General features: G+C 47.0%; 40 protein-coding genes (2 of these 40 cut by a window edge). 33 read left to right on the top strand and 7 right to left on the bottom strand.

What is annotated here, in order from left to right; all coding sequences use genetic code 11:
- From MHB43_RS28185 to MHB43_RS28115, 15 genes are all read left to right on the top strand, one after another.
- Window positions 1–4315: the 3' portion of an SDR family NAD(P)-dependent oxidoreductase gene (locus tag MHB43_RS28185; protein ID WP_405130860.1), read on the top strand. 3392 nt of this gene lie to the left of the window's left edge; 4315 of the gene's 7707 nt are visible here — the last part of the coding sequence; the start codon falls outside the window, past its left edge; the stop codon is at window positions 4313–4315.
- Window positions 4316–4328: 13 nt separating this feature from the next.
- Entirely contained in the window at window positions 4329–8357 is a 4029-nt protein-coding gene (locus tag MHB43_RS28180; RefSeq protein WP_405130859.1) for an SDR family NAD(P)-dependent oxidoreductase, read from the top strand.
- 14 nt (window positions 8358–8371) lie between these two features.
- Window positions 8372–17479: an SDR family NAD(P)-dependent oxidoreductase gene (locus MHB43_RS28175; RefSeq protein ID WP_405130858.1), complete on the top strand. Its 9108-nt coding sequence runs from the start codon at window positions 8372–8374 to the stop codon at window positions 17477–17479.
- A gap of 47 nt (window positions 17480–17526) precedes the next feature.
- On the top strand, window positions 17527–18372 hold the full coding sequence (locus tag MHB43_RS28170) for a 3-hydroxyacyl-CoA dehydrogenase family protein (RefSeq protein ID WP_405130857.1): 846 nt from the start codon (window positions 17527–17529) through the stop codon (window positions 18370–18372).
- Window positions 18373–18455: 83 nt separating this feature from the next.
- On the top strand, window positions 18456–18698 hold the full coding sequence (locus tag MHB43_RS28165) for an acyl carrier protein (protein WP_076212934.1): 243 nt from the start codon (window positions 18456–18458) through the stop codon (window positions 18696–18698).
- An 80-nt stretch (window positions 18699–18778) separates the two neighbouring features.
- The gene (locus tag MHB43_RS28160) at window positions 18779–19936 is read left to right on the top strand and encodes an acyl-CoA dehydrogenase family protein (RefSeq protein ID WP_405132481.1); all 1158 of its coding nucleotides are present in this window, start codon (window positions 18779–18781) and stop codon (window positions 19934–19936) included.
- A complete protein-coding gene (locus tag MHB43_RS28155; protein WP_405130856.1) occupies window positions 19933–20958 on the top strand; it encodes an HAD-IIIC family phosphatase in 1026 nt (341 codons plus the stop codon). Before MHB43_RS28160 ends, MHB43_RS28155 begins: the two co-directional genes overlap by 4 nt.
- Before the next feature lie 30 nt (window positions 20959–20988).
- Complete coding sequence (gene fabD, locus MHB43_RS28150) at window positions 20989–22248, top strand: ACP S-malonyltransferase (RefSeq protein WP_405130855.1); 1260 nt, start codon at window positions 20989–20991, stop codon at window positions 22246–22248.
- Between the two features lie 85 nt (window positions 22249–22333).
- Entirely contained in the window at window positions 22334–25990 is a 3657-nt protein-coding gene (locus tag MHB43_RS28145) for an amino acid adenylation domain-containing protein (RefSeq protein ID WP_405130854.1), read from the top strand.
- Window positions 25991–26260: an acyl carrier protein gene (locus MHB43_RS28140; protein ID WP_076212920.1), complete on the top strand. Its 270-nt coding sequence runs from the start codon at window positions 25991–25993 to the stop codon at window positions 26258–26260.
- Entirely contained in the window at window positions 26247–26720 is a 474-nt protein-coding gene (locus MHB43_RS28135; RefSeq protein ID WP_405130853.1) for a hypothetical protein, read from the top strand. The genes MHB43_RS28140 and MHB43_RS28135 overlap by 14 nt, the downstream gene beginning before the upstream one ends.
- An 11-nt stretch (window positions 26721–26731) precedes the next feature.
- Entirely contained in the window at window positions 26732–28477 is a 1746-nt protein-coding gene (locus MHB43_RS28130) for an ABC transporter ATP-binding protein (RefSeq protein ID WP_405130852.1), read from the top strand.
- Entirely contained in the window at window positions 28474–30240 is a 1767-nt protein-coding gene (locus MHB43_RS28125) for an ABC transporter ATP-binding protein (RefSeq protein ID WP_405130851.1), read from the top strand. The genes MHB43_RS28130 and MHB43_RS28125 overlap by 4 nt, the downstream gene beginning before the upstream one ends.
- 32 nt (window positions 30241–30272) lie before the next feature.
- Window positions 30273–30836, top strand: coding sequence for a hypothetical protein (locus MHB43_RS28120; protein WP_405130850.1), 564 nt, complete (start codon window positions 30273–30275; stop codon window positions 30834–30836).
- Window positions 30833–31855 (top strand): BtrH N-terminal domain-containing protein, encoded by a 1023-nt coding sequence (locus tag MHB43_RS28115; RefSeq protein ID WP_339305714.1) that lies wholly within the window; start codon window positions 30833–30835, stop codon window positions 31853–31855. The genes MHB43_RS28120 and MHB43_RS28115 overlap by 4 nt, the downstream gene beginning before the upstream one ends.
- 82 nt (window positions 31856–31937) lie before the next feature.
- Here the strand turns inward: MHB43_RS28115 and MHB43_RS28110 are convergent, their stop codons facing one another.
- The gene (locus MHB43_RS28110) at window positions 31938–33305 is read right to left on the bottom strand and encodes an MFS transporter (protein WP_221820672.1); all 1368 of its coding nucleotides are present in this window, start codon (window positions 33303–33305) and stop codon (window positions 31938–31940) included.
- Window positions 33306–33510: 205 nt separating this feature from the next.
- On the opposite strand from MHB43_RS28110, the gene MHB43_RS28105 reads away from it, so the two are divergent.
- The 6 genes from MHB43_RS28105 (at window position 33511) to MHB43_RS28080 (ending at window position 37852) form a co-directional block, all read left to right on the top strand.
- Window positions 33511–33834 (top strand): helix-turn-helix transcriptional regulator, encoded by a 324-nt coding sequence (locus MHB43_RS28105; RefSeq protein ID WP_036606795.1) that lies wholly within the window; start codon window positions 33511–33513, stop codon window positions 33832–33834.
- A 316-nt stretch (window positions 33835–34150) separates the two neighbouring features.
- Window positions 34151–34339 (top strand): hypothetical protein, encoded by a 189-nt coding sequence (locus MHB43_RS28100; protein ID WP_074096524.1) that lies wholly within the window; start codon window positions 34151–34153, stop codon window positions 34337–34339.
- Between the two features lie 83 nt (window positions 34340–34422).
- Entirely contained in the window at window positions 34423–35343 is a 921-nt protein-coding gene (locus MHB43_RS28095; protein WP_405130849.1) for a helix-turn-helix transcriptional regulator, read from the top strand.
- A gap of 28 nt (window positions 35344–35371) precedes the next feature.
- Entirely contained in the window at window positions 35372–36370 is a 999-nt protein-coding gene (locus MHB43_RS28090) for a hypothetical protein (protein ID WP_260632708.1), read from the top strand.
- 23 nt (window positions 36371–36393) lie between these two features.
- Window positions 36394–37413, top strand: coding sequence for a hypothetical protein (locus MHB43_RS28085; RefSeq protein WP_405130848.1), 1020 nt, complete (start codon window positions 36394–36396; stop codon window positions 37411–37413).
- A gap of 247 nt (window positions 37414–37660) precedes the next feature.
- Entirely contained in the window at window positions 37661–37852 is a 192-nt protein-coding gene (locus tag MHB43_RS28080) for an aspartyl-phosphate phosphatase Spo0E family protein (protein ID WP_221820680.1), read from the top strand.
- Window positions 37853–37897: 45 nt separating this feature from the next.
- On the opposite strand, the gene MHB43_RS28075 is transcribed toward MHB43_RS28080, so the two are convergent.
- A complete protein-coding gene (locus tag MHB43_RS28075) occupies window positions 37898–38776 on the bottom strand; it encodes a carbohydrate ABC transporter permease (protein WP_211084928.1) in 879 nt (292 codons plus the stop codon).
- 132 nt (window positions 38777–38908) lie between these two features.
- Entirely contained in the window at window positions 38909–39844 is a 936-nt protein-coding gene (locus tag MHB43_RS28070) for a sugar ABC transporter permease (protein ID WP_260632716.1), read from the bottom strand.
- A 303-nt stretch (window positions 39845–40147) separates the two neighbouring features.
- Here MHB43_RS28070 and MHB43_RS28065 point away from each other — a divergent pair, with 303 nt between their 5' ends.
- The 3 genes from MHB43_RS28065 to MHB43_RS28055 all read left to right on the top strand — a co-directional run bounded on the left by MHB43_RS28065 (window position 40148) and on the right by MHB43_RS28055 (window position 45248).
- The gene (locus tag MHB43_RS28065; protein ID WP_221820682.1) at window positions 40148–41908 is read left to right on the top strand and encodes a sensor histidine kinase; all 1761 of its coding nucleotides are present in this window, start codon (window positions 40148–40150) and stop codon (window positions 41906–41908) included.
- The gene (locus MHB43_RS28060) at window positions 41883–43475 is read left to right on the top strand and encodes a response regulator (RefSeq protein WP_405130847.1); all 1593 of its coding nucleotides are present in this window, start codon (window positions 41883–41885) and stop codon (window positions 43473–43475) included. Before MHB43_RS28065 ends, MHB43_RS28060 begins: the two co-directional genes overlap by 26 nt.
- Before the next feature lie 120 nt (window positions 43476–43595).
- Complete coding sequence (locus MHB43_RS28055) at window positions 43596–45248, top strand: extracellular solute-binding protein (protein WP_036668098.1); 1653 nt, start codon at window positions 43596–43598, stop codon at window positions 45246–45248.
- Window positions 45249–45467: 219 nt separating this feature from the next.
- Here MHB43_RS28055 and MHB43_RS28050 read toward each other — a convergent pair whose 3' ends face one another.
- Window positions 45468–45713, bottom strand: a complete 246-nt coding sequence (locus MHB43_RS28050) for a hypothetical protein (protein ID WP_339179545.1) — start codon at window positions 45711–45713, stop codon at window positions 45468–45470.
- A gap of 298 nt (window positions 45714–46011) precedes the next feature.
- On the opposite strand from MHB43_RS28050, the gene MHB43_RS28045 reads away from it, so the two are divergent.
- The 3 genes from MHB43_RS28045 (at window position 46012) to MHB43_RS28035 (ending at window position 49557) form a co-directional block, all read left to right on the top strand.
- Entirely contained in the window at window positions 46012–47727 is a 1716-nt protein-coding gene (locus MHB43_RS28045; RefSeq protein WP_405130846.1) for a DUF6138 family protein, read from the top strand.
- An 85-nt stretch (window positions 47728–47812) separates the two neighbouring features.
- Window positions 47813–48865, top strand: a complete 1053-nt coding sequence (locus tag MHB43_RS28040) for a hypothetical protein (RefSeq protein WP_221820694.1) — start codon at window positions 47813–47815, stop codon at window positions 48863–48865.
- Window positions 48866–48900: 35 nt separating this feature from the next.
- Window positions 48901–49557 carry a hypothetical protein gene (locus tag MHB43_RS28035; protein ID WP_405130845.1) on the top strand — a complete coding sequence of 219 codons (657 nt, stop codon included), beginning with the start codon at window positions 48901–48903 and terminating at the stop codon, window positions 49555–49557.
- 120 nt (window positions 49558–49677) lie between these two features.
- Here MHB43_RS28035 and MHB43_RS28030 read toward each other — a convergent pair whose 3' ends face one another.
- A complete protein-coding gene (locus MHB43_RS28030; RefSeq protein ID WP_405130844.1) occupies window positions 49678–50787 on the bottom strand; it encodes a stalk domain-containing protein in 1110 nt (369 codons plus the stop codon).
- A 199-nt stretch (window positions 50788–50986) separates the two neighbouring features.
- Complete coding sequence (locus tag MHB43_RS28025) at window positions 50987–51193, bottom strand: hypothetical protein (RefSeq protein ID WP_017692174.1); 207 nt, start codon at window positions 51191–51193, stop codon at window positions 50987–50989.
- 336 nt (window positions 51194–51529) lie between these two features.
- Here MHB43_RS28025 and MHB43_RS28020 point away from each other — a divergent pair, with 336 nt between their 5' ends.
- From MHB43_RS28020 to MHB43_RS27995, 6 genes are all read left to right on the top strand, one after another.
- Complete coding sequence (locus MHB43_RS28020) at window positions 51530–53152, top strand: copper amine oxidase N-terminal domain-containing protein (protein ID WP_405132480.1); 1623 nt, start codon at window positions 51530–51532, stop codon at window positions 53150–53152.
- A gap of 189 nt (window positions 53153–53341) precedes the next feature.
- Window positions 53342–53791, top strand: coding sequence for a disulfide oxidoreductase (locus tag MHB43_RS28015; protein ID WP_339179536.1), 450 nt, complete (start codon window positions 53342–53344; stop codon window positions 53789–53791).
- A 19-nt stretch (window positions 53792–53810) separates the two neighbouring features.
- The gene (locus tag MHB43_RS28010) at window positions 53811–54254 is read left to right on the top strand and encodes a FixH family protein (protein WP_339179534.1); all 444 of its coding nucleotides are present in this window, start codon (window positions 53811–53813) and stop codon (window positions 54252–54254) included.
- 169 nt (window positions 54255–54423) lie between these two features.
- On the top strand, window positions 54424–55911 hold the full coding sequence (locus MHB43_RS28005) for a lipase (RefSeq protein ID WP_339179531.1): 1488 nt from the start codon (window positions 54424–54426) through the stop codon (window positions 55909–55911).
- Window positions 55912–55937: 26 nt separating this feature from the next.
- Window positions 55938–56339 carry a MerR family transcriptional regulator gene (locus MHB43_RS28000; RefSeq protein WP_221820703.1) on the top strand — a complete coding sequence of 134 codons (402 nt, stop codon included), beginning with the start codon at window positions 55938–55940 and terminating at the stop codon, window positions 56337–56339.
- Window positions 56340–56497: 158 nt separating this feature from the next.
- Window positions 56498–57553: a serine hydrolase domain-containing protein gene (locus MHB43_RS27995; RefSeq protein ID WP_405130843.1), complete on the top strand. Its 1056-nt coding sequence runs from the start codon at window positions 56498–56500 to the stop codon at window positions 57551–57553.
- Between the two features lie 88 nt (window positions 57554–57641).
- Here the strand turns inward: MHB43_RS27995 and MHB43_RS27990 are convergent, their stop codons facing one another.
- Window positions 57642–57671: the 3' portion of a succinylglutamate desuccinylase/aspartoacylase family protein gene (locus tag MHB43_RS27990; protein WP_076212848.1), read on the bottom strand. 648 nt of this gene lie beyond the right edge of the window; 30 of the gene's 678 nt are visible here — the last part of the coding sequence; the start codon falls outside the window, past its right edge; the stop codon is at window positions 57642–57644.

Here is a 57671-nt window from a genome sequence, read left to right as displayed (position 1 = left end):
ATTCATCGGTGCGATGAATTATGGAAGTAAACATCTCGCTGCACTTGGGCAGTTCCCGTTCCGTTTGTCGGATAAGTTGGAAGCCGGAGTGAAGCGGAGTAAGGAAATCGCTGACCAGGGAGCATCGAATCGTTCCAACCGGACCGTACCACAGGAGAAGCATACGGGGCCCGTAGATCTTTCAGGGAATGAAGGGGGACTCTATTCGGAAACCGAGCAGCAGGTAGCACGCATATACAGTGAGATTCTGGGTTATCAGGAGATCAATATCTATGATAATTTCTTCGATCTCGGGGGCAACTCCATTATGCTGATCCGTATGCATGAGAGGCTGAACGAGGAGTTTCCGGGTAAAGTGAAGATTGCTCATTTATTTGCACATACGTCTATCCATAAGCTGGCACTGCATGTGAACCAGGGTAACGGCACGGCTGTAAAAGCAAAAGCGGCTGCTCCTCTGGAGCAAAAGAAACCAATCGTTGAACAGGATGAGGCCATCGCCATTATTGGGATTGCTGCGGAAATGCCAATGGCTGATACGGCAGAGCAGTATTGGGACAACATCTTGAACGGTGTGGACTGTACAACGGATTTTCCAGAGGGACGCAAAAAAGACATGGATGCCTATCATCAATGGATGAATGCCAAGCTGGGTGCGGACAAAGAAGTGCAGTACCTTCAGGGTGCATTTCTGGATAATATTGATCAGTTTGATTATAAGTATTTCCGTTTGTCTCCGAAGGAGGCCGGATTAACGGACCCGATTCAGCGGTTATTCATGAAGACGTCATGGCATGCGGTAGAGGATGCAGGTTACGGAGGGCGCATCGAAGGAACAAATACAGGTGTCTATATGGGTTTTGCAAGTAGCCTGAACGATTCTTATCTCAAAATGATCTGTGATCTGGACCCCTATCAATATCCGATGTCCATTGTCGGGAACATCACAGCCATGATGCCGACTCGTATTGCCTATCCACTGGATCTCAAGGGGCCTACGATGGTGATCGACACGGCATGTTCTGCATCACTTGTCGCTACCCATCTGGCCTGCCGGGCCATTCGTAATGGTGATTGCGAGATGGCGATTGTCGCAGGTGCACGGATCAGCCTCAGTCCGTTGGATCATGATTATTTGAAAGTCGGCATTGAATCTTCGGATGGATTAACCAAGCCATTTGATCAAGAAGCAGATGGTTCGGGGCTTGGTGAAGGCGGAGCCGCCGTAGTATTGAAGTCACTAAGCAAGGCGATTGCGGATAAAGACAATATTTATGCGGTTATCAAAGGAAGTGCCATTAATCAGGATGGAGCTTCGATTGGCATTACGGCTCCGAATCCTGAAGCACAGACGGATGTCATTGTGAAGGCATGGCAGGATGCCGGTATTGATCCTTCGACCATTGGTTACGTGGAGACGCATGGTACAGCGACGAAGCTCGGCGATCCAATTGAAATGGATGGACTTACCACAGCGCTGCGCCGATATACAGACAAGCATCAGTTTGTTGCTATAGGCTCGGTCAAGTCCAATATAGGCCATTTGTTTGAAGCAGCTGGTGTGGGCAGTCTGGTTAAAGCGGCTATGGCCTTGAAACATCGGGTATTACCACCTACGCTTCATTTTGATAAGCCTAACTCATCCATTTCATTCCAGGATTCGCCGTTGTATGTCAACACGAAATCGAGACCATGGGACGGGAACGGGGAGCCGCTTCGCTGCGGAGTCAGTGCCTTTGGATTTAGCGGAACCAACTGCCATCTCGTACTGGAAGAGCCGCCTGTGATCCAGGAACGGAAGATTACCAGAGATGTGGAAGTGTTCACGCTAAGTGCCAAGAGCCGCAAGTCATTACTTGCGCTGGTTGATAACTATATCCGTTTTATCTCAGAACGTCAGCAGGAACTTTCGCTCAAAAACATATGTTATACCGCGAATACGGGGCGCTGGCATCATGTATATCGGATTGCCTTTGGAGTGACGGACACATCCGATCTGCTCATGAAGTTGCGGCTACTCGCTACATCAGGTCTCGAATCCACAGGTGAGCATCAGCTCTATTATGGCGTGCATAAAGTAGTCACAGAGAAGATCAAAGGGAAAGACCACGAATTGACGGGGCAGGAGAAGTCCATCTTGAAGCAGGGGGGCAGAGATTGCCTATCCCGATACATGGAGTCTTCAGATCCGGGTTTATTATATGAATTATGCAGACTGTACACTACAGGCAGTGACGTGGATTGGAGCCTGATGTACAGGGAAGAGGAAATTCGTAAAATCAGTCTTCCATTGTATCCATACGATAATACACGCTGCTGGGTGGATCTTCCCGAGCAGTCTTCAGTGTATGCACAAGCGAGCAACAGATCGGTACCGGAAGCCTACGAGCTTGTATGGCAGCAGAAGGAGATAGCGAAAGAGGATTCCGATCAGCCGATCGAAGCGAGCCATGGTACTACACTGGTACTTCTGGATGGGTCCGATTATGCAGCTGAGATAGCAGCACGTATGGAACAGTCGGGGATGCAGGTATATACCGTACTTCAGGCGGATGTTCTGCAATCTGACACGGACAGTCGAAATCTGGAACAGGTGGAAGTCTATCAGCGTGTGCTGCAACAGGCGGGCCTAGACCAACTTTCCAGAGTGGTGTATCTAAACGGTGTGGGCAGTGATGAACATGCAGCAAGTGTATTTAGTGACATGGAATCATTAGAGTCTGTTCTAGATGAACGTGTATATGGGTTCTTCCGGTTTATTCGAGCGCTGTTGTCCAGTTCTCTGAGCCAGCCCATGGAGTTAGTTCTGGTATCCCGTGAGGTCAATTGCATTACCGGTACGGAGCGGATAAAGCCTCATCTGGCTTCTGCCTTTGGAATGGGCAGAGTGGTAGGCAAGGAGAACATACAGGTTCATTGCCGTTGTATAGATATGGATGAGGACTCTTCTCTGGAGCAGTTGTTGCAAGAGATCGGTACGACATCTTCCTACTATGAGGTGGCCTATCGTAATGGAACACGGTATGTTCAGGAGTTCAGAGCATTGAATGAATCTGCACCTGCTGAAGATGCCTTTATTTTTGACAACGATGGTGTGTACATCATTACCGGTGGTACCGGTGGAATTGGCTTGGAAACCGCGCGATATCTGGCTTCCGACGCTCCAGTGAACCTAGCATTAATCAGCCGTACACCGATGCCTGCACGTGAGGAATGGGATGCCATTGTTGCAGAACAATCGAGATTCAAGGTGATTCATCAAATTACAGTTATTCGTGAACTGGAGAGCCGGGGACATCAGGTTAGTTGCCATGCTGCAGATGTGTCGGATCTGGATGCCATGCGTGTAGTTCTGGATCAGCTTCGGGCAACGTTCGGGAAAATTAAAGGGGTTGTCCATGGCGCAGGGGTTGGAAGCTCGGAAATGATCACAAGCCGTTCACAGGCGGGATTCACCGAGGTATTCTCTCCCAAAGTACATGGTACTTGGGTATTGGATCAACTTACCGAACAGGATCATCTCGATTTTATGGTGCTATATTCATCGATCGCTTCGGTATTCAGCGCCCCGGGACAGGTGGATTACATTGCTGCCAATGCCTACCTAGATGCATATGCTGACTACAGATCAATGATGGGCAAGCGCACGCTGACTGTGCAATGGTCTACCTGGAAGGAAACGGGTATGTCAGCAGAGCATGGGTTTGCTGTGGATACGTTGTTCAAAGCCATGCCTACGGAACAAGCGATGAATCAATTATCTCTTGTGATGCGGCAATCATCGGTTCGCCGAGTACTTATTGGTCAGATTCATTATGAGGGTCAATTGATATCGGCACTGGCCAAAAGTCCGTTTGATCTCTCTTCCGCTATTCGCGTTCAACTGGACCAACGGATGAAGCAAATGGCCAACAAGCGTCTCCGGGTATCCTCGTCAGAGGAACGTGACGGAGAAGTGGTTTTGACAGGTAAATCAGACGCATCCTATACACCAACTGAAAAGGCACTCGCTTCCATCTGTCGAACGATGCTTGGTTTTCATGAGATTAATGTAGGGGACAGTTTCTTCGAGATGGGTGCTGATTCCATTGTGCTTATACAGGTTCAGGCCCGGATTGATCAGCAGTTTCCTGGTTTGACCAAAGTCACGGATTTGTTTGCGAACTCCAATATTAGCAGATTGGCTCGGTTTATGGATGAGAAGGCTACTTCGAAGCCACAAGACATGGAGCAGGATCTGAAGCGTGTAATCGACCAGATGGAAAGTGGCGACGTTACGCTGCAGCAGGCTTTGAATAACCTGATTAACCTGTAAAGGAGGAACTGTGGTGGAGAGTGTATACAAGTTTGTCATGGAACATCTGCAAGACGGAAGCTTGGACAAAACAGTGGCCGTGCAGCTGCTCAAAAAACTCAAATCGGAGGAGGACGCCTATACTGCGTCCGGGTCAACCAATACTGCCAAAGATATTGCCATTGTGGGCATGGCTTTGAAATTGCCGCAAGCTGATTCTCCCGAAGAATTCTGGGACAACATCGTCAGTGGTACGGACAGCATTCGTTCCTTTCCGGCATCCAGAGTGCCGGACATTCATTCGTATCTGCAATATCTAGGTATGTCGCCAGACGAGATTCAATTCAACGAAAATGCCTATCTGGATGAGATTGATAAATTTGATTATGCCTATTTTAAAATGTCACCCAAAGAAGCCAGTCTGACGGACCCCAATCACAGGCTGTTTCTGGAAACGGCATGGAAAGCGATCGAGGACGCAGGGTATGGGGGAGGGAAACTGGTTGGCAGCCGCACGGGGGTATACCTAGGCCTTTCCAACAATATTCGGGATCTTTACTCACGTTTTATCTACGATGCGGAACCGGAATCCTTTGCGTACTCGCTTGTGGGTAATCTGGCTTCTGTAGCGGCTGGTCGGTTATCCTTCTTACTGGATTTAAAAGGGCCGAGCTTGGTAGTGGATACGTCTTGTTCATCCTCTCTGGTGGCCATTACACTGGCGTGTCAGGCGATCAAGGAAGGGCAATGCGATCAGGCGCTCGTTGGGGGAATCAAGATTAATCTGGTTCCGCTAAAGAGTGATCATATCAAAATTGGGATTGAGTCCACCGATTGGAGAACCAAAGCGTTTGATGACGATTCGGACGGATCGGGTATTGGTGAAGGCGCAGGGGTGGTGATGCTCAAACCATTGGGTAAAGCGTTGGAAGACCGGGATCAGATCTACGCTGTTATCAAAGGGTATGGCGTAAACCAGGACGGTAAATCCATCAGTATCGCTGCCCCGAACCCGGAGGCACAGACGGAAGCGATTCTTCAAGCCTGGGCGGATGCGGGTATCGATCCCGAGACGGTTTCTTATATTGAGACTCATGGCAGTGGCACCATGCTGGGCGATCCGCTTGAGGTACAAGGGATTGAGCAGGCATTCCGGCGTCACACGGGTAAAAGTCAATTTTGCGGAATCGGCTCGGTCAAAACGAATATCGGTCACCTGTCAGAGGCGGCTGGTGTCGTGGGTTTGATCAAATCGGCCTTGTCACTGAAACATAAACAGATTCCTGCCTCCAAACATTTTCACAGACCGAATCGGGCCATCGATTTTGCGGCATCCCCGGTCTATGTGAATGCCCGGTTGCGGGAGTGGGATAACGCGGCCACGCCACGACGTAGCGGTGTTAGTGCATTTGGCATCAGTGGGACCAATTGTCACATTGTGCTGGAAGAAGCGCCGACCACTACGGTTAAAGAGCTGGAAATACGCGGAGAACATCTTCTAACCGTATCGGCCAAAACGCAGGCAGCGCTCCAGACGCTGATTACGGAATATACTTACGTTCTCTCTCAAGTTGAAACTCAGAATGTACCTTCTCTGTGTTATACCGCCAACACAGGGAGGGGGCACTACGCCTACCGTTTACTGGTCACCGGGCAGGATGCGGAAGAGCTCTTGCTTCGATTAAATGAAGCTGGACGAATGATCGGAGCCGATGAGAATTTAAGCAAAAGTAGTGGACCCAGTGGACATCGAAGTCCAGGGATATATTACGGTTATCACAAGGTTAGCAACGATCAAAATCGTCCAGATTCACCAGCCACAGGTGGCGAAGATGGCCACAAGGGCCATCGGACTATGAGTCTGAATCCGGAACTGGCGAAGATGGGTAAGGGTCAGCAGGCTGTACAGGACATACTGGACCAGATTGGACTGCATTATGTACAAGGTGCAGAACTGAACTGGGAGCTTCTATACACAGGAGACGGACTGCGCAAAACAAGTCTGCCAACCTATCCATTTACCCGGACTCGCTGCTGGTTTGAAGTTCCCGAGGGCGCTCGTACTGCCGCTACCGCAAATTGCAGCAGTGCGGTCTCGGAAGAACCGACGCCAGCCCGATTCTATCGGATGAACTGGAGGAAAGCTGATCTAACAGAGCCAGAACCGATTCAGGGAACAGGTGCAGTTCTGATTTTGAAGGATGAGGGTAAACGGGGAAGCGCATTGATTGAACGCCTTAAGCAGTCAGGGCGCCAAGTAATTGAGGTGCGTTACGGAGAATCTTTCAAGCATGAACCTGACGGTTCGTTCACGGTGAATGGTTCGGAAAGCAACTTTGCTGAGCTATTTGCAGCGCTGGGGAATACATCCATAAGTGACATTGTACATCTCTTTGCGGTGCCGAGTTCTGCAGAAATTCATACACTTCAGGACTTGGAACATAGTCAGCAAAAGGGCGTATATAGCCTGTTTTATCTGATTCGTGCACTCATTGAACACGGAAGTGACAACGCACTGAATATGATGCTGGTCTCCGAACAGGTCTACGAAGTTACAACGGATGAGAGTCGACTTTCTCCTGAAGCGGCCTCGTTATACGGTTTGGGTAAAGTGCTCGCCTTGGAATATCCGCATATTACCTGTCGAAGCATTGATCTGGACGAAAGCGCAGGGGCAGATGAACTGTTTCAGGAAATGGGTTCCCAAGATCAGAGTTATACCTCTGCCTATCGTAGTGGGGTCCGTTATATCGAGGAATTGGGTGAGGTTCAAGCCGATGAGCTGGCAGATTCTCCTGTCCATATTCAACAGGGTGGTGTGTATGTCATTACTGGAGGTACAGGCGGGATTGGTCAGGAAATGGCAAAATTTTTCGCTTCCCAAGCAGAGGTCAAACTTGTGTTAATTGGGCGTACCCCAGTGCCTGCAAGATCGGAATGGGAGACACTGCTTAATGACCCTGAGCTTGAATCCAAGACGGTTGCTCGTCTCCGCAATTTCCTGGAGATTGAACAACAGGGTTCAGAAGTATCCTGTTATGCAGCGGATGTATCGGATTATGAAGCGATGCAGGATGTACTGGCCGATGTCAGGGAAAAGCATGGGTCCATCACAGGAGTGATCCACGGTGCAGGTGTACCGGCGGTTGGATATTTGATCCGCAAAACGCAGGAAACGTTTGACGAAGTCCTTCATCCAAAAGTGCAGGGAGCCTGGATACTGGACCAACTGACCCGTCAGGATGAGCTTGATTTCCTGGTCTTTTTCTCTTCCGGTCTGTCGCTGTCAAGTGAGGTTGGACAAGGAGATTATTCAGCGGCCAATGCATATCTGGATGCTTTGTCTTACTCGCGCAGCAAAAGCGGCCTGAAGACCTTGTCTATTAACTGGTCTTCGTGGAAAGAAGCGGGCATGTCTGTGGATTATGGTTTTAATGTGGACGCCATTACAAAAGCCCTTCCGACCGAACAGGCAACGGCCGGATTTTTTGCAGCATTGAACAAAGAGGTGCCGCGTGTGTTGATCGGGGAATTTACATACCACCCACGGTTTGCCAAAGCACTGTTGACCAAATTTCCATTCCGATTCTCCGAAGAGATGACGAACAGACTGAAAGAAGCCGAGAAGTTGGAAGAGTCGCGTCAGGTGGCTCCTGCTGCAGCTAAACGAAACAAATCGGCGAATGCACATGTTGAACTCAAAGGAAAAGACGGTGAGGATTACAACAGCATCGAAAGGCAGATTGCAGGCATGTATAACGAAGTGCTTGGTTTTGAAGAGCTGGATATCCACGATAGCTTTTTTGATCTGGGCGGAGATTCCATTCTGTTAAATCGGTTATTCTCTCTGCTCGAAGAAGTCTATCCAGGCAAAATGAAACTAATCCATCTGTTTTCGTACACCAGTGTACATGCACTATCCCAATTTGTCATGACCAAGCTGGATATAAAACCGGCTGCTGAGCCGGCCCCACCGGCGGATGATTTTGAACAACTGTTTAAGGATATTGAAGCTGGTAACCTGAGCATTGACGATGCAGTCAAGAGCTTCGAGGATCGTTGAGGAAGGAGAACCCGATGAACCAAACAAGCCAGATGCTGAGAATCATTATTGAGAATGCAGCTGCGGGCAAGATTGATAAGCAAGTTGCCGCCCAACTGCTCAAAGGATTGAAATCGGAGGGGAAGCGAAGCGACTCTGAGGGAATCGCCATTGTTGGCATATCGGCCATGCTTCCGTCTGCGGATAATATCGGCGAGTTTTGGGACAACATCCGTGATCGCTGTGATTCCATTGCCAATTTTCCAGACTCTCGTCGTCAAAATATTGATGCGTACCTCCGATATGCGGGCTATGGAGAGGACATCAAATATAGTGATGGTTCCTATCTGAAAGACATCGATCAATTTGATTACAAATTATTTCGGATACCCCCACGGGACGCGGCACTAATGGATCCTTTTCAGAGGCTGTTCCTGCGAACGGCCTGGAGTGCTCTTGAGGATGCGGGATATGGTGGGAAAAGCCTGGCTGGCAGCCGGACAGGTGTGTACCTGGGATTTGCCAGCAATATTAAGGACAGCTACTTGCGAATGATCCAGGATATTGATATCCAGTTAACTTCGGATGCGGCTGTGGGCAATATTTCTGCCATGATGCCTGCACGAATCTCGTATCTTCTGGATCTGAAAGGCCCTTCGATGGTGGTGGACACCGCCTGTTCATCCTCATTGGTGGCCGTGCATCTTGCCTGCCAGTCCATTCGGAATGGTGACTGTGATATGGCACTTGCTGGTGGATTGCGTGTGAACCTGATGCCTCTGGATACGGAATATTACCGCGGGGGACTTGAAGCATCGGATGGACGGACCAGAGCCTTTGATCATTCATCGGATGGGGCTGGAATCAGTGAAGGGGTTGCTACCGTATTACTGAAACCGTTGAGTAAAGCGCTCAAGGACAAGGACCAGATCTATGCAGTCATCAAAGGCAGCGCCATTAATCAGGACGGAGCTTCCATTGGAATCACTGCTCCCAATCCGGAGGCCCAGGCTGATGTGATATCTAGAGCATGGGATCAGGCGGGAATTCACCCCGAGACCTTGTCCTACATTGAGACCCATGGAACGGGTACTAAACTGGGAGATCCGCTGGAACTTGAAGGCTTGGAGCTTGCTTTTCAGAAGTACACGGATAAGAAGCAGTTTTGTCCGATTGGTACTGTGAAATCGAATATGGGTCATCCCTATGAAGCGGCAGGTCTGGTCAGTCTGATCAAGGCGGCACTGGTTATCAAAAACCGTGAAATCCCGCCGTCACTTCATTTTGACAGGCCCAATGGACAGATCGATTTCAAGACATCGCCCGTGTATGTCAACACCAGGCTCCGCAAATGGGAAGGAAAAGAGTCTCCGATGCGCTGTGCGGTCAGTAGTTTTGGTTTTAGCGGAACGAACTGCCATCTGGTGCTGGAAGAAGCACCGGTTGCCACTGTTGCTGACGCTTCTTATGCGAAAATAGGTCTGGTCGTGTTGTCCGCCAAGTCTGAGCCAGCTCTGCGGGACCTTGTCACAACATATAGCCGTTTAATACAGGAAAAACCGCCCGCATGCTATCTGCAGGATCTGTGTTATACCGCGAGTGTTGGCAGAGGACACTATAACTTCAGATTGGCTATAGTGGCAGCGAATCTTGCGGATCTGGGACTGAAGCTGCAAGTGCTATCCTTGGCGGAAACGTGGAATGAACCTGAGTCATGGTTCAGTTATGGGGAGCACAAGATTGTACCTGCCAGCAAATCACAGCTGGAACCTGGTGACATGACAGCAGCGTCACGGAAGAAGCTCGATCGACGGGTACAGGAGATTACACAAGGCATTAACCTTTCCGAGTGGAATGATGAGGCAAGCGTATCCGAACTTGGTTCGTTATACGCCCAAGGGGCCGATGTGGATTGGGTGGAACTGTACAAAGGTACGGAGGTGCGTAGGGTCAGTCTACCTGTGTACCCTTTCGAATCTCATCGCTGCTGGATTGATCTCCCTGACGAATTGGTATCCAGTCGTATCGACAGAGGCGCGGCAGTGTCTGAACAAGACACAGAAGAATTTCATTATACGATGCAATGGAGAACTGCTGAGTGGAAACGTACAGGTAGCGGGATCTCCGTTTTACCGGGAACGGTATTGTTGATGGAAGGCAGGTCCGGTGCAGCTGATTCTGTAGCCCATGTGCTTGCACGTACTGGAGTGAAGGTGATTCGGGCAGCCCTGGGCTCTGTTTATGCAGACTTGAGTGATAATCGATATACACTTGGTGATCAGGAGTCAGATTATGACCTTCTCTTTGCAAGCCTTCGGGGCAAGTCGGTGGATCACATCATTCATGTTAGCTGTTCTCTGGATACCGGGCAGTCGGGTATTCAAAGTCTGAATGAATTGCAGAACAGTCAGCGCCGAGGTGTGTACAGTGTGTATTATTTGGTACGTGCTCTGATGAGAAGTGACTTTGCCGAGATTGCTGGTATGACACTGATTGCAATGAATGCTCACCATATTACGGGAGATGAATACGCTCAGCGGCCAGAACATGCGCCATTCCTGAGCTTAAGCAAGGTGCTGAACCGTGAGCATCCGTCCATTTCTTTCCGTTCCTTTGACATAGATGCTGATACCCCTGCAGATGTCTGGATCGAGGAAGCACTGGGGACAGAAGATCAGGGGGACTATCTGATCGCGTATCGTGGTGGACAACGTTACGTTGAAGAATTTACGCGTGTGCAGGTTGCAGGGGATACCCCAATATCTGTACGCCCTCAGGGCGTGTACCTGATTACAGGTGGTGGCGGTGGTATTGGTCTGGAAACAGCGCGTTTCCTGGCTTCCAAAGCTCCCGTGCGTCTGGCTCTGATCAATCGCACCCCGATACCGGAGCGTGTACATTGGGATAACCTGATGAATCAGCCCGGTCAAGCCAAGCTTTGCCGTTTCATTACAGCTGTTACGGAGCTGGAGGCCGCAGGTTCGGAAGTCTCCTGGTACAGTGCGGATGTGGCTGACCAGGAAGCGATGGATCGGGTAATTCGGGATATGCGTACACGTTATGGTGCTATTCATGGAATCATTCATGGTGCGGGTGTCGGTGGAGATCAACTTCTGGTAGATCGAAGTGAAGAACGATTCAGCGAAGTGCTGGCATCCAAAATATATGGTACCTGGAATCTGGACGAACTGACTCACAGTGACGATCTGGATTTCTTTGTGATGTATTCTTCTGTAGCGACGATGTTCAGTGGCGTAACGCAAGCAGACTACGTGGCGGCTAATGCCTACCTGGATGCCTTCGCCGATGAACGTTCCTTGAGAGGAAAACGAACACTCACCGTGAACTGGACAACATGGAAAGAGACGGGCATGTCGGTGGATGCTGGTTTCACCGCAGATACCATCTTCAAAACAGTCCTTACAGCACAGGCGATAAGAGGTTTGGAACAAGCCATGAACTCCTCCATTCGCAGGGTGCTGATCGGGCAACTGAACTTCAGTGGCGGCGGCGTTCGTTTGCTGGATAAAATGCAGGTTCGATTGTCCACAGAACTCAGTGGCAAAGTGGCTGAATATCTGCAAAGTGCTGCTTCCAAAACGAGGTCGACCAAGAAGGCTGGAAGTACTTCAAGCGGTGAAGTGAAATTATCAGGCAAGATCGAGGGAGGATATACGGCTACTGAACGGCATGTCGCCAGCGTATGCAAAGAAGTTCTGGGATTTGACGAGATCGATATCTATGAGAACTTTTTCGAGCTTGGTGCTGATTCCATTCTGCTGTTGAAAATTCACGCGGGACTTTCCAAAAGATACCCTGGCGTTCTTGCCGTAACGGACTTGTTTGAATTTTCGACGATTCACAAGCTGGCTGAATATATATTCAAGGAACATGGTGAATCGGAAGAAGATACGGTTACTGTACTGGGCGACATGGATGCTTCTGCAACCAGTGAAGAACAGACATCACCGGAAAATGCGAAGCAAGCAAAGACGTGTCCTCAAGATCAGCAGCATACAGGGCAGACGGCTTCCGGGCCATTGTCCGGGGATTTAGCCATTGTAGGGATGGCTCTGAATGTGGCTTCCACAACCGATGTATTCGAATTCTGGGAGCATATTCAAGGCAAGGTGGATCATATCCGTCCTCTCCCGGAACGACGACAACAAGATCTGGACTGGTATTTGCAAAATACAAGGCTGGACCTCCCGGAACTGGATTCCAAAGCGGGAGCTTTTATAGAAGACATTGACTTATTCGATTATTCATTCTTTAAATTATCACCGAAAGAAGCGAGTCTGACAGATCCCAATCAGCGTCTCTTCCTGGAGACCGTGTGGAGGGCCATTGAGGACGCGGGTTACGGCGGCGGGAAACTGGCCGGTTCGGATACCGGGGTCTATTTGGGTTATTCAACAAACACGGTTGATATGTATTCACGATTTATATATGAGACGGATTTGGGCGCTCTGCCGGATGCCGTGGTGGGTAACACACCATCCATCATTCCTGCTCGCATATCGTATTTACTGAACTTGAAAGGGCCAAGCATGTTGGTGGATACGGCCTGTTCTTCATCCCTTACAGCGGTGCATATTGCTTCGCGTGCCCTGTTAAGCGGAGAGTGCAGCATGGCCGCAGTGGGTGGAATCAAAATCTCAACCATGCCGATCACCAAAAAGAACGAAAACATGCTCCAGGGTCTGGAGTCTGGTGACGGAAAGACCAGAGCATTTGATGATGACTCTGATGGTGCCGGGCTTGGTGAAGGCATCGGAGTAGTCATGCTAAAAAGACTGGAGGACGCGCTTAGGGATGGGGATCAGGTGTACGCTGTTCTCAAAGGCACTGCCATGAATCAGGATGGCAGTTCAGCCGGCATTACGGCTCCCAATCCAGCGGCTCAACAGGAAGTCATTACGAAGGCCTGGAAACAGGCAGGTATTCATCCCGAAACGATCACGTACATGGAAACGCATGGCACAGGAACCGCACTGGGTGACCCAATTGAAATTAAAGGCATCCAAAATGCGTTCCGACAATTCACGGATCGACGTCAATTCTGTGCGGTCGGTTCCATTAAAACCAATCTGGGTCATACCTCTGAGGCAGCAGGTATGATCAGCCTGATCAAGGCGGCACTTGCTGTCAGGCATGGTGTGATTCCGCCGAATCTTCATTTTAACCGTCCAAACCGAAATATTGATTTTCATGCTTCGCCTGTATATGTGAATACACGATTACGACCGTGGAAGGTGAAGGACGGACCTCGTCGCTGCGGTGTCAGCGCATTTGGCATCAGTGGAACGAATTGTCATGTCATCCTGGAAGAACCACCAGTGATTAAACCTGTATCTGCACCAGCACGTCCTCATTTGCTGGTATTGTCTGCTCGATCCGAAGAGGCACTTCAGCGGCTGGTTGCTGAATATGTTCGTCTGCTGGACCGAAACGAGCGATATGAACTCGTAGATATGTGCAGTACAGCAAGCACAGGACGGGGGCATTACCCGTTCCGGTTATCACTTATGGTACGGGATACGGAAGGTTTGCTGAATACGCTGAGACAGCTGGAGAACAGATCATTCCAATCCATTGCACTGCCGGGAGTTGAGTTCGGTGAACATCGTACTGTTCCCAAGAGTAAGAAGGATAGGGCAGCTGGTGAAATGACCGAATCGGAAAAATTGGGTCTGAGCCAATTAATGCGTTCGGCCATTCAGAGCTTTGTACAGGATGGACGCGAGTCGGAGTATTTGTTAAAGCAGATTGCCCATCTGTATGTACAGGGAGCAGATGCGGACTGGGAAGAACTGTACGCAGGTGAACATGCTCGCAAAGTCAGCTTGCCCGCGTATCCGCTGGAACGGAAGCGCTGCTGGATCCATATTCCCGAACGTCCACAGCTGCGTGAGGTCTCTATAGAAGAGGCCGCGGCTCCACTGCATTATGCGGCTATGTGGAAAGAAATGAATCGAATATCAATGGATCAGCATGGAGGCAATACAGAGCCAGTTGTGATATTGATGGATAGAAGTGGTATTGCCTCATCCGTAGCCGGGAAACTGGAAGCGGAAGGGCGGCTCGTGATCAAGGTTTACCGCGGAGAGTCCTATACCAATCAAGCCAACGCCGAATTTACCATTCGATCATGTGAAGAAGATTATGAACGGTTCATTCGAGCGGTAGAGCCTTATAAAATCTCGCAGCTCCTTCATTTCTTTGCACTGGATCAGCATGCGGATGAAGGTACTGTGGGCGAATTGGAGGAGTCGCTTGATCGCGGCGTGTATAGTCTGTTTTATCTGTCCAAAGCGATGTCCAAGATTCATTTCAAACGACCAGTCGATCTGGTACTGGTGACATCTTGTACACAAAGCGTTACAGGCAGTGAGCCGTACATTCGTCCAGAGCATGCACCCATGGTTGGGCTTGGCAAGACTATCTGCCATGAGATGAATCAATTCCGCTGTCGAAGCATTGATATCGATGACGAGACACCACTAGATCAATGGTTGCAGGAAATTCGTGATCCTGACACGTTATATCTTGCCGCTTATCGTAAGGGGCGTCGATATGTCCAGGAGCTGGGTGAAATCCCAATTTCCTTGCTGCCCGACCAACCGATACACATGCGTGAAGGTGGTGTGTACCTCATCACTGGAGGGACAGGCGGGATTGGACTGGAGACGGCGAGTGCATTATCTTTAGCGCCGGAGAAAATCAAACTTGTGTTGATGAATCGTTCACCGTTTCCAGAACGGGCAACATGGGAAGATGTGCTGTCCTCAGGTGAGGAAATCAAGTTAACTGCTCAGATTGGGCGGATCAAAGAGATGGAAGCTCGGGGCGCAGAAGTACATCTATACAGCGTAGATATTGCTGATCCTCTTCAGCTCGCATCGGTGCTAAGCAAGATCAGACAGCAGCACGGACCCGTGTCTGGTATCATTCACGGTGCTGGTGTGGCTGGAGAAGGTTTCCTGATGAACAAAGAACGTGAAGCCTTTGAACGTGTCATGCGGCCTAAAGTGCTGGGGACATGGAGTTTGGATCAACTGACACGTGCGGACCATCCGGACTTCTTTGTCATGTTCTCAACGGCTACAACGTTCTTTAGTGAACCTGGACAAGGAGACTATACTGCTGCCAATGCCTATATGGATTCGTTTGCGGCACATCGCAGGCAGGCAGGTCTGTCCACCCTTGCCGTGAACTGGACCGCGTGGAAAGAAACCGGCATGGCCCGGGATTTTCATGCCAATTCAGATGGGGGATTCAAGGCGATTACGACGGCCAGAGGTATACAGGGACTGCAAGAAGCCATGGGCAAGGATGTAACCCAGGTTCTGATCGGGGAACTTAACCGGGAGGGAATCTATCGGCATGTCTCTGATGACATGCCGCTCATGCTGTTCTCTTCTGACATTAGCGAAGCTATTGAAACCGGAAGCAAGGGGAATGCCAGTCGTGCACAGGAAGAATCGGGCGACATGAAGTTGTTGGGCAGGACAGACGAAGATTATTCCATCATTGAGAGCGCCTTAGGTCGATTATGGAGTAAGTCACTTGGGGTCAATGAACTCAGTATTTATGATGATTTCTATGAGCTGGGTGGAGACTCCATCTTGGGTCTCAAGATCGCCAATGGTCTCACCAAAGAGTTGTCGATCCTGGTGAATACAGCAGAGATCCTGATGTATCCAACCATTGCGGAATCGGCTGCTTATCTGGAAGAGTCTTATGGTGTCTCCATCAGCGGAGATTCCGAGGGAACACTGCCTGTGCTGACTCGTGTGGAGCCCCAACCGTATTACCCGGTTTCTTCTGCGCAGAAGAGATTCGTAGTTCTGGACCGGCTTGAGGGTCAAAATACCAATGCAAACATCCCAAGAGCCTCCATCATGGAGGGAGATTTTGAGCACGGGGCATTTGAACAGATCATTCGCAAGCTGATTCAACGTCATGAATCTTTCCGGACTTCCTTTGAATTTCTGGACGGAATTCCATATCAGAAGGTGTGGGACCAGGTCGACTTCAACGTCGGTTACTCGGAGTCCACTCGGGAACAACTCACCGAGAAGCTCCTTGGTTTCGTGAAACCTTTTGAGCTGGATCAGGCGCCTTTGTTCCGCTTTGAGGTGGTTAAGCTTGATGATCGTGTACACGCCGTATTTTTTGACATGCACCACATTATTACGGATGGCATGTCGATGGACATCATTATGCAGGAGATCATAGATCTGTATGAAGGGCGTGAGCTGAAACCACTCACCATCCAGTACAAAGATTATGCGGTGTGGCATAATGCCTTGCTCTCTTCCGGTGCTCTGCTCAAACAGGAAGAGTATTGGCTGAATCTGTATGAGGATTCTATCCCGCAGCTCAAATTGCCTACCGATTATCCTCGTCCTTTGGCTAATGAATTCGAAGGAGATCAGGTTGTATTTATCGGCAATGAAACATTGACTATGGATCTGGATCGCATGGCTGCCAAGACAGGAACAACCTTGTTCATGTTGCTGCTTGCAGCGTACAACGTGTTGCTTTCTAAATATGCAGATCAGGATGATATCGTTGTAGGCTCTCCCATTGCGGGCAGATCTCACGCTGATCTGGAGGATGTTGTTGGTGTGTTTATTAACATCATCACGATTCGTACCAAACCAAAATTCGGGAAAACATTCCTGGAACTGCTGGCTGAAGTTAGGGAAGCTGCCTTGAAATCTTACGAGAATCAACAGTTTCAGTTCGAGGATCTGGTGCGGAAGCTTAACCTGAACAGAGACAGACACCGCAATCCTTTATTTGATGCGATGTTTGCACTTCAGAATGTAGGTACAGTGGACGTTACAGTCGGCAAATTCACCACAACTCCGTATGAGTTTGGAGCTGCGGAAAGCCGTTATGACGTGTATCTCGAAATCATCGAGAAACATGACAAGCTGCGATTTAATCTGGAGTATCGGACCAAGCTCTTCAAACGGGAAACGGCGGAGAAGATGCTTCACGATTATGTAGCGCTGCTGCAACAGTTATTGCTTCATCCGGAACAGAAGCTTGGTGAGATTGAACTGGAAAGCAGCAAGCATATGCTGGTTTCTTACGATTCAGCCGCAGAAGATCTTGATTTTAATTTCTGATCAGGGAGAGCACGGCTTCTCCCCCACAAACAGGAGGAACAGGGACGATGAAGAAGATCGGGGTAATTGGAGCAGGGGTGATGGGCCGCGGTGTAGCCCAGAGTTTTGCACAGACAGGTCATGAAGTTGTCTTGGTGGACATCAAGGATGAAGTGCTGGAGATCGCCGGAGAAGAGATCTATAACAATATCCGAATGCTGAAGTTATTCAAGAAAGTAGAGGGACTGGAAGACCCGGAGATTATTATGGAGCGCATCCATATGACGACGGAACTGGAGATGCTTCGTGAAGCGGATATCATCGTTGAAAATGTGAATGAACAGTGGGACATCAAAAAGGAAGTGTACGGCCGGATCGACTCGATCTGTCATGAGGCATGCATATTTCTGGTGAACACTTCATGTATCTCGATTACCAAAATTGCGGCATTAACCAAACGGCCTGATCGGGTCATTGGTACCCATTTTATGAATCCGGTTCCCTTGAAATCAGCCGTTGAAGTGATTAAGGGGATGCATACCTCGGAACGTACCATTGAAGAAGTAACTGAACTATTGTCATCGATCGGTAAAGAGACGATTCTGGTTAACGACTATCCCGGATTTGTCTCAAACCGCATTTCCCATCTGTTTATGAATGAAGCTGCTTTTGTTCTTCAGGATCAGGTGGCTACAGCACGTGAGGTGGATGATATTTTTGTTAAATGTTACGGCCATACGATGGGACCTTTGGAGACTGCGGATTTAATTGGCTTGGATACCGTTGTGGATTCTCTTGATGTGCTGTATGAGAGCTACCAGGACCCAAAATTCCGTTGTTGTCCTTTACTGAGAAAGATGGTGCACGCCGGACAGATCGGAAGAAAATCAGGGGAAGGTTTCTATAGTTACTAATCAACGACATGAATAATTCATGGCATAAACAAGCTTTATTGCGTATTCAAAACCATTTTAATGAGGGAAAGGGAGTTATACACATGGAAGAAGTTAAAGGTAGAGTTCGCAAGTTTTTGGGTCGTTTTTTCAAAAAGCATGAGCTTCAGGACGACGAGGACATCTTTGCCCTTGGTTTTGTGAATTCGTTGTTTGCGATGCAGCTGGTTATGTTTCTGGAGAAGGAATTCTCCATTCGTGTCGACAATAAAGATCTGGATTTGCAGAACTTCAAGTCCATTAATGCCATCGTTGAGCTTATTGAGAGCAAGACGGTCAGTTCCTAAAAGCCGCCGATTCTCTCCCCAGTACAGTGTGAAAAATGTGCATTCATCCGGTCCCATTATAGGAGGTTAACGTGTTGAAAATGGAATTGAGCGAACAGCAGTTACACTGCAAGCAGGATGCTGCATCATTTACCAATCAATATATCGTCCCGTACGCAGGCTTGCACGATAGAGAAGAACGGCTTCATCCAGAGGTGATCGACTCGCTGAAATCCTCAGGTTATCTGGGTTCTATGATTCCTCGGGAATATGGAGGTATGGGGCTTGATCCGATATCGGTTGGGGTGCTGAACGAGGAGATCGGAAGAGGATGTTCATCCGTACGAAGTCTGCTTACGGTTCACGGTATGGTTGCCATAGCCATTCAGAAGTTTGGTTCTGAAGAGATGCGTTCCTATTGGTTGCCACGTCTGGCCTCGGGTGAAGTCATTGGAGCCTTTGGTTTGAGCGAACCCGGAGTCGGTAGTGATGCCAAAAGCATCGAGACCGTAGCCGAATTCAATGGCGAAGGATATGTGTTGAACGGGAAGAAAAAGTGGATCACGATGGGTCAGCTTGCTGACCTATTTCTCATCTTTGCCCAGGTGAATGATAAACCAACCGCGTTACTGGTGGAACGGAACAACCCAGGATTGAAGATACAGCCGATCAATGGGATGTTGGGGGTTAAAGGCTCGATGCTGGCGGAACTGCATCTGGAGCATGTTTACGTTGAATCCGATCGTATGGTGGGGAGTTCAGGTATAGGTGTCTCTATGGTGGCCTTGCATTGCTTGGATTATGGTCGCTATACCGTAGCTTGGGGCTGTGTTGGACTGGGACAAGCCTGTCTGGATGCTTCGCTGAGTTATGCAGGCAGCCGCCATCAGTTCGGAGTCCTCCTGCAGGAAAATCAGTTAATTCAGAAAATGCTGACGGAGATCATAGTGGATGTGAAAGCGGCGCGGCTTTTATGTTATCAATCCGGATATCTGAAAGAAGTGATGGACCCGGATTCCATTATGGAAACCTGGACGGCGAAATACTATGCGGCAGATATGGTCAACAAGGTAGCGCACCGTGCGGTACAGATTCATGGAGCCAAGGGCTGTAGTGCGGAGTATCCGGTGGAGCGATTTTACCGGGATGCTCGTGTGAATGAGATTATCGAGGGCACCACACAAATGCATGAAATGGTTATTGCTTCATATGCTGCGAGTACCTATGAATCCGTACAAGAGGAGGCTGTTCTGTCATGAAAAAAATAAAATGTGTAATCTGGGACTTGGACCATACGATTTGGAACGGAATTTTGCTGGAGGATGAACAGGTCACGCTGAAAGAAAATATTGTGGAAGTTATCTGTACTCTGGATGAACGAGGAATTCTGCAATCGATTGCCAGCCGTAACGATCATGAACTGGCGATGGCCAAGTTGGAAGAATTTGGTCTGCGCGAATATTTTATCTATCCACAAGTCAATTGGAATGCCAAATCCCGATCGGTGAAAACCATCGTGGAATCCATCAATATCGGAATGGACACGATTGCTTTTATCGATGATCAGCCTTTCGAACGTGAGGAAGTATTATTCACTCACCCCGATGTCCTCTGTATCGATGCGATGGCCTATCTTGAATTAACAGATATGGATGAGATGAAGCCACGTTTCATTACCGAGGATTCTGCCTTACGCAGAAAGATGTATATGAATGATATTGCCCGCAATGAGAAGGAGGAGGAGTTCGGAGGTACTCAGGATGAATTCCTGGCCTCCCTTGGCATGATCTTCACGATCTCTGAAGTGAAGGAAGGGGATCTACAGCGTGCAGAAGAACTGACGGTCAGAACACATCAACTGAACGCCACAGGTTATACCTACTCTTACGAGGAACTCGATCAATTCAGGTATTCTCCACGCCACAAACTGCTGATTGCAGGACTGGAAGACAAGTACGGTACGTATGGCAAAATCGGCCTGGCGTTGCTCGAATTAAATGACGAAGTGTGGACACTGAAACTGCTGCTGGTGTCCTGCCGTGTCATGTCCAGAGGAGCAGGTACATTGCTGCTGCATCATGTGATGCGTATGGCTAAAGAAGCGAATGTCCGTTTGCAGGCCGAGTTTGTATCAACAGATCGCAATCGTACGATGATGATCACTTACAAATTTGCCGGATTCCGTGAGATTGAGCAGAACGGAGATTTTTATTTGTTTGAGAGTGATCTAAGCATGATCCAGGATCAGCCTGCATATGTGTCCATGGAAGTTATCGCGTAAACCCAATCTAAGAGGCGAGGTGTTTAATCAATGGAAAAAATAGCATTTCTGTTTCCAGGGCAAGGTTCTCAATATGTAGGGATGATGAAAAACTTCTATGATCAGTACGAGATTGCAAGACAAACGTATGAAGAAGCCAACCATATTCTGGGCTTTGATTTGGCCAAATTGAGTTTTGAAGGCAGCCTTTTTGATCTGAACAAACCTTCCAATATGCAGCCGGCATTGTTGACAGCGAGTGTGGTTGCCTATCGTGTCTACATGGAGGAGATCGGGATCAACCCGCAATTCTGCGCAGGCCACAGCCTGGGTGAGTATGCAGCTCTAGCGTGCTCCGGTGCTATGACATTTGGTGATGCTGTGCGGATCACCAAGCGACGCGGGGAATTGACGGAACTTATCGCAGATGAAGCAGATGGAGCCATGACCATCATTGATGGTTCCGATGAGGAGATGATCCGCAGAGCCTGCGAGCAAGTGTCAACCGATACGGCTTGGTCTGCGATTTCCTGTTACAATGCTTCGAGTCAGTATGCCATATCCGGTCATCAGGATTCGATTGAACAAGTGGAATCCATCCTGCTAGACCAGGATGCCCAGACAACCCCGTTGATGATGAGTGCGCCGTTCCATAGCCGCTTGATGGAGTCGGCTGGTGAACAGCTTGGGGTGGAACTTGCCAATTATCGTTTCCATCCATTCAAGTGGCCTGTCGTATCCAATGTTACCGCCACGCCATACACCGAAGCCGGGCGAATTACGGGACTTCTCCAAAGGCAGCTGTCCCAGCCGGTCAAGTGGGCACAGACGATGCAATATCTCAAGAAGCATGGAGTTACGCTGACGATTGAACTTGGACCCAAAAATGTCCTGAGCGGACTGGTAGAAATGGATAAGCTCGGTATGAAGTCTTTTGCCTACGGACAGAAAGAGGATCGTAAAGCACTGAAAGAGTTACTGGATCAGGCTGTTGTATCCAGACCGAGACCAACGGTAGTAACGAAATGTATGGCTGCGGCTGTAGCTACACCTAATCGGAATTGGGATCAGGAGGAATATCAAAAAGGAGTCGTTGAGCCATATAAACAGATTCAACAGCTTCAAGAGGAGCTTGAGGCGGCGGATCAGGCCCCGACTACGGAGCAGATGAAACAGTCGCTGGAATGGCTCGGAACGATATTCGAAACCAAACAAGTAGAGCAGGAAGAACGGGATGACTGGTTCCACCAGATCCTGGACGAGACGGGGCAGTATTATTTGTGGAGTGACCTGAAAGTTACTACGGCATAAACAAGCACGTGTACAACAATCAACCGGCAGGACAGGTGTGATCAACACTTGTTGTGCCGGTTTACTATGTATTCGGGGTGAGATCATGGATATCCATCTACTTAATGTTATGATGTCGAGTGATAAATTTAAGGAAGAACGAGCGTATTGGCAGAAACAACTAGATGGCGATATTCATATTGGAACGTTGTTTGATGGAATTCTGCAACCTTCGATACAGACTGGAGAACCCAACGTACAGATCCTTTCCTTATCCTTTCCAGATGAATTGTCCGCAAGATTGATCCGCATGAGTGGGGGGTCAAATTTGGCGTTGTATATATTGCTCTTATCGGGATTTCAACATCTGTTGTATCGTTATTATGGACATCAAGATATGTTGCTGGGTATGCCCCTGACTCCAGAACAAGTCGAAGATTTTCGAAGTTCCCACTTGCTCGCAATTCGTGGAAAAGTAGACGAGACAGCATCGTTCAGACAATTGGTATTACATACCAAATCTGAAGTCATGTCCGCCCGAACGTACTGGCATTTTCCTTACGATAAGATGGCAGAGAAGCTGGGGCGGCTTCCCGAGGAGTGCGAGTTGAAGACGGTCCTGTATATGAAAGGAATCCATGAGGAACCTATTCTGGATGAAGGAGCCCATTGTTCACTGGCGTTTGACCGGGTAGATCAACGACTTCAGATGACTCTCCGTTATGGTGCCATATCCCTTGAATCCAGCCAACCTGAGCGTTTATGTTCCCACTACATACGATTGCTGGAACAGACAACAGCCTTACCAGACCAACCGCTATCCATGAGTCAGCTCCTTTCTCTGGAAGAGGAGAATGAAATCATGGAAAGATGGAACAGGAGTCCACGTTTGTTCCTGCCGGAGGCACGTTCTGTCTGTGCTCTATTTCTTGAACAAGTAAACAGAATACCCAACCAGACTGCGGTTATAGAGGGAGATCGCCAGATTTCGTATCAGTCTCTGGAGGAGCAATCCAATCAGCTTGCCCGTCTCCTGATTGCTTCTGGGGTGACTGCGGAGAGTCCAGTCCCCGTTATGATGGCAGGCTCCATGGAGTTAATCATTACAATCCTGGCGGTGTTCAAAGCAGGAGGAACCTATATTCCTCTTCATCCTGAATATCCCATGGAGCGTATACGCCATATTTTAATGGAATTGGATGCCCGCATTATTCTTACGGGACTGTTGGAAACGAATGTACATCGAGCTTTAGAGGAGATGACATTGGCTATGCCTTCAGGCTCAGGCATAGAAATGATTGAGCTGGATGCTGCCCCATGGAGAATAGAAGATGGAAGTGGTTTAAGTTTCGTACCCGACATGAATGGTCTAGCCTACATTCTGTATACGTCCGGCTCAACGGGTGAGCCCAAAGGGGTCGGAGTAGAGCAACGAAATCTGAGTGCATACGTGAACGCTTTTCAAGCCGAGTTTCAACTAAATTCAACAGACAAGGTGCTTCAACAAGCAGCGAGTACCTTTGATACTTATATGGAAGAAGTGTTTCCTGCATTAACTGCCGGGGCAACACTGGTTATAGTTCAACGAGAACAACTGCTGGATATCCACGGACTGGTGCAGTTACTGGACAGACACAAGGTCACCCTTGTCAGCACTACACCTCATATCCTGAGGGAACTTAACCGGATGCCCAATCTTGCGAGTGTTCGCACCATTATCAGCGGTGGAGATGTATTGAAGATAGCGGATATTGGACATCTGCTCACCTATACCAATGTATACAATACGTACGGCCCCACCGAGACGACGGTATGTGCACTCTATGAGAAGCTGTCATCAGAGACTGTTGATCCGATTCCAGTGGGGCGCCCTATTCAAGGTTATTTTGTGTACATTGGAGATCGTCATGGACGAATGTTGCCCGTAGGCGTACCCGGAGAAATATGTATTTCGGGCAACGGGGTGTCTCGCGGGTACATAGGATTGCAGGAATTGACAGATCAGAAGTTTGTCGAGTCACCGTTTGTTGAAGGAGAGCGGATGTTTCGCACAGGGGATATAGGAATGTGGACAGCGGAAGGCCGCATGTTGTTTCTGGGAAGGATGGACAAGCAGGTTAAGGTCAGGGGTCATCGGATTGAATTGGCAGAAGTAGAGCGACATCTGAACCGTTACGGTCCAATTGACGAATGTGTTGTACTGACGACCGGAGTCGAAGGTGAGAAGGTGCTGACCGCTTATATTGTGGCCGATACGGAACTGTATGTCATGGATATTCGCCAATACCTGATGTCATTGTTGCCCGAATATATGCTGCCTTCAAGATATATTCAAATATCACATATGCCGCGAACGATCCATGGGAAGATAGATACACGAGAGTTATTGAACCAGAGGCAGTCATTACATTTTGGCATGAACTATGCACCGTCTACGAATGAGCTGGAGCACCAACTGGTGCAAGTTTGGCGTACATTGCTGGAGATGGAACGGATCGGTATTGACGACGACTTCTTTCAGCTTGGCGGGCACTCCCTGCTTGTGATCCGAATGGAGGTTGAACTGGAGAATCTCGGTATTCGGGTCCTGCCTTCCATTTTGTATGACAATCCCACCATAAGGATGCTTGCAGCAGTTCTGGAAGAGAATCCCGGGCTTGCCGATTCATATGAAAGTGAAAATAACGGACAGCCATCTGGCGTGGTAAAGATTAACAAGACGTCATCATCATTGGGTATGGAGCATTCACAGCTAGCCCATTCCGGTGGATATCAGCCTTTTAACGAAGTCTTTTTCAAATTATGCTTCTATAACTCTCTATTTCCCATTGTATTGCAACAGAACAAAAGCATACATCCGTTTTTCATCCATCATGTGGATGAGTATCTATGGTCTGAGAATAAGCAATTTCTTGTGAATGGTTTCTTCTCCTGTCGCAAGGATACAGACATTCTGGACGATCTGGGCATTGGTTATGAAATGGTAAAAGCTAGCGAGGACATTATACAGGATGTCAGTCGAGCGGTTCTGAATGACAAACCGGTTATTGTCTGGGTTGACGTCTACTACACATCCATACGCAATGATACGTATCTCAAAAAGCATATTCCACATACCTGGCTTGTATACGGTGCTGATCCGATCAACCAGACGTTTACCGTGATGGAGCATAAGCATCATGATAACTTGTCGTATGAAGAACGAATTGTTAGTTACCAGGATCTGTCGGATAGCTATCATGGCTATATCGAGCATTTTAATATGGAAAATCACACCTTCTATACGTTCTACAATAAGCATTATCCGGTGATACATCAAAGAGATGCCAGTTCGAAACAGTTGGAGGCTTACTGGAAGATCTATGTGGATCATATTGAAGAGCAACAGGAGCGGATAGAGAACAGTCTGGCAAGACTGGAGGAGAGTATGCCACAGTTTGAGGCCGTTGTTCAGGATCAACATGTAGTGTCTTCCATAGCAGAGGATTGGGTCATTTCGCTTCATAAATTGATTAGTGCCAAAAAGGCCGAGGTGTATCGTTGTGCCAATCTAACTGGCGCGGATTCCAGATTGACACATATTCGTGAGCGCATTGTCATGGAGTGGAGTGACATTCGCGCAGTTCTGGCCAAGTATGTGCTTACTTCTTCATATAAACCAACATCGTTTCATAAACTCCCTGAGATATACAGAAATATAAGTGTGCTTGAACGGGAGTATTACGATGAGTTGGTTAAATCTCACATGATGGGGAGGATCTGAATGAGTGAAATCATGACATTGGAGACTCAAATAATACAGGTCATCGACAAGGTTATGGAGTATGAAACGGATATTCAGATGGATCAAGCCTGGGGGGAACTTGGAACGAATTCACTCGATTACATTAAAATTGTGGTGGAGATGGAGAAAGTATTCAACATTGAGATAGACGATGATCAATTGGCATTTGTGCAAACCGACACCATAGCCGATTTCAGGGATTACCTGGTCAGCCTCATTGAAGGAGATTCGGAACATGAGCCGGATTAAACGAATAGGACAGATCTGGTTCCGGCTTTCGATTCAATTACCCGTGGCTGCACTTATCATTATTGGATTAACTGTGACAGCATTAGTGACGTTAGCCATGCAATTCCATACGACCTCCTATCTGCGCAGTGAGACGGCAACGGCAACTGCAGGGTCTGAATCACTGCAAGGGGAGGATGTCAAAGTACACATTATAGCTGAATTTACAGAAGAGCCTATTACGGGGTTTCAGAAGGGTGACTCCTTGATCTGGTACACAGAGGAACAAGGTAAACGTTACGCTGCCCAGATCCTTGAGGTTAACCAGGACCCCACATCATCTACGACTCGAATTACAGCTGAAGGTGTATGGAATGAAGAGCTGGCGGAGCGGATGAAGTTATCCCATACAACCGAGTTCCCGATTGTTACCGAGGTACAATCCCAGAGCCAGACCGTACTTGAGAGCTGGATATCCTAGAGGAGGATGGCATGGAGAATATTTCACTGAGCAAACGAATCCGTACATTCGCCAAACCCTACCGAATCAGCTTGATTACCATGTTGTTCTGCGAGCTAATCATGGTGGTGGTGGATCTGATTGGACCGCTTATTTTTGCCATCTTGATCGACGAAGTATTCTATCACCGTAATCTTCATTTCTTCGGCTATGTTATTTTGACTTATATTGCTTTGTATGTAGGTGTAAGGGCTCTAAGTTGGATCATTAAATCCATCTGGATCTACCTGAATGTTAAATTTCTATTTGATATTCGAAAAAGTTTATTTGATCGCATTCTTCATTTTAAAGCATCTTATTTTCAAAAAGCCCAGACCGGTGATCTGGTCACACGTCTAACAAGAGACACGGATTCTGTCATGCAGTTAATAGAGTTAATCATTTTTCAGATGGCAGCTCCATTTACGAAATTGCTGGTTTCGTTTGTTTTTTTATTTTATCTCAATCCGTATATCGCCCTGGCCATGATGGTGCTGGTTCCGGTTTCGGTCTGGGTATCACAGTATTTTAATCGTAAGATGACCAAGCAGCAGACCATTTTGCGTGGGAAATACGGCCATTTTGTCAGCTGGATGCTGGAGATGCTTCAAGGCATGAGAGATATTCGTTTGTTGGGGAGTGGCAGAAGGGTCACTACACTGTTCACGGGACAGAGCGCAGACGTTATTCGTCTCGACAATCAGACAGAAGTCATGAAATGGATGTCTACCCGCTCTAATGCATTTATTTTTTTGCTATCAGATCTGTGTATCTATGCCATTGCGGGTGTGCTTATTGTTCAGGGACAGCTTACGGCAGGAGCCTTTGTTGCCATTATGTCGTATCTGACCAAGAATAATCAATCCATGATGATGATCTACGAGGCGGTTGTGAATCTGCCCAAGCTGACGGTACAGTCCCGCAAAGTCTTTGATCTTCTGGATGAAGAGACGGAGAGGAGCGGTGGTCAATCGGAAGTTGAGATGGAAAATGGGGAGACGTCATTCGAGCAAGTGAGATTTCGGTATGATGAACAGGGTCCCTATGTGCTGGACGGTCTCACGTTGGAGATCGGTGCTCATGAATCTGTTGCGCTTGTAGGTAAGAGTGGCTCGGGCAAAACAACGATTGTGAACATGCTGCTCGGTTTCTACGCTCCGGAGGTAGGGGAGATTCGAATTGGTGGCAGGCATATAGATGACTATTCTCTGTCTCGACTGCGCAAGAGAGTAGGAATTGTGCAGCAGGAGGCCATTCTGTTCCATGAAACCATCCGTTACAATCTGATGCTTGGCAGCGCTCACGCGGATGATGATCAATTGCTGGAGGCATGTGATCAGGCCTATATTGGAGACTTTATCCGTTCTCTTCCTCAGGGTCTGGACACCGTTATTGGTGCAGGGGAAATGGAGTTCTCCGGTGGACAAAAGCAGCGTCTGTCTATCGCCCGCATTTTTCTGAAACAACCCAAATTAATTATATTCGACGAAGCCACTTCCGCTTTGGACTATGAAGCTGAACAAGCGGTCCAGCATTCCTGGCAGAAATTGAGCAAGGATCGTGCTTCGATTGTCATCGCCCATCGTTTATCCTCCATCCTGAATGCTGATCGGGTTGCTGTTGTACATCAGGGACGCATTGTGGCTACAGGCACGCATGGATATCTGCTGGAGAATAGCGAGCACTACCGTGAGTTATTTGCAGAAGATTTCATCCGGAAGGAGGGACTGATGTCGTGACGAAGACACCGTCAACTTCCCGGTATGCACTCTTTAAACAGATTAAGCCGTTTATCAAAAATGCGAACCGTCAAATCTTCATTCTAGGTACACTGAAATTGGCCTTGACTGCTATTGCGCTCATGATCCCTTATCTGTACAAGCTGCTCATTGATCATGTCATGGTTGGACGGGAGCTTGGAATGTTACCCTATATCCTTGCTGGATACCTGGGCTTATTTGCGTTGGAGACAACCGCTCTGGGTTTACAAACGCTGTTCAGTAACCGGTTATTAGGTCGGACCAAGCTCGATTTGCAGCTGAACATGTGGAAAAAATTAGTGCGCATGAAGCCAACTTTATATGAGCGCTATAGTGCGGGAGATCTGAAGAATAGGCTGGATGGAGACGTCACACTGGTTAAAGACTTTATCTTTTTGCATTTGATTGATTATACGTTCAAATGGATCAGCGTAGGGGCGTATGTGGTTATTCTGTTATCGCTGAATTGGAAGATGGCTTTGCTGGGTTTTGTTATGCTTCCCATTTCCTTTGTCATCAGTTCCCGATTGGGCAAAAAAGCCAAAGTACTGGTCTCTGAATTCCGCCAGACTACCGGAGAATATGAGACATGGATATCGAACAGCTTCAGACACTGGAAGGAAATCAAGGCGCTGAATATGCAACGCAAAGAATCCATCAAGTTTGTGGGATATTGGAAACGTTTTGGCAAAATCAAATTCCGACATCTGGCATATACGTATGCCAATGAGCTGTACTACACCTTTCAGGATGACTTTATTAATAAGATGAATCTTTATTTTATCGGCGGGTTGCTGATTTTTCAGGGAGAATTAACAATCGGGGGACTGCTTGTTTTTCTGACATACTATCAACAGATGATTAACAACATTAATGAAATTAATGCCTCCAATGTTCAACTTCATGATGTGACACCTTCCATTGAACGGATCGTTGAATTGCTGGAACTACCCGTTGTACCACAGAGAAAGCTCGGACTACAGCCAGAGTTCCAAGGGCATCTCGAATTCAAGGATGTCTCCTTTCGTTATCAGGAGAATCAAAGTGATGTCTTGCATGAGATTAATCTGAACATCCAGGCTGGTGATTATACAGCGATCGTAGGCAGAAGTGGTTCGGGTAAGAGCACGTTAATCAAACTTATTCTAGGGCAGAATGAAACACAGCAAGGGGCTATTCTCGTTGACGGGCAGCCCATTGGTGACTTGGGATCAGACTACCTTTATCAACATATAGGGGTGGTTATGCAGGAGAATACCTTGTTCAGTATGTCCATCATGGATAATCTCAGACTCGTACAGCCACGGGCTACAGAAGAAGAGATACGAGAGGTTTGCCGCATGGCTTTGCTGGATGACTTCATTGAAGAATTGCCTGACAAGTATAATACGGTTCTGGGTGAGTCAAGTATTAAGCTGTCCGGAGGCCAGAAGCAGCGTTTGGCGCTTGCGAGGGTGCTGTTAACAAGACCCCGAATGCTTATTCTGGATGAAGCAACCTCTGCACTGGATAATGACTCGGAACGGAAAATAAATGAGGTGATCCGTAGGATCGCACAGCATATGACGGTGCTTGTGATCGCCCACCGGTATTCAGCTATTCAGGATGCCGAGCAAGTCATTGTGCTCGATCAGGGAGAGATTGTTGCTACGGGCACTCATCTGGAACTGGCCGGGCGGCATGAGGTGTATGACACGTTGTTCAAGGAGCAGCGGCAAGGTGTCGGGTCAACTGTCACCTGACGTAAATAGAATGATTCTAGGAGGTTAATGACATGACCATCTATTGTCCACTACCTTTGGAAGAGCACTATAATAACAATGGTTTTAGCTATCTGGATATAAACCAGATAGGGAATTTCACGACCTTTGGTTCCTCATACCCTGGAGACGAACTTCCTGATCAGGAGAATGTGCAATGGCGGGATGTTCCGTTTCATTTTCCTTTACGCAGACATGCATTTAATAATATAGAACTGGATAGGCAGCGCATTCCAGTACCATTGGATCTATATTCGACATTATATATTCTGGGTGCGGCAGATAATGGTTCATACCATGAATTCATTGATTTTGAACGAGCCGGAGAGCGGATGGGAAGAGCGTCATTGGATCTGACAAACTGGACCGAGACGAGCCCTCATTATAATGAAGAAATTATGTTTCAATGTAGCGGGATGTGTACACAAAAGGGTATCTTACTGACATCCAAACAGCCTATTATTTGGTTCCAGCAGATTACGCTGGAAGAACCCATTTCATTTGACAAGATCCTATTGCCAGACAATCCATGCATGCATATCTTTGCACTAACCTTAGGGAAGGAGTGGAATATATGAATATTCAGTCAAGAGAAGCACATACAGAAGGTGAAGATTGCTTTACCCTATGTGTAAGCAGCATTCTCAACTATAAAGAAATCACGAACTTCCTGGCGGTATGGAAGCAATGCGGGATGATGTACCATGAAGACCCGGAGAGAGGCACCCCGAAACTTGTCCCTACTTATATGACTGTTGAAAATGAGTTTCAACGCATTCATCATATTGATTTGAATATCGTCAGAACAAACGAACGGATCGAGGTTATCCAGGAAATCATGACGTTGCTTCAGCAAAACGAAGCAGTCATTGTATGGGTTGATGTATATTACATGAAGTACAATTCACTTTATCAATTACTTCATTCGTCGCATTGTATTGTCTTGTCCGACTATGCAGATGGACAGTTTGAGTTTATTGATGATTTTTATCATTTGAAAGGTAATATGGATGAACAGACGTTATTTGAAGCGCTTGATCTAGGTCAGACGCCATTAATTCGTGAGGGTACGCGTTATCGTTATGCTACATTAGATGTTGGGAATGCCGTTGAGCAGGTGAAAGAGAGAGAGTTCTACGAAATGCTTCAACAAAATCATGAAATCATGGATGGAATATCCGGGCAGCTAACCAAACAGGTTGAGTGGTATGAATTGGTTAATCCGTATGTTGGTTTGCCTGCCATTGAAAGGTATATCGACGCTACACGTCAGCATATGCAAGATTCATCCGCATTGACGGAAGAATATCTGGACAATATGTATGGCGACTTGGCGGGCATAAGTAATAACAGATATTTGTATGGCCATTTCCTAAGAGAAGGAATACCGTACAATCCTGATATTTCTCAACTGGTGGAGACGTATGAATATGCTGCGCAACGATGGAATCTCGCGGCTAATATGACATTGAAAAGTCAATACCTGGATCTGGATCGTAGATATCATATGTTAGATCGAGTGCTGGGTAAAATCGGAGAAATTATAGCTCTGGAACAAGAGGCCCATGACTTGGTCAAACATCTTGTTGCCAGTTAAGGGTATCACTAATCTTACGAAAATCAAAAAGGCCCGTAAAGCAAACGTCGCTTTACGGGCCTTTTTGATGATTTGCTTCATATTAAGCAGCAACTTTTTTTCGTGACTGCATTCTTAGATACACTTGAGAGAAAATAACCGATGCGATTGCGACTACAGTCATGCCCCAGAAAATATTAGTATACGCTGAGGATAGCGGCATGTTTTGCATCGCAGTCAACGCTACACCAGTGACAGCAACGCTGAAAGCACCGCTGAAGAACTGACTAAGTTGGAACAATCCCATACCTGCACCAACCTGATCCATGGTCAGATTGCCAGACAATTCATTGGACACGCTGGTGGTTAGGGAAGAGAAGCCTACGCTGAGCAGGACATAGACAGCCATAATGGCGTAGATGTTATTGTCTGCAAATAAGGCGAATAACCCGGCAGCTGCCAGTAGCAGCCATGGTGCAAACTTCAGCAGCAACGTATTGCCATGTCGGTCAATCATGCGGCCGATTCGGTTGGACAGCAGCATGGACACGACTGCACCCGGGAAGATGACAAGTCCCGATTGAGCAGGTGTGAGTCCATATAGATGTGCCAAAATTTGCGGTAACAGAAACAACGTTGAGAAGTTATTAATGTACGATACAATCCCCAACGAGCTGAGCATCATATATTTTTTGTCTTTGAACAAAGCAGGTTGAACAAACGGGTCTGCCGCGCGCCGAATTCGGAGCCAGAACAGAAGCAGTGCCGCAGCACCGATAACAAGCGTGTACCACTGACGGGAAGTCAGGAATAACAACACACCTGTAGTACCGATGGCAAGAAGCACGGCACCGAGCAGGTCAAATGAACCTTTTTGCGGTGTTTCCCGAGGAAGCAGTTTAAAGAATACAGGAATCAAGAATAACGTTAATCCCGTAACGATAAACAGATCATGCCATCCCAAAAACTGAGTAATACTTCCGCCGATGACGGGACCAAGTCCAAGCCCCAGTGAACTCGCGGACATGATGACAGCCATCGATTTACCCCGGCGATCATTGGGAATATATCGGGTAATCAGTACAATAGCGAGCCCGGGAACCGAAGCAGCACCCGCAGCCTGGATCAGACGTGCAATGAGCAAAATGATGAAATGATTACTGAAGAACCCGAGAACGGATGCCGCACCAAGTAACGTAAGCCCGGTCGTGAATAATGTACGAATAGGTATGAAATCCGATAGACGTGAGAACGTAATCGAGGAAATGGCAAATACAATGGAATATCCTGTAACAATCCATGAGGAAGCGACGGATGTAAGCATAAATTCGGCAGCAATTTTGGGCAGGGCCAGATTAAACATCATTGTATTCATAACAACGAGTACAACGGTGAAGCCAAGCAAGCTTACAATTAATCCTTCCTGTATTCCGGTCCGTTCCCCTGATGATGCGGTTGCGGTGTTGTTCATAAAAACCTCCTAAAGTGATGTGTATTTCGCAACATTTCAGAAACGGTGTGTAACATTTGCAAAATGTAATATGATGTCAATCCCGTGCCTAACAGCAGGGGTTACATAACGAAATCATTAAAGTTCGATTGGTGTCGAACATTAGAAATATATCATGGATCTGTGTTAAAATACAATGGATAGTCTGAGAAAAGGAGACTACAGTATGAAAATTTTACATCATCCACAGGTGTCAGATATTGAACTTTCCTCCGTATTGTATGCGTTAAGCGACCCGACCCGTCTTGGGATTGTTGCGGAAGCAGCCAGAAGTGGGGAGCAGCCGTGCAGTCATTTTCATGCACCTGTTGTGAAGTCAACGATGTCGCACCACATTCGCACTCTGCGGGAAGCCGGAGTTATTCGGGTCAGAGTACAGGGCACACAGCATTTTCTCACCCTGCGGTCCGATGATCTGGAAACGCGCTTTCCAGGACTTCTGCAACCGTTACTGCAGGCCGCAGCTCAGTCGAGCACAGATCCTTCCTAAATGTTGTCCTTTCTTCAGGTCGAAGAGGGGACATTTTTTATTTTCTGCTACTGCATGTTCAAAAAGTTAACGATTCAGCACCGAGAAGGTTGCGAGAACCTGAAGGAGGAGGAGCGGAGTGTAGGCAAACCTACATGAGCACCGGACTCCGAAGGTGAACGCAAGATTCGATGTCGAGTTCGCTTCTTGGGCTACTTCGTGATCAATTGGGGACTTTTTGAACAACCTTTAAAACTGATGCGACATTCTGTGTCGTACCTTGCCCTATATAATAACGGTGAACACACAAACCATATCGAAAAGAGGTTCACAACCATTGGCAAAAACGAAAAGAGGACGCGTCTTGTGGAGTCTTCCTTCCAGGGGCCGGGGAACATGCCCGGTGTGTAGCAGTACCCGAATTAAATTGTTGTATACGCAAACAAAAACAGACGGTACAAGTCTGAAAGTATGCAAGAAATGCTTCAAAGCTGTGCAATCCAGAGTGGATAAGGCACATGTGTAACATAACCGGCCTGTTCTTCGGAACGGGCCATGTCTTTTGATATAATCGAATATATTAGGAATGGATGAGATGGGGGCGGGAAGATGAGTAACATGCATCGGATTCACTGGTTTGACGAACAGATTCGGGGTGGACGTTTTCCGAATAGCAGCTGGCTTGCCCGTGAATTTGAAATCTCCCGTCGTCAGGCTCAGCGTGATATTGAATATATGGCAAGTTCCCTGCGAGCCCCTTTGGTGTATATGGCAAAATATCGGGGCTATTGTTATGAGGATCAGACTTTTCGATTGCCCCATTTGTATATGACTGAAGAAGAGCAGCGTATGCTGAAATATCTGGCACATCGCTATCGACATTACGATTATGATCAATCGGACGCGGTGAAACGTGTAGCACATTTGCTGGAGCGTTTTACGTTGGAGGAACAACCGATGGGAAGTAGTGAGCTTCCGGTATTTTCGGCGCAACCGAAACAACTGCAATTCTTTGAATTGTTGTCCCATGCCATAACTGACTTGCGCAGAGTACATATTCATTACAGGGATCACGATGGAGAACGGCAGTTTTCCTTGTGTCCATTAAAGATGATATCCCAGTTTAACGCCGATTACGTGGTGGGTTATGAAGCAGACCCTGTACAGCAAGTGGCCATTCGCTTGGAGGGTATTGTTCATGTATCGATCTTGGATGAGAGATTTGAGTACAGGTCAGATGCGCTCCTAGGTGGATGGGAAGAACCACTGCCTGTGCGTAAACCGTTTGTAGCTGAGATTCGCTTGAAAGAATTACAGCAAATGGACCTATGGCAAGGGTATCGTATTCGGGCTAGGCAAGATCAGATTTATTCAATTGAATTTTATGACACGGACGCTTTCTTGCAGCATTTGTTTATTAGCGAATGGGAGGAACTATTGTCTCCTGGGTGGCTTAGGCGCAAGCTTCAGCAAAGCGCGGAAGGATTAATGGACAGGCTCTCGATACAACGTAAGCAAAACGTGGAATAAAGCAGCATAGAGAGGAGAAGATCCGTCCTTGGCTGAGAATATTTTAGATAACCTCATCATGAAGCGGGAGTCCAAATCGTACGTCGATAGTCTGCATGCGATACTAACCCATACGGGCCAGTTTCAAGGTTCCAAGGTTGTACTTGCCGGATATACGGGCATGGCTTTCAAGCTGTCGGTGCATCGCAGACTACTTCCCATGTCGGTTACAGCGTATGGACAGTGGGGGGAAGCGCATCGTCCCGGAGTCGATAACCTGGGGATATTCACGATCTGGGATGGGGGACGTACACGTCATTCCACGTTTGGTTATTACCAACAGGATGCAGTGAACTGGGTGAGACGGAGTATTGATGAAGGCACTGGTGTAATTTACTGGATTCCTGAGTTCGGTGTTATTCATGGATATGATAACAGTGACCGCATCTTTTATGTGCAAGACGGATGGAGCGAGGAACCGCAGATTTTGTTGTATGACAATTTCGGCTTAAACTTTACCGGATTTTGGTATTGTCAGGTGTTTGGTGATCAGGTCCGCATCCCTGAACAACAGATGCTGCTGGAATCCCTGAGACTGGCGATTGAGGATTGGGATATTCCCTATCGTCTGTTACCTAATCAGAATATTGCTTCAGGTAAAAAGGCATATGATGTGTGGGTGGAGGCCCTGCGGAGTGGGGATTTCGATGAATCCGGTGCAGGTTATATTTTGGAATCCTTCTGCCATTCGCGATCCGAAATACGAATGTATTTGCAGGGTGTTCGAGGGATATGGAACGAACTGGACCACGCTTGTGCATGCTATGAACAGCTTGGGACGTTAATTGACCAAATGAAAGGATATATGGTTCAGCAGGAGAATAGCCGTGTCTTGCGACCAGACACCACAGAAGATCTAGCACAGGTACTAGTGAAGGCAAAAGCACTGGAAGAGCAGGCTATTGATTATTTTCGATTGATATCCAGGAAGTATCCTGACCGTAAAAGATCCACTATACCACGGTGGGGAGCACACTCCGCACGATAGAATGAGGGAGGAAGGAGTGACGGATGATGGCAGCCAAAGTATTGCAGGATTTGATTCGCTTCCCGCGAGCCCCAACCTCTGCTGATGCACACCTATCACGGAACGGTGTGGGTTCGTATACAGATGCGATGTACCTCATTTTATTGCACACACAGTGGATGGATTTCCCGCGTCACATGATTGCAGGTATGACGGCAAGTGCATTCCGATTAGTGGTGGATCGGCGTCTGACCGCAGAATCAATCTCGGCATACAACTGGATGGCAGAGAACTTTGTGGCGGCTGATTTTCTTGGCGTAACAACGGGACAACATGGTGGATTTTCATTTGAACCGACTTTTCCGCTCTATCAGAAGCAGTCAGTGCTTGACATCAAGGCGTCCATTGACCGGGGAATAGGTGCGATTCTCTGGCATGATCAATTTGTCATTGCTGCCGGATATGATGATGAGGAGCAGGTGCTGTTTATTGGAGAAAGTGAAGGACATGAAGCCATTCGTCTGCCCTATGATTCATTTGGCAGGAACAGTACGCCATACTGGTACTATCAGGTGCTGGAATCTCATGAATCTGTGGATCTATGGGAAGTTTGCAAGGAATCATTAATTCAGGCCGTATACAAATGGGAAACCCATGACTACATGCTGCCGTCCCAGGATTATGCCTGTGGATCGGCTGCGTATACGGTTATGGCAGCTACTTTGCAGTCTGGAACATATGACACAGAACAAGCGGCAACTGTACTGCGCTATTATGCCAGATCAAGACTGGACATTGCCTCTTATGTTGCAGGGCTGGAGTACCTATCAGCTCGGATGGTTCATGTCATGCGTGAGTATGCATTGCTCGCAGAACTGTATTCGGAGATTGTTGATGTAGTTAATGATTCAATCTCATGGAATACGAAGGAACCAGATTGTGTGCAAAGAGTAATTGAGCTTATCCGGAAGGCAGGGGCTACGGAACAACGTGCCATTGATGCGATTAAACGTGCCTTTCCAGAGACGATAGGCAATCGTTTTAAGGATGTTGGATTAAGATGAATGGAGCATGATAGAGAAAATTGAAAAACTCAGCAGGAATAAAACCGGACAGGCGCAGCCGATCCGGTTTATTTGTATTGAACATATATGCACATCAACTCATGTGATCCACGCTAATCATAACTTTTACAAGAAAAAATAACCAAAATTTTAATTTTGGGGTAATCCAAATCCCCTCTTGTTCCGAATATTATATTAGATGGTCTTTTTTGGATGATGATATTCAAGGACAACAGGGGGCGGGAGTATGGTACATAATCCGGAAACCATTCAGGAATGTATCGAACATGCACGGCAAAGGCTCTACCAGGTTGCAGCTCAATACCCGGAACTATGGCATCCGGAGGTTATTCGCCAATCCATGGTATTGGATGAGTTAATTAATGAATATAACAACGCAACTCGTGGGAGAACGATTACGAATCAGCTGAAATCATAACCTTTCTGAACAAAGAATTCCAAGAAGGAATTCCGTGTGTTTGCCTTACTCTTTTACCGCCCCGAGCACAATTCCCTTAACGAAGAAACGCTGCAAGAACGGATATACGAGCAGAATCGGCAAAGCGCCAATAAAGATCTGAGCTGCGTTCACCGTACGTTGAGACATATTCTGGAGCTGCGTTGCATCCACGTTCATGTTGGAGAAATCCTGCTGTACGATTATAGTCTGCATTAACGTGGCGAGTGGATATTTGGAAGCATCATTCATATAGATCAGCCCGTCGAACCAGGAATTCCACTGACCTACCATCGTGAATAAAGAAATCGTGGCAATGGCGGGCATGGATACAGGCAGATAGATTTTGAACAGAGTTGTGATATGGTTGGCCCCATCAATAAATGCGGCTTCTTCCAGCTCTTTTGGCACGTTACGGAAAAAGTTCATCATCAGAATCAGGTTCCAGACAGCCACCGCTCCCGGCAAAATCAGAGCCCACATCGTATTCATCAGCCCAAGCTTCTGGATCAAAATGTAGGATGGAATCAATCCCCCGCTAAACAGCATCGTGAAGATGAAAAACCACGCATATAACGAACGTCCTTTAAAGTGCAGACTCTCCTTGGATAACGGATAAGCTGTCAGGAAGACAAGTGTCATACTGAGCAGTGTGCCAAGAATGGTACGTTGAACTGAAATCCAAAGCGCGCTGAGAAAGTTACTGTTACCAAATGTTTTGGTATAGGCGTCCACCGTAAAATCAATCGGCCACAGTGTTACCAGATTGGCGGATGCTGCCGCTTTACCACTGAAGGAAACCGCCAGAATATGGACCAGCGGCAGGATGCACAGGATCGAGACGGCCGCGATGAATATGAGGTTAAAACCATTGAATATACGGTACCCGGTTGTTTTGTGATACACCTTGATTCCTCCTCTACATTTTGCATAATTCGATTTGAATCGCTCGCGTGTACAAGATATAGACGAACTGAACCATTTCGATCTCTATCTTTCTTATTGAAAGTCGCTGTCTGGATTTATGCAAAATGCTTCTTAAAAAATACGGTAATTGGCGATTTTGTACGCCATCCGGTACGCAGAGATGACCAGGAACATCGCGACAAATGATTTGAATAGTCCAACGGCGGTCGCAAAGCTCATTTTGCCATTCAGAATTCCCATCCGGTAGACAAAGGTATCGATAATATCGCCTTTCTCATATACCAGCGGATTGTACAGGTTAAAGATCTGGTCAAAACCTGCATTCAGGATATTGCCCAGCGATAACGTACCTACCACGATAATCATCGGCACGAGCGCAGGCAGGGTAATATGTAATGTCTGTCTAAGCCGTGTTGCCCCATCCACCTCCGAAGCCTCATACAATGCCGGGTTAATACCTGCAAGTGCTGCCAGAAATACAATCGTACCGAATCCAAATTCCTTCCACACATCACTGACAACCACCGTTACACGGAACCAGTCGCCATCTCCCAAAAAGAAGATTGGTTCAACACCAGCCGCGGCTAACACCTGGTTTACCAGCCCACCTTCCGGTGATAACATATCGAGCAGAATACCACCAAGGACAACCCAGGACAGGAAATGGGGCAGATACACCAAGGTCTGTGAGAAACGTTTGAACGTAGAGTTCCGAACCTCATTCAGCAAAATGGCAAACACCACAGGGGCTACAAGTCCTGCCACAATCTTCATTGAAGCGATCAGTACCGTGTTCCAGATGACCTGAACGCTGTCGGGATATTCGAACATGAACCGGAAGTTGTCCCAGCCCACCCATTTGGAGCCAGTGAATCCCAGCCACGGTTTGAAGTCTTGAAAAGCAATAATAATGCCGCCCATGGGCACATAGGCGAACAGTAATGTGAGCAGTACAGCAGGCAGCAGCATTAGATGCAGCGGCCATGTACGTTTGAAATTCCAGCGGGTACGTTTGCGTGGATGGGGTGTCATTTTTCGCACCGGCATATTGGTTGTTAACGGTTGTTCCATAGCCATCAGGGTCCCTCCTTTATCTCGTCCAGCCCGGGCAACATGAGGCGAGCAAACCTCTGCACAGAGTGGAGCAACTGAATTATAGCAACGGAAAAGGGTGGACTATAGAACAACATTTCAATGCGGATGTTGAAATATTAACTTGTTGATGGAAACATAGGATTTCAAGTCACAGGAAAGCCGGAGAACATAAAATCATATAGAAATGTAAGGGTTTTCAATATAAAATAGGACTTCGGTGTAGAACGACTTCAAATTCAGGAACAGGGTGAAACGATGAAATTCACAGTATTTGCGAAGACGGTCATTCTCTTAATTTGCCTGCTCGTACCCATTCTGCTGCTGTATACATACGCGAACCAGGCAAATGTGGACATGGTGGTGGAGGAGAAACAGCAGTCGAGTCTGAACCAGTTCAATTATTTCAGTTCCCAGGTGGATAAAAATATCGAGCAGCTCTCACTATATGGCCTGACATTGCTGCGAGATCCGAGTATCCTGCATTACCGTTACATGACGGACTCAACCAGCCAATATGAGAAGAACAGTATCTATCTGGATATTCTCGACAAATTATCATTGTACCAGTCCACCAGCCGCTGGAAGAACGATATTACCATTGTGCTGCCACAAGCGGAACTTGTGTTATCCACCATGTCCAGCCGGACGGTCTACGATGAGAAGATGTTGACGTTCCCGCAACCTGGACAATGGCAGCTGGAGCAGGGGAGTTTCACCTACTTTTTCACGGACAACTACGAGTGGAATGAAAAACCGGTAAACACAGGTGTACGAACGGTGATGGAGATTAATTTTGACCCGATGAACGTGGTTGCCATGTTGGATGATTTCAAAGAAACGCAGGGCGGAGATCCCTTCTTGCTGGTACCAGGTAACGATCCGTTGCTGAACCGTACGGCGGACCCCGAACTGGTCGAAGCGATTATGCGTGATATGCCTTTTAACGGGCCGGAGAGGGAAGGCAATCATCAATTGGAGGTGGGCGGTAAACAATATCTGGTCAGTTACGTGCACTCCAAACAACTGCAAGCGGTATACGTGAACCCGGTGGTATTGGATGATTTGTTAACCCCGATGGACAAGAGTCGAAATATGTTTATTACCTCCATTTTGTTACTGCTCGTGTTGAGTATCGGGGCTGCACTGCTTTTGTATCGAAAAGTTCAGGTGCCCATCCATCGTTTGATGAGAGGGCTGCAACAGATTCGCAAAGGGCAGCTGTCCACACGGATTCCGGTCGATCACTCCCGTGATGAATTCGCGTATCTCACCCAGAGCTTCAACCATATGGCAGAGCAGATTCAGGAACTGATCGAGAAGGTATACGAGGAACGGATCCGTTCACGGGAAGCGACATTGAAACATCTGCAATCACAGATCAATCCACATTTCCTGTACAACTGCCTGTTTTATATTAAAAATATGACCCAGCTCGGCAACCGTGAAGCGGTTATTGCCATGTCGCTAAGCCTGGGTGACTACTATCGCTACATTACGCGAGGCGAGAATGACATGACAACAGTGGAAGAAGAGATTCGGCTGCTGGACCATTATCTGTCCATTCAACAGATGCGGACCAACCGGCTGACCTACGAGATTGCCGTACCGCAGCAACTGATGTTGCTTCATATACCGCGACTGCTTATTCAACCGATCGTAGAGAATGCGGTGATCCACGGCATTGAGCCGATGGAGGGCAGTGGGCATGTCGTCGTAACGGGGATGGCGGTACCCGAACATATAGAGGGTCGGAAATATACAAGATATAGCCTGTTTGTTGATAACGATGGTGTCACGCTGACAGCGGAAGAGATTGCCGAATTGGAACGGGAGATCAATGAACCAATGGGTGAAGAGATTGGAACAGGCACGTGGAATGTGCACCAGCGTCTCGTTACGCGATATGGGCTGTCGTCGGGGCTTCATTTTGGAGCGATTCCCTATGGTGGACTTAGTGTAGAAATTCGATGGTTTGAGGAGGAACAACCGCATGATGAATCTGATGGTCGTGGATGATGAACATTCGGCAGTAGAGTCGATCGCGGTCTCCATACCGTGGAGAGAACACGGGATTGGTCAGGTATTCAAAGCCTATTCGGTCAAAGAAGCCTTGGAACATATGGCATCACATCAGGTCCATATTATTATCACGGATATCCGCATGCCGGGTCTGTCCGGTCTGGATCTGGTCAGTCACATCAGGCAAAAGTGGGAACAGACGAAATGTATTATTTTATCGGGTCATGCCTCCTTCGATTATGCGAAGCAGGCGCTCAAACACGGGACGGTTAGTTATCTGCTCAAGCCGGTCCGAGATGAGGAACTGATCGAATCCGTGCAGCAGGCCGCCGTGCAGATTCGTCTAGAGGGTGAGAAACAAATGCTGCATCAGCGGGCCATGTATTCGGTGAGGGAACATCTGCCCGAGAAGCGGGCGGAGCTGATGAAGGATGTATTATTAGGGCATAAATTTGCGGATGCAGAACTCCAAGGCAAGCTGGAGCAACTGGAGATCGGGTTCCGTCCACAGGATAAAATGCAACTGTTGCTCATCCGGTATGATGACCATCAACCCACACATAAAGCGTTTCGACTGATGAAGTATGCCATCTCCAATGTGGTGGAAGAGATCTACGGCAGTACTTATCATCTCTGTCATACGGATGACGCCTATGATGATCTGGTCTTCATGGCCAGTCCCAAACAAACCCAAGCTGAACCGGAAATGCTAATGGGACGGCTTGGAGAACGGTTAATCCACAGTGTGAGGCAATATCTGAACGCGACCATTTCCCTGTCTGTTAGTCGTATGGGGCGTTTCCCAGATCAGGTGCCGCAACTATATCATCAAGCTGTGAGTGCACTTCGCAAGCAGGCCGAGGCGGGCAAAGGATTACATTTGAATGCGGCGGCGGGAACCAATGGGGCCACGTTGAAGTCTCTTGCAGCGCTGTATGAACCACCGGGTCTAACGACGTTACTGGAAGCGGGGCGCATGGAGGATGCACACCGCAAGATTGATCAGATCTTTACCGAACTGTCGAACAGTGTGTTCCCGGAGCATGTGTATGTGGCTTTTCATTATTTGGCGGCAGCATTCTCCTATATGGCTCATCGGGAAGGAAGGCAGTTAACCGAAGTGCTTGGCGAGCAATACCAGCAGTTGCTCAAGGATGGTTATGGCATCTCGCTGCGTAGTCTGGAAACGTGGACTCGGTCTGTAATGCAGCAGTGGGCAGAGAGCACAAGCGATGCGGGACAGGATGCGGGATCAACGCTGATTCGGCAGGTACAGCAATGGATTGACCATCATCTTGGCGAGGATTTATCGTTGCAGGTCATTGCCGGAGAGGTGCATTTGCACCCGGTATATCTGTCGAAAATGTACAAACAATCCACAGGTGAAGGCATTAGTGATTATATTATCCGTTCCAGAATGGAACGTGCGGTTCATTTGCTGAAGCATACGGCGATGAAAATCTATGAAGTTGGTCAGGAAGTGGGGTACAATAACACGCCTTATTTCATTCAGGTGTTCCGCAAACATTATGGACTGACCCCGCAGGATTTTCGGAACGGTTAACAAATCGATATGAACATTGAAATTGTGATATATGTTTGCCTCCCCGGCTGCACTATCCTTTTCATGTAAGGTGCATTTGGCACATAAGGGTATCCAAGTTACCTGAGGAGGGGTTAGTTCATGTATAGAAAAATGATGACGGCATTGCTCGCAATCACGATGGTTGCTGTAACGGCATGTAGTTCGGGGGCCAAGGAAGAACCGGCGAAGGAAGCCGCTGCACCACTTGCTCTGCAAGACGGGAAGTATGAACCGGCGGTACAGATGAGTTATTTGCGGGCCTGGAATGATGATACGAAATTCAAGAACGGGGAAACGGCACAGAACAATGTGCATACCAAATGGGCCAAGGAACGACTTGGCATCGATCTGACCACACCGTGGGCCGTATCAGTGACCAATGATGCATTTTACACGAAATTACGCTTGTCCCTGTCCGCTAACGAAGAACTGCCGGATATCGTCTCCATTCGGGGAGACTACAATCTGGTCCGGGAATTAATTGAGTCCGGCAAATTTGCGAATGCAGGTGAGTTGTTTGACAAGTATGCTTCGGACACATGGAAACAGGCTTCTGAATCAGCACCGGAGGAATGGTATCCGTACATGTATGAGGGCGAGCGTTATGGCATTCCAATCTTCGATTATGCCTACAACGGCGATTCGGTCATGTTTATTCGGGAAGACTGGCTGAAGAAGTTGGGACTGGAAGAACCAAAAACCATGGATGAACTGGTTACGGTCATGGATGCTTTTACGAATCAGGACCCCGATGGGAACGGTAAGAAAGATACGTATGGTCTGACCGTGGGCATGAAAAATGCGCTCAATACCTGGATGACGGAATCCGGTTGGATCTTCGGCATGTACAACACGATGCCTGGACAGTGGAATGATGCCGGAGACGGAACACTGCAATATGGCTCCATTCAGCCAGGTGTGAAGGAAGGTCTTGCAACGATGAAAGATTGGTTGTCCAAAGGTTATCTGCCCAAAGAAGCGGGTGTCTATGACGAGATCAAGGCAGCAGAATTGTTCACCGCAGGTAAAGCAGGCATTATTGTGGGACCACACTGGATGCCAAACTGGCCGATTGATGATGTGAAGAAAAATGTGGACGGTGCCACGTACAAGGCCATTGCCTTACCTACAGGGCCAACAGGCGAGAGCCATCAACATGGTTCTGGTGCAAGTAACGGGGTGGTGCTGATTAATAAGGATATGGCGAACCCGGAGATTTTCTTCACGTATCAAAATTATCTGTTCGACAACTTTGCTAATCCGGAAGTGGGCAGCGAGTTCGAACATGGCTTCGCGCAAGGATACGACTATGACATCGTGGACGGCAAAGTGGTTGGTGAAGCTGAAGTGAAAGATGGCGTATCCCCACTCAAATATACGATTACGTATGACGGTGCACGGATTCCGAACCTCATGATGGATACGTTGGCGGAACTTGCGAAGGGCAAAGAGCCGGAGACCCCTTTTGAGAAAAATACGAAAATTGCCAACAAACCGGAAGTATTTGTCGCCGCTGAAGTCGTCGTTGCAAATAAAGATAACGCGATCAAGAACAAGTTCACTGGGGCACCAACCGAGACGATGAAAATGAAGAAGGACGCGATCGACAAGCTGGAGAAGGATACGTTCAGCAAGATCATCTATGGTCAGGTGGGCATTGAAGAATTTGATGCGTTTGTGACAAAGTGGAAATCCATGGGCGGGGATGATATTACCGCCGAAGTGAACGAGTGGTATAAGACAGTTAATTAATCAATAAAGCAGGGGAGAACTGATGAATTCATCGGATCTACCCTGCTTTTTTATTAGGCATTTTAATGATAAAAAACAACAAGGATAAGAAAAATAGAGCCTTTGAAGTCGTAACCAATAATCGGATTCCTTCACCCGAATCTTTTATACCGAACAAAATATCTATTAAGCACACTGAACCTGAAATGACGAGTACCATCAGTGCAAGTAAGTACATAATCAATTAGACTCGCAACGGACAAAAGTAACGTTTTTTCCTAAAACCACATTATCCACCTTCCATCCGGCATTTAACCAGGATAGTGCCTGTGTATGATTATTGGAATTATTCACCCACCATTGTTCGCGATTATACGCTGTAGGGGGTAACGTAAATCCGAGAATCTCCTCAAGCTCTGCATATGTAAGGGTGATTGAAACTTGATTCAAATAGTTTTCCAAGGGGAAGTATTTGCTGTAGCTCATTTCGTCAGACCTCCTGAAAAGGAATACAATGATTATACAACGTGGGGATGACGATAGCGAGGGCATGCCGAGAGCGTACATAGATATGAAAAAAAAGGAATCCGTAGATCTCTTTGACTAGCAAGCAACCGTGCGTAAGCCTTATTGTTCCGGGTGTACTTGAGAGAGTAAAATAATAGGGAATATACGAACATTAATACGTATTTATAACATAGATACCTCGGACTGGTCCGGGATTCATAGAAATTCAAGTGTGGTTGATGAACATCTTAAGATGCATGGGAAGGCAGGAGATCAGATGAGTACACTTTATGATCAGGCTATGGAAGAGATGATAACGACGATTCATGAATGGTTTGATGAACAGGACAAGCGGGATGACTTGGAAAGTGTTGTGAAGCGAACTACACTGCAAATGGGTATTTTTAATGATATTGTGCTTGATTACAGACCTGGACGGACCACGGTAGACAGCCTGGATCTGGGTTTGGATGATGATGTGAAATCAAAGCAGGCAGGAGCCTTTACCGAGGAACAGGTACGGAACGAGATCGGGCCTAAGCTTGTTGAGGTTGTTCAGGGCAGATTGGACAAGCTGGCAGATACTCCGTTGATTGACTACCGCTTTACTTTCCGCGGGAAATTTCCAACAACCGAAGGCAAGCTGCAACTGACTTTATTGGAATGGATCAACGAAGAGAAAAGACAGCTGCTCCTTGAGCGTATTCATACCTATGTAGACAAGAATCTGGAGAACAGTACATATCCAACGAAGCCATTGGAATCCTTCTTTTTGACGAGTCATCTGCTCGATCCAAAGCTGTTCCCGGAGTTGGATGTAGCATGGACCATCAGGCTGTATGACGGGATTCAAGAGTTGAATCAGGGGCGTCCGGATGCACTGGCGGAACATCGTGGTGAGATTACTCGTGCAGTGACGGCATGGGCGGAGAATCAGTTTTTGCCACAGTATTATGATGTTCAGTCTTCGCCTTATCGTACCAATGAATATTCACTTAAGCCCGGAGCAACGCTTCAATCGAACATTGAAACACAGACAGGCCAACATTTGGACGAGCATGGGGAGCAGCAAACATCCGAGTCTCAACCAATCGAACTGCTGTTATACGCAGCGGTCATGATTCTACGTTTTGAGCCGAGTTATAGCAAACCCAAAGGTGTGACTTTTCTGGAACTCGCGAAGCAGCTTGGTAGCAAACGTGCGGCACGGATGATGACAGAAGGTAGCGGAACGTATGCGAAGGACGATATTCATGTGAAAACGGAAGAAGTAGAATGCAAAGCAAATGATGTATTTGCTCTGATGACCATTCACATTCGTAAGGAAGAGCCAATTGCCTATCAACAGGCACTAACTTTTATCACTCATTTATTGAAACAGGGCTTTCCGAAAGGTTATAAGATCAAGCTCAAGTCCAGCGTAAAGCAGTATTTGCCGATCAAAGGACTCGCGAAGTCGGATACCCACCGATTCTTTGCCAATGCACTGGAGTACCCGGAGCTGCATCCACTTCTGGAAGAGTATGCGCGTGAGGCTATCCAGGAGTTTGAGTTCTACGAGGATACCGAGGGAGAGAAAAGCTGTATGCCGGGCAGTTATGCAACCTTTGGACTGGGGCTTGTGGATGAGCAGTATTTCCCGCTGGTTGAATATTACATGGGCGAAGTGGATGATGAGCATCAGTTGATTCAGGATAAGTTCATTGCGGCGTTAGTAGAAAAACAGGGTGTACAGGCTCAATCCATACCTGCGTTAGTCGCCAGCTTGCGTCGTTCCACCGATAGTTTGAAGCTAAAGATTCAGCCCGAACTGGAGAATGAGGAAATACTCGAACTGTTGGTTAGACAGATTCAAAAACTTGAGCATTATGAAGCGGAACGTGTAATCTATCCGATCTTTGGCAAGGTGGAGAAGCTCTCAACGCTCGCTCGCAAAGCGGAGGGAAGACGGAAGGAATTATTGCTGGAACTGTTGCAGGCCGCAGGGAAATAAAAATGTGAACAAGTTAGATTGTACTGTGTCACCCAGTAAAGCATTTTAGAGAAGTGAGAGTGTATAAGGAAGGGTGGGGAGAGTTATGGAAACATGGAGTCGAGACATGTGGCAGGCGTTGAATGCTCAGGACAAAGAGGCTTCGATGCGTAAGCTTGTTCGTCAGTTACCAGACGGTATGGTATATGGGGGTCTCGAGACATTTGAACGATTTGGTCAGCGGATGGAGACAGGTGTATTTACGGAGGAAGGGCTAAGATTTGTGTTTGTGCCTGGGGATCGGGTAACGCTCGGCTGGGATCGTTGGCGGCATGGTATGAACGAAGAGACCTCAGCCGACCTGCATGAAACGGTCAGTGAGTATGGTGTGGAGGACGTGGATTCTTTTCTGGCGAGTCAAATGTCACCTGTAAGAACGGTCAACATTGCGCCGATGCTTGTTGAATGCGAACTGATCTCACTTGGCTGGATTGAAGTGTCTGAGGAGGAAGCACACGCGCAAGAAGATCCTGATTTTCCCTCAGCACTGGAGCAGTTTAAGCAATCGGAGATCCGTGAATATGAATTGCATCAACAATTTCGTCTGATTCGCCAAAGTGAGAATGAAGTCCGAATCCTGTGGTTCAACGAAGGAATAGAGTTGGAAGATGTTGTGAGGGAGGAAGCTGCAGCGGGTTTTGGTTTACTAACCGAAGACGAATGGGAGTATATCTATGGCGGCGGTTGTCGCACGTTATTTCCCTGGGGTGACAGCTTCGACTATACGATGAGATTAAAGCACTTTGGAAGTTTGGAAGGCGTGGATGAGATTGTGGGTGGATCGGCAGAGATGGCCTCTTCACGGGGTGAAGAAAAGGATGATCGTCCTTATGATCTGGAAATGCCAAATTTCTTCGGAGTGCAATTTGCCGGAGACCCCTACAAGTATGAGCTTACACTCGATTCGGGTGGAGATGTGATGCCCAAAGGCGGAGACGGCGGTAGCCTGATATGTGGTGGAACAGGCCCGTTGGTTGGTTCCTTGCCTGCTGCTGCCGTGTATTATCGAGACGTTAATGCCAGTGAACTCGACTGGGAGGATGTGATGGATGCGATGGTCTATCGCAGGGTTATTCGTTTAACGGAAATGGCATTGTAGTCATGACAAAATGAATCTATCAAGGAAGAGTTATAATGGTGAATAATAAACGTTCAAAACCTTATGAAGATTCACCTTATGTCGTCTATGCGGTAGATGGTATTCGGCTGAGTGCAGGCATACTTGTCCTGTTTTTTCTTAACGTATTTCTGCTTATTCCCGTGTTCAGTGTCCCGTTCCAATCGCTGTATGCGTATATTCTCGTGCCACCGCTGGGCTTTATGAATATATGGGCTATTGCCCTGATTGCGGCCCTGCGCAGACTTCAACTGAATTATGTATTGTTCCGAGGCGTATTTGGCATCGTTTGTTCTGTGGGATTTATGGTGATTGTTCAGAAGTTTGCCTACGGGACACTTGGTCTGTCGACACCTTGGTACGGCATTGGATCATTTGTGGTATATGGTTTTGCCTTGTTCCAGTACATGAAGTTTCATTTGCGTAAGCTGAAGCAGCCCCCTCAGCGTAAAAAAGGGGATAAAAGCACGGGTGTGCCTGTTGCCACAATAACGATGATTACGAGCGGAGCATATCTTCTGGCCAATATTTCACTGGCCTTTGTTACACAGCAAACTGTGGCTGTTGTGCTAATGTGTGTATACATTATGCTGGCTTTTGTGGTATTTCATTTTATCATGGACTTGCATCGGTATTACTGGCTTCGCCAGGTCATGAACAAGGCAGAGAGTTAATTGCAGGATAGGGAGGGACGAACAGGAAGAGGTCTTTGTGCAGAGTTTGAGCATACGTTACACACATCAAATCAGCCCCAACTCATAGAGTGGGACCGAAATGATGTGTGTTTATTTTGTTTATTTCACTTTTTGTACAGATACCGCCATTTGCTCCAGTTGAGTGTGAGTCAATTGGTTATTCGGCGAGCTGAGTGTTACATAACGATCATCCAGCTTGAACGTGAGCATATCCGTTTGATCTGGTGTATACCATTTGGATGATACGCCATTAGGCAGTTTTACCGTTTTGCCATCATAGCTGAACGAGTAGTCTTTAGGGGATACCGTGACATTCATACGATTGAAAACAAAGTTTACACCATCACCGCCTGCACCTACGCTTTTGAACGTATCTCCAGCAACCATATGTTGTGGGGCATAGGCTGTTGTGAACCCGTCAAACTTCGCAAATGCTTTGCGAATGTTATCCAATTGTTGTTTGCTATAGTTCACGTCAGCAAATGCAGTGGTCCCTTGATCGTTGTTGCCAGTTGCCTTCTGAACAGAGACAGCGACTTGTTGCAGCTGAGCTTGGCTCAGCTTATGATCCGGGGAGCTGAGAGTAACGTAGCGATCATCCAGTTGGAATGTGAGCATGCCCGTTTGATCTGGTGTGTACCATTTGGCAATAACACCATTGGGCAGTTTCACGTCTTTGCTCGTATAACCGTCCGAATAATCTCTTGGAGACACATCCACTTTCATATGGTTGAAAACAAAACTGACGCCGTCGCCACCCGCACCTACACTTTTGAACGTGTCACCTGCGATCATCTGCTGAGGGGCATAAGCGGTCTCGAACCCATCGAATTGTGCAAAAGCTTTTTGAATCGCCTCTTTTTGTGCTGCGCTATACGTTACATTTGTCAAAGCTGATGGATTGCTTGTTGCTTGGCCGATAATGACCTGTCCTTTTTTTCCGTCATAGGATACAGGCACATGCAGTGCATCGGCAAGTGCCCGTACGGGCAGATAAGTAGAGTTGTTATAAGTAATTGGCGCAAGTTTGTTGCCATTGCCATCGGTTGGTGAGTAAGCCTCGCCATCGACATTGAAGCTAATTCCATGGTTAAGATATGCGGAGATTTTCTCCAGCTGTGTTCCGGCGAATACGCCTGTTGCTCCTGTTAATGTCATGCCCAGTACCATCATCGTTGCTACGGATTTCTTCATGTTTTTTTTCATCATATATCTCTCCTTCAAGTTGGGGGTTAGTTTTATTTAATGGGCTCGCTGTCCCTTATGGCTTTATATTAAACCCCGAACATATCCAGAATAATTCTGAATTATCTCCAACTTGTAAACATGTGTATATATACGGAGAATGTAGAACGAACACTGAAACTGCTTGGTGTGTTGAACGTATTCTTTGCCGAATCGTAACATTTTAGTTGAAAAGATAGAGGATGAGTCCGCCAAAACCAAGGACAATCGCACCAACGTATACATAGGAAAGTTTGCTTAGGTTTTGCTTTGTGCGGCGGTCATATTCGGGGTTGCTGGTCTGATTGGCTTTGGAATTTCCGATGATCATGGTAGCAATACCTCCAAACAAGGCGATACCCACAATTAAAACATAAGGCAACCAGGTCATGAATGGACCTCCTTCGCGAATAATATGATATGTCCTTATTGTACTTCAGGATAACCTTTGATGTAAGCTTTAGTTGAGAAATAAAGGAAAATGAAGTATCTATATTACAGTATGTATGTAGTCTTGGATCGGAAAGATCACTACAATTTTATATTTTTTTAATTCAAAAAAACCTTGATACAACAGGCATTCGCAGCTTTCCTTACTGAAGGCTGTGAATTTTTTTTGCCCACAGAGTGATCCAGAAGAGAGAACCCTGCGTTACACCCTATGAAGACGACGACGAGGAAAGAAATTATACACAAAACATAATCGAGGAGTGAACACGTAATGAAAATGAAGATGAAGAAGTTTATCGCACCTGTACTTAGCTTAACACTGTTGATGCCGGGGATCGCTGGAGCAGCTTCCGCACCACAAACACCAATGACCATGATGAAAGCATCCGTGAACACACCGGCGGCTGACCTGAGAGCGAACCTGGATCACCTGCTGTCCGAGCACTTTGCACTCGCAGTAACCGCAATGGCCAAAGCATATGACGGAGCAAAAGACGCAGACGCAGCCTACAAAGCACTCGACCAGAATGCACTGGATATGCAACCGGCAATCGCCTCCCTATATGGTGACGCAGGTGCCAAAGAATTCGAACGCATCTTCCGCTCTCATAACAAATATACAGATGATCTGGTGAAAGCAACCAAAATGGGCAACCAGGCTGGAATCAAACAAGCACAGGCAAACATCAACGGTTTCGTGGATGAGTTCTCCACATTCCTGAGCACAGCAACCGAAGGCAAATTGCCAAAAGCAGCAGCCAAACAGGCGTTGAAAGTACATGAAGATCTCGTGCAAAAAGTATTTGATGAGTATGTAGCTGGAGATTACGCTGATGCATACAAGGCTTACCGTGAAGGTTTCAAAGAAATGTTCGACGTAAGTAAAGCACTCTCCACAGCAATTACGACACAAATGCCTGAGAAATTCGAAAATACCAAAGCGGATACAAAAGCAGCTGATCTGAGATCTGCACTCAACCACTTGGCTTCCGAACACTTTGCGCTTTCGGCTCTGCAAATGCAAGAGGAATTTGATGGACGTACAGCGGCTTCCAACGCATTGATTACTGCTGAAGCTGGAAACACAACTGACTTCAAAGCAGCGATTGCTTCCGTTTACGGTAACGATGGTGCCAATGCTTTCGAGAAAATTTGGGTAACCAACCACGTTAATGCACAAAGCGATTATGTAAAAGCTGTTAAAAACAACGATGCTGCGGCTCGTGCGGCAGTAGAGAAACGTATTGATGAATTTACAACAGAATTTGCTACATTCCTGGATTCAGCAACAGCTGGAAATCTGCCAAAAGCAGCAGGACAACAAGCGCTGACAACACATGAAAATCAAGTGCAAAACGTATTGAATCAATATGCAGCAGGTAACTATGATGCTTCGTACACAACAAATCGTGAAGGTTTCAAAGTGATGTTTGGTGTAGGTCAAGCCCTTGGTAACGCCATCGTGACTCAATTCAACGACAAATTCCAAGAGCCAGCAACACCTGCACCAGCGCCAGAAATGACAACGGTGTGGATGCAACTGAACAGCAAAATGCTGAAAATTAACGACAAAACAACCAACATGGATACTACACCAGTGCTTTGGAAAAACACAACATACATTCCATTGCGTTTCCTGAGTGAAGGTATTGGTGCAACAGTGAAATGGGACAAAAAAGCAAAACAAGTAACGGTAATGGCTGGCGATGATATCCTTGAATTCTGGGTGAACAACAACATTATGGAAGTAAACGGCGTAAAGAAAAATGTGGGTTCAACTGTATTTGTAAATAAAGATGGACGTACACAAGTACCTCTGCGCTTCATTGCTGAACTTCTGAACTGGGACGTGAAATGGGCACAAAAAGATGGTTCCATTACGCTGACTAAATCGATGTAATCCAACGTTTTATATACCGAATCAAACAAAAGAGCTGCCCCATACGGCAGCTTTTTTGTATTCACCCAAAAGTTCAAATATTTGGTATAATCATCGAGTAATGACCTACATAACAGCTTGAATAGCCGATGGAGTCTAGAATGATGTATGATAATTTGGTATAAGCAAAATGAAGAGGGGGACAGAGGAATGAGTACATCATCAAAATCGGAGCGTCCAGCGAGAAATGTGGATACCCGTTTATTTGTTGCTTGGACCGTTTCCGTTATTGCAACAGGGGGGAGTCTCTATTTCAGTGAGATCAAGGGGTATCTTCCATGTGATCTATGCTGGTACCAGCGTATATTCATGTATCCACTAACCATCTTGCTGGGCATTGCCTACTTTAAGGATGACGTGGGTATCACCAAATACGTACTGCCACTGAGTTTCGTCGGTGGCGGCATTTCGTTATATCATGTAACGATCCAGCGTATTTTTTCAGCTACAGGTAATGCCGTCGCATGCGGTAAGGTTCCATGTTATACCGACTATTTGAACTGGTTTGGTTTCATCACGATTCCATTACTGGCACTGATCGCCTTTATTATCATCATCGTGATGCTGTGGGGCATCGGCAAAACACCAAAATCTTCTTAATAAGAAAGGATAGATGGTGATGAGCGGACAAGCTCGGTGGTTCATGCCCTTCATTATTCTGCTCCTCCTGACGGTGGGATGCTCTTATGAGGAACAGTCACAATCGGGCGAGATGCCAGAGATGATCAAAGTGAAACTTATGATTCCGGATAAGGTATCTGCCAAGGAAGAAGTCGCTTTGCAGATCAAGCTGACACAGGGAGAACAGCCTGTAAATGATGCGGATCATGTACAGTTTCAGGTATGGAATGAGCAGGATGAACCCGAAGCCCCTTCATTCGATCAAGGAATGATGAGTGCCGAAGAACTTGAATCTCGGGGAGCGACGAAGGCTGTATCTATAGGCGATGGTATATATGAAGTAAAACATGCATTTCAGGAACCCGGAGTGTATGTCGTTCAGGCGCATGTAACCTCAGGAGCGATGCATACCATGCCTAGAACAAAGGTAACCGTGGAGTAATCGTTGTAGTTCACCCGATGAATATACCGTGCAAGCTCTTTCAGGCGGTATGGCATATTTACCGGGTGTTTCAGTGTGTCTACGATTTTTCGTCATATATTCAGCCTTGACCTTGAAGTATACTTCAAGGTTTATTCTTTTTTTATCAAGAAATATTGGAGGCTGAATAATGAGAATTTTAGAATGGATTTTGGTATTGGTAACCGTAGCAGCTACGGTACTCATGCTAGTGTTTCCGAAGCGCCGGGCAATAACAGTGGGCATACTCACAGCTCTGGTTCTGGCAGTGCTTCTGCATGGCTTGATCAATTCATTTCGCGTGCAGATGATACCAACCTATATCGTTACACTTGTATTATTCATTACGTTAATCATTCAACTCATGAAATCATACCGCGGTGATCGTTATGTTCAGAGCGTGCGGAGACCCAACCGTCTTTCAATAATAAAGATGACGCTGGTATCGATTCTGCTTCTGGCCTTCAGTACATGTTCAATTATACTGACCTGGCTCTTACCTGCTTTTACGATGCCTGAACCAACCGGCACATATGCCATTGGGACATTCTCACAACACCTGGTGGATGAATCTCGCGAAGAGACCAAAACACCCAAGGCCGGAGATAAGCGGGAACTTATGATTAATGTGTGGTATCCGGTGGATCAGAAAACCGCCAAAGGGCTGCCGCTGGAGCATTATCCTAGTGAACTGGGAGAAGCGATCAGTCTGGTGTTTGGCATCCCGTCTCAGGTGTTCAGTTATCTGGATACCATTCCAACACATGTGGTGCAAGGAGCTGAGATGTCCGCCGTCCAAAGCAAGTATCCGGTTTTGCTATTCTCGCCGGGTATCCGCTCAGCCCGTTTTCAGAGCATGACGATGATTGAGGAGCTGGTTAGCCACGGTTACATTGTCGTGGGGATAGATCACCCTTATACGTCAGCACAAGTGACATTTCCCGATGGACGTGCAGTTTCCTATCAGGCTGACCCTGAATTTGCAACGTCAGCGGAATTATATCAATATAATGTAGAAGGCATAGGCATACGTGCAGATGATGCAAGCTTTGTTCTCAATACGCTTACCCAGTGGAATTCACATGACCCGAATCAACTGCTGCAAGGCAAGCTTGATCTCGATCACGTCGGCATTATGGGACATTCGTATGGTGGGGCAACAACAGCGGAAACACTGGCGCAGGATGAGCGATTCCAAGCGGGACTTAGCCTGGAAGGCGGTTTCTGGGGTAAAGTATCCACAACAGCCTTGAAACAGCCGTTTATGTATATCATGTCGGGTGGGACAGACAAAAGTCTGGACCCGGACGCCACTGCCAAGGATAAAGTATTTTATCCCGAGTTTGAGCCTGATTTGGATCGGGTGATGTCAAATAGTCTTAATGATACCTATTATCTGACAGTAGAGAATTTGTTCCATCAAAGCTTTACGGATATTTCGTTAATTTCACCGAAAATGTTTGCCAGAGGCATGACGCCAGAACATAATGTGGATATAACCAGATCCTATGCGCGGGCATTCTTTGACCGTTATCTGAAAGGGAAAGAGCAGCCATTGCTGCAAGGATCTTCAGCACAATTTCCCGAGGCCACCTATGATGCCACATATACTAAGATACGCAACGAAGAAACACAATAAATCTGCAGAAGGATGGAGGCGTAGGCATGGAAACCATGACAAGAGGAGAGCTGGCTAAGCGTACCGGTGTAAGTATGGCAACCCTCCGTTATTACGAAGATAGTGGAATTCTGCCTGCTCCCCGTCGTTCCTCCAACGGATATCGGGTGTATACCGAGGATTATCTGGTCAAAATTAAGTTCATTAAGGATGCCCAGTTGCTGGGTTACTCCTTAAAGGAGATACAAGAGACCCTGCAACTACTCAGCCAGGAAGACATGGAAAAGGATACGTTAAAAACCCTTGTACGCGAACGCATCGCTGACATTCAGACACATATTGACCATCTGGAACAGATGCAGATTCATCTGGCACGACTGTTGCATACACCGGAGGACGATATCGATAATTATATTCAATCGTTCAGGGTGCAGAAGAAAGAGCCGTAATCGCGGCTCTTTTCCTGTTTAAGAGAAAACAGGCGTGGACTATTGAGCAGGGAATCGGAGATTTAGAAAGAATACATAGTGTAGTTTGCCAATACATAGTGGTGGTTAACGTGGTTTCAATAATGAAATTCACACCAACAAAAGGAGTAACATTTTCTATGAGGGATTTACAAGGTTTTGTATCCGATTACATCAAAGGAAAGAAACATCTGCATCTTGAGATTGGCGTTATTACAAAGGAAGATATCGAATATCATTCATTGGGCAATCCCAAAAAGAAGAGCGTGGCTGCGCCTGAACATAGATTGTTCGAAATCGGCTCTGTCACCAAACTTTTTACATCTATCCTTCTATTAGAATTGGAACGTCAACAGCAGCTTTCCACGGATGACACGGTTGGCAGGTACATACACAATGGTAAAAACGATTATTTGAATAAGGTTACCTTAAAAAGTCTTGCTACGCATACCTCTGGATTACCTAGACTTGCCACAAATCTGAACCCCACGAAAAACCGATTGAATCCGTATTCAGATTATACCGAGGATGATTTACTTGCTTTTTTAACCGCTGCTGACTTTACGGATCAGATGGGTTCATTTGAGTATTCCAATACCGGCGTGGGCTTACTGGGTTATATCCTATGTAAAGTATCAGGAAGTACATATGACGATCTGCTTAAAAAATATATCACAGGTCCATTAAACATGACGGAGACAGCAGCTATGCTGAATCCAGAACAGAATGGCAGATTTGTGGATGGACATACGTCAACGGGGAAAAAAGTCCCTCACTGGGATCTTAGTGTACATGCAGGGGCTGGGGCGATCAAGTCATCGGTTCACGATATGTGTTTATTTGTTCAGGCCAACCTTAATGATGATCATCCGATAGCCTCTGCAATACAAAAAAGTCATGTTCCTATAATGATTGGAGACTCGGACTTATATTTAGGATGGCATAAGGATAAGCTGTTAGATCAGGATATTCTCTGGCATAACGGTGGCACATTTGGTTTCTCCAGTTATTTGGCTATAAACAAGGAACAGGGTATAGGGGTCGTATTATTGTCCAATTATTGTTTTGGATCAGCCTCTATTGTGGATGAGTATCTGGATACGATATTCAAGTTTATAACTAGAAAAGACCTTTATCCACTCATGCCGCTAGACCCTGTGGGTAATAAAATACTGGAAGCCATGATGCAGAGATAAAAAAACACCTCGAACAGAGAACACCTGGGGATGTACTTCGGGCGCTTTCTGTTCGAGGTTTCTTTTAGTTCTATCTTAATCGTCTTGATCATGACATACCCGCTTCACGCAGAAAATG

This window comes from Paenibacillus sp. FSL H8-0317, from assembly GCF_045040685.1.
Lineage (GTDB): Bacteria > Bacillota > Bacilli > Paenibacillales > Paenibacillaceae > Paenibacillus.
This window is presented reverse-complemented; position numbering and strand designations above follow the sequence as displayed.

What these genes read in the sequence shown, in the direction of transcription:
- MHB43_RS28020 (WP_405132480.1), top strand. Translation starts at nt 51,530, where the DNA reads ATGAAGATGAAGAAGTTTATCGCACCTGTACTTAGCTTAACACTGTTG.
- fabD (WP_405130855.1), top strand. Translation starts at nt 20,989, where the DNA reads ATGGAAAAAATAGCATTTCTGTTTCCAGGGCAAGGTTCTCAATATGTA.
- MHB43_RS28070 (WP_260632716.1), bottom strand. Translation starts at nt 39,844, where the DNA reads ATGCCGGTGCGAAAAATGACACCCCATCCACGCAAACGTACCCGCTGG.
- MHB43_RS28170 (WP_405130857.1), top strand. Translation starts at nt 17,527, where the DNA reads ATGAAGAAGATCGGGGTAATTGGAGCAGGGGTGATGGGCCGCGGTGTA.
- MHB43_RS28165 (WP_076212934.1), top strand. Translation starts at nt 18,456, where the DNA reads ATGGAAGAAGTTAAAGGTAGAGTTCGCAAGTTTTTGGGTCGTTTTTTC.
- MHB43_RS28175 (WP_405130858.1), top strand. Translation starts at nt 8,372, where the DNA reads ATGAACCAAACAAGCCAGATGCTGAGAATCATTATTGAGAATGCAGCT.
- MHB43_RS28135 (WP_405130853.1), top strand. Translation starts at nt 26,247, where the DNA reads ATGAGCCGGATTAAACGAATAGGACAGATCTGGTTCCGGCTTTCGATT.
- MHB43_RS28085 (WP_405130848.1), top strand. Translation starts at nt 36,394, where the DNA reads ATGATGGCAGCCAAAGTATTGCAGGATTTGATTCGCTTCCCGCGAGCC.
- MHB43_RS28110 (WP_221820672.1), bottom strand. Translation starts at nt 33,305, where the DNA reads ATGAACAACACCGCAACCGCATCATCAGGGGAACGGACCGGAATACAG.
- MHB43_RS28010 (WP_339179534.1), top strand. Translation starts at nt 53,811, where the DNA reads ATGAGCGGACAAGCTCGGTGGTTCATGCCCTTCATTATTCTGCTCCTC.
- MHB43_RS28005 (WP_339179531.1), top strand. Translation starts at nt 54,424, where the DNA reads ATGAGAATTTTAGAATGGATTTTGGTATTGGTAACCGTAGCAGCTACG.
- MHB43_RS28105 (WP_036606795.1), top strand. Translation starts at nt 33,511, where the DNA reads ATGAAAATTTTACATCATCCACAGGTGTCAGATATTGAACTTTCCTCC.
- MHB43_RS28045 (WP_405130846.1), top strand. Translation starts at nt 46,012, where the DNA reads ATGAGTACACTTTATGATCAGGCTATGGAAGAGATGATAACGACGATT.
- MHB43_RS28015 (WP_339179536.1), top strand. Translation starts at nt 53,342, where the DNA reads ATGAGTACATCATCAAAATCGGAGCGTCCAGCGAGAAATGTGGATACC.
- MHB43_RS28000 (WP_221820703.1), top strand. Translation starts at nt 55,938, where the DNA reads ATGGAAACCATGACAAGAGGAGAGCTGGCTAAGCGTACCGGTGTAAGT.
- MHB43_RS28140 (WP_076212920.1), top strand. Translation starts at nt 25,991, where the DNA reads ATGAGTGAAATCATGACATTGGAGACTCAAATAATACAGGTCATCGAC.
- MHB43_RS28160 (WP_405132481.1), top strand. Translation starts at nt 18,779, where the DNA reads ATGGAATTGAGCGAACAGCAGTTACACTGCAAGCAGGATGCTGCATCA.
- MHB43_RS28055 (WP_036668098.1), top strand. Translation starts at nt 43,596, where the DNA reads ATGTATAGAAAAATGATGACGGCATTGCTCGCAATCACGATGGTTGCT.
- MHB43_RS28155 (WP_405130856.1), top strand. Translation starts at nt 19,933, where the DNA reads ATGAAAAAAATAAAATGTGTAATCTGGGACTTGGACCATACGATTTGG.
- MHB43_RS27995 (WP_405130843.1), top strand. Translation starts at nt 56,498, where the DNA reads ATGAGGGATTTACAAGGTTTTGTATCCGATTACATCAAAGGAAAGAAA.
- MHB43_RS28095 (WP_405130849.1), top strand. Translation starts at nt 34,423, where the DNA reads ATGAGTAACATGCATCGGATTCACTGGTTTGACGAACAGATTCGGGGT.
- MHB43_RS28120 (WP_405130850.1), top strand. Translation starts at nt 30,273, where the DNA reads ATGACCATCTATTGTCCACTACCTTTGGAAGAGCACTATAATAACAAT.
- MHB43_RS28050 (WP_339179545.1), bottom strand. Translation starts at nt 45,713, where the DNA reads ATGAGCTACAGCAAATACTTCCCCTTGGAAAACTATTTGAATCAAGTT.
- MHB43_RS28130 (WP_405130852.1), top strand. Translation starts at nt 26,732, where the DNA reads ATGGAGAATATTTCACTGAGCAAACGAATCCGTACATTCGCCAAACCC.
- MHB43_RS28040 (WP_221820694.1), top strand. Translation starts at nt 47,813, where the DNA reads ATGGAAACATGGAGTCGAGACATGTGGCAGGCGTTGAATGCTCAGGAC.
- MHB43_RS28030 (WP_405130844.1), bottom strand. Translation starts at nt 50,787, where the DNA reads ATGATGAAAAAAAACATGAAGAAATCCGTAGCAACGATGATGGTACTG.
- MHB43_RS28065 (WP_221820682.1), top strand. Translation starts at nt 40,148, where the DNA reads ATGAAATTCACAGTATTTGCGAAGACGGTCATTCTCTTAATTTGCCTG.
- MHB43_RS28025 (WP_017692174.1), bottom strand. Translation starts at nt 51,193, where the DNA reads ATGACCTGGTTGCCTTATGTTTTAATTGTGGGTATCGCCTTGTTTGGA.
- MHB43_RS28035 (WP_405130845.1), top strand. Translation starts at nt 48,901, where the DNA reads ATGGTGAATAATAAACGTTCAAAACCTTATGAAGATTCACCTTATGTC.
- MHB43_RS28145 (WP_405130854.1), top strand. Translation starts at nt 22,334, where the DNA reads ATGGATATCCATCTACTTAATGTTATGATGTCGAGTGATAAATTTAAG.
- MHB43_RS28080 (WP_221820680.1), top strand. Translation starts at nt 37,661, where the DNA reads ATGGTACATAATCCGGAAACCATTCAGGAATGTATCGAACATGCACGG.
- MHB43_RS28115 (WP_339305714.1), top strand. Translation starts at nt 30,833, where the DNA reads ATGAATATTCAGTCAAGAGAAGCACATACAGAAGGTGAAGATTGCTTT.
- MHB43_RS28060 (WP_405130847.1), top strand. Translation starts at nt 41,883, where the DNA reads ATGATGAATCTGATGGTCGTGGATGATGAACATTCGGCAGTAGAGTCG.